44 protein-coding genes are annotated in these 47,615 nt (G+C 41.8%); 20 read left to right on the top strand and 24 right to left on the bottom strand.

From position 1 onward, the window contains the following. Positions 1–253 precede the first annotated feature (253 nt). The 7 genes from AC1DPZ_RS01815 to sucD form a co-directional block, all read right to left on the bottom strand. On the bottom strand, positions 254–463 hold the full coding sequence (locus AC1DPZ_RS01815; protein WP_477400831.1) for a cysteine-rich CWC family protein: 210 nt from the start codon (positions 461–463) through the stop codon (positions 254–256). 228 nt (positions 464–691) lie between these two features. After that, on the bottom strand, positions 692–3,064 hold the full coding sequence (locus AC1DPZ_RS01810; protein ID WP_477400830.1) for a ribonucleoside-diphosphate reductase subunit alpha: 2,373 nt from the start codon (positions 3,062–3,064) through the stop codon (positions 692–694). A gap of 187 nt (positions 3,065–3,251) precedes the next feature. Next, entirely contained in the window at positions 3,252–4,223 is a 972-nt protein-coding gene (locus tag AC1DPZ_RS01805) for a ribonucleoside-diphosphate reductase small subunit (RefSeq protein ID WP_477400829.1), read from the bottom strand. A 576-nt stretch (positions 4,224–4,799) separates the two neighbouring features. Beyond that, on the bottom strand, positions 4,800–5,168 hold the full coding sequence (locus tag AC1DPZ_RS01800) for a methionine-R-sulfoxide reductase (RefSeq protein ID WP_477400828.1): 369 nt from the start codon (positions 5,166–5,168) through the stop codon (positions 4,800–4,802). 182 nt (positions 5,169–5,350) lie between these two features. Then, positions 5,351–6,901 carry a serine hydrolase domain-containing protein gene (locus AC1DPZ_RS01795; RefSeq protein WP_477400827.1) on the bottom strand — a complete coding sequence of 517 codons (1,551 nt, stop codon included), beginning with the start codon at positions 6,899–6,901 and terminating at the stop codon, positions 5,351–5,353. A gap of 78 nt (positions 6,902–6,979) precedes the next feature. Then, positions 6,980–7,501 carry a PH domain-containing protein gene (locus tag AC1DPZ_RS01790; RefSeq protein ID WP_477400826.1) on the bottom strand — a complete coding sequence of 174 codons (522 nt, stop codon included), beginning with the start codon at positions 7,499–7,501 and terminating at the stop codon, positions 6,980–6,982. A 113-nt stretch (positions 7,502–7,614) separates the two neighbouring features. After that, entirely contained in the window at positions 7,615–8,490 is an 876-nt protein-coding gene (sucD, locus tag AC1DPZ_RS01785; RefSeq protein WP_477400825.1) for a succinate--CoA ligase subunit alpha, read from the bottom strand. 515 nt (positions 8,491–9,005) lie between these two features. Between sucD and AC1DPZ_RS01780 the strand changes: the two genes are divergently transcribed. The 3 genes from AC1DPZ_RS01780 to AC1DPZ_RS01770 all read left to right on the top strand — a co-directional run bounded on the left by AC1DPZ_RS01780 (position 9,006) and on the right by AC1DPZ_RS01770 (position 11,036). Beyond that, positions 9,006–9,356 (top strand): hypothetical protein, encoded by a 351-nt coding sequence (locus AC1DPZ_RS01780; RefSeq protein WP_477400823.1) that lies wholly within the window; start codon positions 9,006–9,008, stop codon positions 9,354–9,356. 165 nt (positions 9,357–9,521) lie between these two features. After that, a complete protein-coding gene (locus tag AC1DPZ_RS01775) occupies positions 9,522–10,523 on the top strand; it encodes a hypothetical protein (protein WP_477400822.1) in 1,002 nt (333 codons plus the stop codon). Positions 10,524–10,553: 30 nt separating this feature from the next. Beyond that, on the top strand, positions 10,554–11,036 hold the full coding sequence (locus tag AC1DPZ_RS01770) for an N-acetyltransferase family protein (protein WP_477400821.1): 483 nt from the start codon (positions 10,554–10,556) through the stop codon (positions 11,034–11,036). Positions 11,037–11,079: 43 nt separating this feature from the next. Here AC1DPZ_RS01770 and AC1DPZ_RS01765 read toward each other — a convergent pair whose 3' ends face one another. From AC1DPZ_RS01765 to AC1DPZ_RS01755, 3 genes are all read right to left on the bottom strand, one after another. Then, complete coding sequence (locus AC1DPZ_RS01765) at positions 11,080–11,325, bottom strand: hypothetical protein (protein ID WP_477400819.1); 246 nt, start codon at positions 11,323–11,325, stop codon at positions 11,080–11,082. Positions 11,326–11,474: 149 nt separating this feature from the next. Beyond that, positions 11,475–12,701 (bottom strand): C4-dicarboxylate transporter DctA, encoded by a 1,227-nt coding sequence (dctA, locus tag AC1DPZ_RS01760; protein WP_477400818.1) that lies wholly within the window; start codon positions 12,699–12,701, stop codon positions 11,475–11,477. Between the two features lie 282 nt (positions 12,702–12,983). Then, positions 12,984–13,769, bottom strand: a complete 786-nt coding sequence (locus AC1DPZ_RS01755; RefSeq protein ID WP_477400817.1) for a hypothetical protein — start codon at positions 13,767–13,769, stop codon at positions 12,984–12,986. A 370-nt stretch (positions 13,770–14,139) separates the two neighbouring features. Between AC1DPZ_RS01755 and leuS the strand changes: the two genes are divergently transcribed. Together leuS and AC1DPZ_RS01745 are read left to right on the top strand one after the other, a co-directional pair. After that, on the top strand, positions 14,140–16,944 hold the full coding sequence (gene leuS / locus AC1DPZ_RS01750; protein ID WP_477400816.1) for a leucine--tRNA ligase: 2,805 nt from the start codon (positions 14,140–14,142) through the stop codon (positions 16,942–16,944). Between the two features lie 213 nt (positions 16,945–17,157). Next, positions 17,158–19,701, top strand: a complete 2,544-nt coding sequence (locus AC1DPZ_RS01745) for a TonB-dependent receptor (RefSeq protein WP_477400814.1) — start codon at positions 17,158–17,160, stop codon at positions 19,699–19,701. Between the two features lie 110 nt (positions 19,702–19,811). Here the strand turns inward: AC1DPZ_RS01745 and AC1DPZ_RS01740 are convergent, their stop codons facing one another. Further along, complete coding sequence (locus tag AC1DPZ_RS01740) at positions 19,812–21,620, bottom strand: MutS-related protein (protein WP_477400813.1); 1,809 nt, start codon at positions 21,618–21,620, stop codon at positions 19,812–19,814. A gap of 67 nt (positions 21,621–21,687) precedes the next feature. Here AC1DPZ_RS01740 and rlmH point away from each other — a divergent pair, with 67 nt between their 5' ends. The 3 genes from rlmH (at position 21,688) to AC1DPZ_RS01725 (ending at position 23,750) form a co-directional block, all read left to right on the top strand. Continuing rightward, positions 21,688–22,161, top strand: a complete 474-nt coding sequence (gene rlmH / locus AC1DPZ_RS01735) for a 23S rRNA (pseudouridine(1915)-N(3))-methyltransferase RlmH (RefSeq protein ID WP_477400811.1) — start codon at positions 21,688–21,690, stop codon at positions 22,159–22,161. Positions 22,162–22,308: 147 nt separating this feature from the next. Continuing rightward, the gene (locus AC1DPZ_RS01730; protein ID WP_477400810.1) at positions 22,309–23,238 is read left to right on the top strand and encodes a cation diffusion facilitator family transporter; all 930 of its coding nucleotides are present in this window, start codon (positions 22,309–22,311) and stop codon (positions 23,236–23,238) included. Between the two features lie 101 nt (positions 23,239–23,339). After that, on the top strand, positions 23,340–23,750 hold the full coding sequence (locus AC1DPZ_RS01725) for a Dabb family protein (protein ID WP_477400809.1): 411 nt from the start codon (positions 23,340–23,342) through the stop codon (positions 23,748–23,750). A 127-nt stretch (positions 23,751–23,877) separates the two neighbouring features. On the opposite strand, the gene AC1DPZ_RS01720 is transcribed toward AC1DPZ_RS01725, so the two are convergent. Both AC1DPZ_RS01720 and AC1DPZ_RS01715 read right to left on the bottom strand, forming a co-directional pair. Next, a complete protein-coding gene (locus tag AC1DPZ_RS01720; protein WP_477400807.1) occupies positions 23,878–24,393 on the bottom strand; it encodes a DUF5606 family protein in 516 nt (171 codons plus the stop codon). Positions 24,394–24,477: 84 nt separating this feature from the next. Further along, positions 24,478–24,915, bottom strand: a complete 438-nt coding sequence (locus tag AC1DPZ_RS01715) for a peptidylprolyl isomerase (RefSeq protein ID WP_477400805.1) — start codon at positions 24,913–24,915, stop codon at positions 24,478–24,480. 372 nt (positions 24,916–25,287) lie between these two features. Between AC1DPZ_RS01715 and AC1DPZ_RS01710 the strand changes: the two genes are divergently transcribed. Continuing rightward, complete coding sequence (locus AC1DPZ_RS01710) at positions 25,288–26,469, top strand: asparagine synthetase B (RefSeq protein ID WP_477400833.1); 1,182 nt, start codon at positions 25,288–25,290, stop codon at positions 26,467–26,469. 132 nt (positions 26,470–26,601) lie between these two features. Here the strand turns inward: AC1DPZ_RS01710 and AC1DPZ_RS01705 are convergent, their stop codons facing one another. The 5 genes from AC1DPZ_RS01705 to AC1DPZ_RS01685 are packed head-to-tail and all read right to left on the bottom strand — an operon-like array spanning position 26,602 to position 31,155. Then, on the bottom strand, positions 26,602–28,698 hold the full coding sequence (locus tag AC1DPZ_RS01705) for a putative porin (protein ID WP_477400804.1): 2,097 nt from the start codon (positions 28,696–28,698) through the stop codon (positions 26,602–26,604). Beyond that, positions 28,698–29,513: a purine-nucleoside phosphorylase gene (locus AC1DPZ_RS01700; protein ID WP_477400803.1), complete on the bottom strand. Its 816-nt coding sequence runs from the start codon at positions 29,511–29,513 to the stop codon at positions 28,698–28,700. The genes AC1DPZ_RS01705 and AC1DPZ_RS01700 overlap by 1 nt, the downstream gene beginning before the upstream one ends. Further along, the gene (lpxK, locus tag AC1DPZ_RS01695) at positions 29,497–30,540 is read right to left on the bottom strand and encodes a tetraacyldisaccharide 4'-kinase (RefSeq protein ID WP_477400802.1); all 1,044 of its coding nucleotides are present in this window, start codon (positions 30,538–30,540) and stop codon (positions 29,497–29,499) included. The genes AC1DPZ_RS01700 and lpxK overlap by 17 nt, the downstream gene beginning before the upstream one ends. A 53-nt stretch (positions 30,541–30,593) precedes the next feature. Further along, a complete protein-coding gene (locus tag AC1DPZ_RS01690) occupies positions 30,594–30,932 on the bottom strand; it encodes a DUF5615 family PIN-like protein (protein WP_477400800.1) in 339 nt (112 codons plus the stop codon). Then, entirely contained in the window at positions 30,916–31,155 is a 240-nt protein-coding gene (locus AC1DPZ_RS01685; RefSeq protein WP_477400799.1) for a DUF433 domain-containing protein, read from the bottom strand. Before AC1DPZ_RS01685 ends, AC1DPZ_RS01690 begins: the two co-directional genes overlap by 17 nt. Before the next feature lie 67 nt (positions 31,156–31,222). On the opposite strand from AC1DPZ_RS01685, the gene AC1DPZ_RS01680 reads away from it, so the two are divergent. Together AC1DPZ_RS01680 and AC1DPZ_RS01675 are read left to right on the top strand one after the other, a co-directional pair. Next, positions 31,223–32,131: a serine hydrolase gene (locus AC1DPZ_RS01680; protein WP_477400797.1), complete on the top strand. Its 909-nt coding sequence runs from the start codon at positions 31,223–31,225 to the stop codon at positions 32,129–32,131. Positions 32,132–32,382: 251 nt separating this feature from the next. Then, a complete protein-coding gene (locus AC1DPZ_RS01675; protein WP_477400796.1) occupies positions 32,383–32,946 on the top strand; it encodes a hypothetical protein in 564 nt (187 codons plus the stop codon). 232 nt (positions 32,947–33,178) lie between these two features. Here the strand turns inward: AC1DPZ_RS01675 and purN are convergent, their stop codons facing one another. Together purN and AC1DPZ_RS01665 are read right to left on the bottom strand one after the other, a co-directional pair. Then, a complete protein-coding gene (purN, locus tag AC1DPZ_RS01670) occupies positions 33,179–33,757 on the bottom strand; it encodes a phosphoribosylglycinamide formyltransferase (RefSeq protein ID WP_477400795.1) in 579 nt (192 codons plus the stop codon). 113 nt (positions 33,758–33,870) lie between these two features. Further along, complete coding sequence (locus AC1DPZ_RS01665) at positions 33,871–34,392, bottom strand: lipocalin family protein (RefSeq protein ID WP_477400794.1); 522 nt, start codon at positions 34,390–34,392, stop codon at positions 33,871–33,873. Between the two features lie 217 nt (positions 34,393–34,609). Between AC1DPZ_RS01665 and yiaK the strand changes: the two genes are divergently transcribed. The 3 genes from yiaK to AC1DPZ_RS01650 are packed head-to-tail and all read left to right on the top strand — an operon-like array spanning position 34,610 to position 36,333. Further along, on the top strand, positions 34,610–35,599 hold the full coding sequence (yiaK, locus tag AC1DPZ_RS01660; RefSeq protein ID WP_477400793.1) for a 3-dehydro-L-gulonate 2-dehydrogenase: 990 nt from the start codon (positions 34,610–34,612) through the stop codon (positions 35,597–35,599). A 60-nt stretch (positions 35,600–35,659) separates the two neighbouring features. Continuing rightward, on the top strand, positions 35,660–35,971 hold the full coding sequence (locus tag AC1DPZ_RS01655) for a type II toxin-antitoxin system HigB family toxin (protein WP_477400791.1): 312 nt from the start codon (positions 35,660–35,662) through the stop codon (positions 35,969–35,971). 5 nt (positions 35,972–35,976) lie between these two features. Continuing rightward, positions 35,977–36,333: a helix-turn-helix domain-containing protein gene (locus AC1DPZ_RS01650; protein ID WP_477400790.1), complete on the top strand. Its 357-nt coding sequence runs from the start codon at positions 35,977–35,979 to the stop codon at positions 36,331–36,333. 5 nt (positions 36,334–36,338) lie between these two features. On the opposite strand, the gene AC1DPZ_RS01645 is transcribed toward AC1DPZ_RS01650, so the two are convergent. Both AC1DPZ_RS01645 and panB read right to left on the bottom strand, forming a co-directional pair. Further along, positions 36,339–37,064, bottom strand: coding sequence for an RluA family pseudouridine synthase (locus AC1DPZ_RS01645; protein ID WP_477400789.1), 726 nt, complete (start codon positions 37,062–37,064; stop codon positions 36,339–36,341). An 86-nt stretch (positions 37,065–37,150) separates the two neighbouring features. Next, positions 37,151–37,963 (bottom strand): 3-methyl-2-oxobutanoate hydroxymethyltransferase, encoded by an 813-nt coding sequence (panB, locus tag AC1DPZ_RS01640; RefSeq protein ID WP_477400788.1) that lies wholly within the window; start codon positions 37,961–37,963, stop codon positions 37,151–37,153. Between the two features lie 270 nt (positions 37,964–38,233). On the opposite strand from panB, the gene carA reads away from it, so the two are divergent. Beyond that, positions 38,234–39,334 (top strand): glutamine-hydrolyzing carbamoyl-phosphate synthase small subunit, encoded by a 1,101-nt coding sequence (gene carA, locus AC1DPZ_RS01635; RefSeq protein ID WP_477400786.1) that lies wholly within the window; start codon positions 38,234–38,236, stop codon positions 39,332–39,334. A gap of 70 nt (positions 39,335–39,404) precedes the next feature. On the opposite strand, the gene AC1DPZ_RS01630 is transcribed toward carA, so the two are convergent. Further along, positions 39,405–41,648 carry an ATP-binding protein gene (locus tag AC1DPZ_RS01630; protein ID WP_477400785.1) on the bottom strand — a complete coding sequence of 748 codons (2,244 nt, stop codon included), beginning with the start codon at positions 41,646–41,648 and terminating at the stop codon, positions 39,405–39,407. Between the two features lie 142 nt (positions 41,649–41,790). Here AC1DPZ_RS01630 and AC1DPZ_RS01625 point away from each other — a divergent pair, with 142 nt between their 5' ends. The 3 genes from AC1DPZ_RS01625 (at position 41,791) to AC1DPZ_RS01615 (ending at position 43,847) form a co-directional block, all read left to right on the top strand. Then, positions 41,791–42,282, top strand: a complete 492-nt coding sequence (locus tag AC1DPZ_RS01625) for a helix-hairpin-helix domain-containing protein (RefSeq protein ID WP_477400784.1) — start codon at positions 41,791–41,793, stop codon at positions 42,280–42,282. A 239-nt stretch (positions 42,283–42,521) separates the two neighbouring features. Then, positions 42,522–43,448 (top strand): DUF6607 family protein, encoded by a 927-nt coding sequence (locus tag AC1DPZ_RS01620; protein ID WP_477400783.1) that lies wholly within the window; start codon positions 42,522–42,524, stop codon positions 43,446–43,448. Positions 43,449–43,523: 75 nt separating this feature from the next. Then, positions 43,524–43,847 (top strand): DUF6686 family protein, encoded by a 324-nt coding sequence (locus AC1DPZ_RS01615; RefSeq protein WP_477400782.1) that lies wholly within the window; start codon positions 43,524–43,526, stop codon positions 43,845–43,847. A gap of 111 nt (positions 43,848–43,958) precedes the next feature. Here the strand turns inward: AC1DPZ_RS01615 and AC1DPZ_RS01610 are convergent, their stop codons facing one another. After that, on the bottom strand, positions 43,959–45,527 hold the full coding sequence (locus AC1DPZ_RS01610) for a hypothetical protein (RefSeq protein WP_477400780.1): 1,569 nt from the start codon (positions 45,525–45,527) through the stop codon (positions 43,959–43,961). A 618-nt stretch (positions 45,528–46,145) separates the two neighbouring features. Here AC1DPZ_RS01610 and AC1DPZ_RS01605 point away from each other — a divergent pair. Both AC1DPZ_RS01605 and AC1DPZ_RS01600 read left to right on the top strand, forming a co-directional pair. After that, positions 46,146–46,910, top strand: a complete 765-nt coding sequence (locus AC1DPZ_RS01605) for an ABC transporter ATP-binding protein (protein WP_477400779.1) — start codon at positions 46,146–46,148, stop codon at positions 46,908–46,910. A 110-nt stretch (positions 46,911–47,020) separates the two neighbouring features. Further along, positions 47,021–47,615, top strand: a 595-nt coding sequence (locus AC1DPZ_RS01600; protein ID WP_477400778.1) for an ABC transporter permease, incomplete at its 3' end; no start/stop codon positions are given.

The following is a 47,615-nucleotide window of genomic DNA, read 5'->3' as shown; positions in this document are numbered from 1 at the left end:
GTCATGCTGAGCCTGTCGAAGCATAGCGGGTGAAGGCCTCTGCGCGCGACCCTTCGACAGGCTCAGGGTGACAGGCCAACTACTTGCATAAGTAAACACGTCATCACGATTTTTTTCAGGTTCTTACCTGATGGATACTCGCAATGACGATCAGGAGGCGGTTGTGGTATCCATACATGCCATTACTGTTTTTTCCAGCTGGGCTGGTCGGCACTTACAGCAATGACGCGTGGAAATGCACGATTATCTACAATTAAACCAATCCCATACCAACCCTATACTCCTGCTGAACAACCAGCAGGCAATTGACACATAAGCACCCTTCATAAAGCTCGCTTACATATTGCACCTCGTTAAGGGTAAGCTGCACAGTACTGCACTGGCACTTGGTGAATGAATTTGCTTTACATTCAAAAGGGGCCTCACAGCGTTCGCAACGGATGATCTCGTGTTTTGGGTGCATTTTTTTAGTTCGTGGTCGATGGTCCATAGACCATGGTTATGTACGAAGGTAGAGAAAGTTGAAATAATTAATAAAACATCAGTGTCATTAAATATAAACAATTGTGCTGTATGATGCAATCCGTTATTCCCCAAAAAGGCATCAAAAGGAAAAGTCCATAAACCCTGTGGCTTATGGACTTTTCCTATAGTCCTTTATCTTTTGTCCAAAAATCCTTTGTCCAAAAAATTACGCAGAACAAGTAACGCAACCTTCTTCCATCGAGCAGCTTGGGCCTTCCGGAACGTTATCAGCAAGCTGGTTTACATGCTCAGGAATAACTGGTTCCATGTTTGATCCGCCCTGGTTTTCAACAGTGAACTTAACAGCTTGCGAAGCGGCTTGTGTACGCAGGTAATACATACCTGTTTTTAAGCCTTTCTTCCATGCGTAGAAGTGCATTGAAGTAAGTTTGGAAGCGTTTGGCGAGTTGATGAACAGGTTTAATGATTGCGACTGGCAAACATAAGCGCCTCTATCAGCAGCCATATCAATAATGTTGCGCATCTTAATTTCCCAAACTGTTTTGTACAGTTCTTTAATATCGGCAGGTATTTCAGCGATATCCTGTACAGATCCGTTAGCTGTGATGATCTTATCTTTCATAGCAGGGGTCCATAAACCAAGGTTAACCAAATCGCGCAGCAAATATTTGTTTACTACAATAAACTCACCACTTAATACACRGCGGGTGTAAATGTTTGAGGTATATGGCTCAAAGCACTCGTTGTTACCCAATATTTGTGACGTTGACGCGGTTGGCATCGGTGCAACTAACAGCGAGTTACGCACACCATGGTTCATTACATCAAGGCGCAGGTTTTCCCAATCCCAACGGGTGCTGGCAGGCGATACATTCCAAAGATCAAACTGGAATTTACCTTTTGACAATGGCGAACCTTTAAACGTTTCGTAAGCGCCATCTTTTATAGCCAGGTCTTTTGAAGCCGTCATGGCAGCAAAGTAAATGGTTTCAAAAATCTCTTTGTTCAGTTGTTTTGCCTGGTCGCTTTCAAACGGCATACGCAGCTGAATGAAAGTATCGGCCAAACCTTGTACACCTAAACCAATAGGGCGGTGGCGCAGGTTTGAGTATTCGGCTTCTTTAACCGGATAGTAGTTATGATCGATGATCTTATTCAGGTTTAAAGTGGCCTGGTAAGTTACATCATACAGTTTATTATGATCAAATGCACCGTTGCTGATGTAGCGTGGCAATGCTAATGAAGCAAGGTTACAAACCGCTATTTCATTGGCATCGGTGTACTCCATAATTTCGGTACAAAGGTTTGAACTTTTTATGGTACCTAAATTTTGCTGGTTCGATTTGCTGTTGGCAGCATCTTTATACAACAGGTATGGTGTGCCGGTTTCAACCTGGGCATCCAATACGGCAAACCAAAGTTCCTGTGCTTTAACGGTCCGGCGTGCACGGCCTTCTTTCTCGTACCGGGTGTACAATTCAACAAATTCGGCACCAAAGCAATCGGCCAGGCCTGGTGCTTCATGCGGACAGAACAGGCTCCACTCTTCGTTGGCCTCAACACGCTCCATGAATAAGTCGGATACCCAAAGGGCATAAAACAGGTCGCGGGCGCGCATTTCTTCTTTACCGTGGTTTTTGCGCAGGTCTAAAAATTCAAATATATCCGCATGCCATGGCTCAAGGTAAATAGCGAAAGCGCCTTTACGCTTGCCGCCGCCCTGGTCAACATAACGGGCGGTATCGTTAAATACACGCAGCATTGGGATAATGCCGTTGCTTGTACCGTTTGTACCGCTGATGTATGAGCCTGTAGCCCTTACATTGTGGATGCTTAAACCAATACCACCGGCGCTTTGCGATATTTTAGCGGTTTGTTTTAAAGTATCATATATACCATCAATGCTGTCATCTTTCATGGTTAATAAAAAGCATGACGACATTTGTGGTTTGGGTGTACCTGCGTTGAAAAGCGTAGGCGTAGCGTGTGTGAACCAGCGCTCGCTCATTAAATGGTAAGTTTTGATGGCGCTTTCTACATCCTCCTTGTGGATACCTACCGATACACGCATAAACAGGTGTTGCGGGCGCTCAACAATTTTACCGTCAACCTTTAACAGGTATGATTTTTCTAAGGTTTTAAAACCGAAGTAATCGAAACCAAAGTCGCGGTCATAAATGATGGTGCTATCCAGCAGTTCGGCATTGGCCTCAATAACTTCCCATACGTCATCGGCTATAAGTGAAGCATTTTTGCCCGTTTTGCCATCCACGTAATTGTACAGGATGCGCATGGTTTCGGAAAACGACTTGATAGTGTTTTTGTGCAGGTTTGATACCGCGATGCGCGATGCCAGCAAAGCATAATCAGGATGCTTCGTCGTTAGTGACGCGGCAGTTTCGGCAGCAAGGTTATCCAGTTCTGATGTGGTTACTCCATCAAATAAACCTTCAATTACCTTTTTTGCCACATCAATTGGGTCAACCAGCTGGAACCCATAGCACAGTTTTTCGATACGTGCTGTGATCTTGTCGAATTTTACCGATTCTTTTCTACCGTCTCTTTTTACTACAAGCATGTTAGTGGTATTTAGTAGTTAGCACCAGGTAGCAAGACCTGAACCAACTTGTGTATATATTGTATATTGTTAACTCTTATTTTTTGTATCAAGTAGTTAGTATCAGGTAGCAAGACCTTTTACCAACCGGTGATTTTTAGGGGTAATTAAGTATCCTGATACTTGATACTAATTACTTGATACTGACTTAAAAGTCTTCATCCAATGAAAACGCCTTGCTCTCGGCGTTGTTTAATACACCGCTTTTCTGGTAATCGCCAACACGTTTTTCAAAGAAGTTGGTTTTGCCCTGCAGGGATATCATCTCCATAAAGTCGAACGGATTACTTGCACCGTAGTGTTTTTCGTAACCCAGCTCGCCCAGCCATCTATCGGCCACAAATTCAATATACTGGCCCATCATTTTGGCGTTCATGCCAATCAGGTTAACCGGCAATGCATCGGTTACAAATTCTTTTTCAATTTCAACCGCGTCGGTAATGATCTTTAAAACGGCATCGGCACTTAACCTTTTGTTCAGCATTTTGTACAGCAGGCAGGCAAATTCACAATGCGAACCTTCATCACGCGAAATTAACTCATTACTGAAGGTTAATCCCGGCATCAGGCCGCGTTTTTTAAGCCAGAAGATAGAACAGAAGCTACCCGAGAAGAAGATGCCCTCAACAGCGGCAAAAGCCACCAAACGCTCGGCAAAGTTGCCATTGTTTATCCAGCGCAGCGCCCATTCTGCTTTTTTGGTTACACATGGTATAGTATCAATAGCATGAAACAGGCGGTCTTTTTCGGCCGGGTCTTTTATATACGTATCAATTAACAGGGCATAGGTTTCTGAGTGGATATTCTCCATCATGATCTGGAAACCATAAAAGCAACGGGCCTCTGGTAACTGTACCTCGCTCATAAAATTCACGGCTAGGTTTTCATTCACTATACCATCGCTTGCTGCAAAGAAAGCCAGGATATGCGAAATGAAATGTTTCTCGCCCGGATTCAGGTTTTCCCAATGCTTCATATCATCCGAAAGATCGATCTCCTCGGCTGTCCAAAAACTGGCTTCAGCCTTTTTGTACATTTCCCAAATGGCCGGATACTTAATAGGTAGTATCACAAACCTGTCTTTGTTCTCTTTCAGTAATATTTCGTCTTCCTGTATCATTGGTACCTGTTTTTTTTCGTTTTATTTTTACGTAGCGCCATCAGACACCAAAGCGAGCCTTATTATACATAAAGCTCTCGAGTTTTTGTGATTTGGTTTGGTTAACCACAATGGTTTAGCATGTAAATCTCTGACAGCTAAGTGTTTGTATTGTTAGATGACGAGTGCATCCGGCTGTCTGTTGAATACTTTTTTATTGCCTTCTACAACAAAGTTAATGTTTGCTTTGGAAAGCTGTTAATGMWAKYTTTTAACAAAGGCCCGAGTTATTAACACTTAGTRMAATAACTTTTTAAACCATTCAGCGAAACAGAAAATTAATGAACTTGATTACAGCTAATTAAAAATAACCACTAAAATGCATAGTGTAAAAACTTGCCAGATACAATAATTTAACATTATAAATTACTTTACTTAACACCGACAGTTATTGAAAAATGCATAACACCTTTGCTAAGGGTTGATAGGGATTTCGAAAATCGGTCTCAAATACGATCTCAAACCCCGGATGTGGAAAAACAAAATATCCGGGACGATAATCATTACCCGGATATTCCTGAATGGGTTAAAAATTATTTAAGCATTTTGGGCCGATACAAATTTCATCGACACAGAATTTACACAATGGCGGGTATTTTTTGGAGTGAGGTATTCGCCTTCAAAAACGTGACCCAAATGCGCACCGCAATTTGCACAAACAATTTCAACCCGATGACCGTCGGCATCTGTTACTCTTTTTACCGCGCCAGGAATCTCATCATCAAAACTTGGCCAGCCGCAGTGCGATTCAAATTTCGATTCGGAAGTGTAAAGCGGCGTGTCGCAACGTTTGCAAACATATAAACCATGGGCATCATTATTTAGCAAAGCGCCCGTAAATGGCCGCTCGGTACCTTTGTATAGTATTACCCTTTCTTCTTCGGGCGTTAATTTGTTATATTCCATTTATTTATGATTAAGCTGATTATTAGGGGAATTTCACCGATTGATTATTGATTTTATCGATAAGAACCCCATTTTCACCTACATAAAGATACGACAAATTGAGGGCATTAAATGTTTTACAGGGGGATGTTTACATTGGTTTGACGGTGCCGGGAAAGTCGCTTTTACCACTGAATTCCCCTTCAGAGGGCCGGTGGGCTTATATCCAAATGATACTCCTGTATCAAAGGCGGGTTCTCCGGCGTGAGCGTAAAACTTACTTTGATATTGGCATTTTCTCCCTTAATAATAAAATATCCCCTCAATTGATTTTCTGCTATCACATCACCAATACTTGCCGTTTTGCCTGCTTTTGCAAAAGCTTCAGCGGCCGCTGCTTTTAGTTTTTCGGGAAAGTAATCCATAAAAAAATTGTCGGCAAAAATGCCGCTTTCTTTGGCTTTGCTCCAGTCGGCGATAACTTTCAGGAGGTCATTTTTACGCTGGTCAAGTATAACAGAAGGCGGCAATTGGCGTGGTTTAATTCCAGATAGGGCAAGCAATGTATCCAACACCTGCGTGTTAGGGTAGCCTGCGCGCGCATAGGTAAGGTTGGCGAATGAAACCACACCTATACCATAATCGGGCATGATATTCCATTGGCTGCCAAAGCCCGGTAAGCCGCCCGTGTGGCCAATATAAACCCGGTTATCGCAATCTTTGGCCCAGCGCAGGCCATAAGCATAGGCGCTCACATTAGGGCAGGGGCGACCGGTAGTTGTTTTGGCATTGGCCGTTAAATAATTTACATCCCAGGGGTACTGCATTTCGCGGATCGAGCTTCGTTTTATGGGGCCGGTTTCGGCATCATCCCTCGGCGGCCAGGCATCCAGGTGAAGCGACATATACTTGCTAAAATCCTCTATAGTAGTAATAAGGCCTCCCATGGCGCCATAGGCACCATCGTGCAGCAAGGGTTGCTCCACCCATTTATCATCCAGCCAGCGGTACCCCAGCGCCAATTGCTCTTTGGGTACTTTAGTATATTCCCAGTAGGTATGTGTCATGCCCAAAGGTTTCAGGATATTTTCGTTGATGTAGGTTTCATAGGTTTTGCCGGATACCTTTTTGATGATATAGCCCAGTGTAGCAAAGCCAAGGTTACTATACTCGTAGCCTAAACCGGGGTTGTTGGAAAAGGATACACCTTTTTTATAAAGCGCTATCAGCTCATCATCGCTAACGGCCAGTTGCCTGTCGCCCCAGGGATTATCTTCCGGGTAGCCGGCAGCGTGGGTGAGCAGGTGTCTTACAGTTACCGGCGCTGCATCTTTGGTAAGGTACCTGGTATTCTTCATCTCGGGAATGTACAGGTAGGCCGGGTCATCCAGTTTCAGTTTGCCTTCGTCGCGTAGCTTTAAAATGGCCATGGCAGTGAGGCTTTTGGTCATAGATGCAATGCGGAAAGCGGATTTAGAGGTGGCTGCAATTTTATTCGGAACATCGGTATAGCCAAGGCCGCCTACGTGAACCAGTTTACCATCTACAATGACACCATATGCCAGACCCGGCCAATGATTTTTTTCGGCATACTCCTTATAAATCTGGTCGATGACGGGGAAGGTGGCCTCTATCTTTTTTAACCTGTCGGGATCGGTAAAGACGGCGGGCTTGTAGGTTTGGGCTGTGGCTGTTGCGCAACAGGCAAACAACAGGACTATGCCCAATAGTTTATGCAGATTTTTAGTGATCATAAGTTAAAGCTTGATTTTCTAAAAATAAAGAATTTATAGCTGTTAATGGGATATAATATACTAATCCGGCCGTAATATTTAAGGCAGTGGAAATTTTTTGCTATCAATAAAATTGAATTGTTTTTTGAAATAAACTCTCGGACGCTTTTTCAAAAACAATTCCATAATTCTATCAAACACCAGCAAAGGAACTGTTAAATCGGTTATAATTATTTGCTCACCTGCATTAGTATAAATAACCATGTAATCGTATTTGCCGAATTTACCTAAATCCTTTTGCTCATATATTTCAACCCGGTTAATATCTGTTTGGTTGATATTGATTGTATTGTTTTGATGGATGCAGGTAAGTATAGTCCTGTCTTCACTAATTATTAATTGCTTGCCATTATCGTATTTTCTAAATTGCAAGAGTACCCTTACTACATAAATTTGAAAATACAAAAAAGTGCCTGGTATAGATGCTATAATTAACGCAAGGAAAAGATGTTGATACATTTTTATAATTATATAAATGACTAACAAAGTCATCATAATCAACAAACTAAGCTCCACTATAAGCGATTTATTTTTGTAGGTATATTCTTTAGCTGTTTTCATGTCCTATATACGTTACGGGTAAATTTAATTTAAAACAAAACAAAAAAATCCCGGCCAAAACTGACCAGGATTCAAATATGTTTTTCCAGTTCCCCCTTTAGGGGGTTAGGGGACTATAACTTCGCCAATTCCTCTGCCATAGCAGCGCCAATTTCTGCAGGAGATTCTACAACGCGGATCCCGCACTCGGCCATAATTTTCATTTTGGCAGCAGCTGTATCATCGGCACCGCCAACAATTGCACCCGCGTGACCCATCCTGCGGCCCGGAGGCGCGGTTTGGCCGGCAATAAAACCTACAACCGGTTTAGTGCCAAATTCTTTAATCCAGCGGGCGGCTTCAGCTTCCATGCTTCCGCCAATTTCGCCTATCATGATAATGCCATGAGTATCGGGATCATTCATTAATAGTTCAACAGCTTCTTTGGTTGGGGTGCCAATAATAGGGTCGCCGCCAATACCTATAGCGGTAGTGATACCTAAACCGGCTTTAACCACCTGATCAACCGCCTCGTAAGTTAAAGTTCCTGATTTTGAAACAACGCCAACATTACCTTTTTTGAAGATAAAGCCTGGCATAATACCAATTTTGCTTTCATCAGCAGTAATAATTCCCGGGCAATTAGGGCCAATAAGGCGTGCATCCTTATCGGTTAAGTATTCTTTTACCGCAATCATATCCTTTGTAGGGATGCCTTCGGTAATACAAACAATAACCTTAATGCCAGCCTCAGCAGCTTCCATAATGGCATCAGCGCCGAAAGCCGGAGGTACAAAAATGATAGATACATCGGCGCCCGTTTGGTCAACGGCATCTTTAACAGTGTTAAAAACAGGCCTGTCTAAATGCGACTGACCGCCCTTACCAGGTGTAACACCGCCAACAAGCTGGGTACCATAAGCAATCATTTGCTCGGCATGGTAACTGCCTTCTTTACCGGTGAAACCTTGTACAATAACTTTTGAATCTTTATTTACGAGAACACTCATTGGTTTTTTTCGTTTAGTACGGCAAAGCTAAAGTTTTTGTCCGAATGTCAAACCCCCGGGGCAGGTAATTTTATATGTTAACATAAAAGTGACTTTATGGTATTAAATAATTTGCTTTACCAGGCAGGTTTTGGTTGTTTCACCCGATAAAACCGGCGGCCAGGTTTACCGTTACAAGTCCTTGCTTTGCCTTTGCCTGTAGGTCCGCGCCCGCTGTTGGCTTTTCACGCAAATCGCAGATGTAGGTTTCATCCGAGATTTTGTATTTTTAACGCATGAGCCGCAATTATAAATTCAGAAATCCCGAAGGATTATATTTTGTAAGTTTTGTAACCGTTTTTGAGATAGATGTTTTTGTAAGGATGCAATATTTTGATTGCCTGACATAGTGCTGTCCTAAATGCATGGTGCATACTTAGCATGCGGGTCACAAGGCTGGAGCCTTGCGACAGCGGCGGAGCCAAATGAAGATCACGTTATCAAATAATATCGTTATGAAACCCTTTAATAACCGTATGTGTAGACTTTTAATTTACCTGTTAATTCCGCTTATCGCTTCATGCACATTTGAAACAAAATACAACAAAGAAAGATGGCAAAATAGCGATCCGGGATTCCCTTCCGAATATCGGGGTAACATGCTAAACGATTTGACCAAGAATCATAAATTGAAAGGGATGACTATACAACAATTAATAAAACTCTTAGGAAGCCCTGACCGGATAGAAAATAATCTGATCATATATAATATCATAATTAAATATGGTGGCGATACTGATGTTGAATATTCTAAAAAACTAAAGCTATCGTTTTCTAAAGATTCAACAATCACTTCATTCAATGTAGTTGAATGGCATAAAGATTGACCTCAGCTGGGAGGAATGCAGAAAGCAGCACTATTTTTCACTATAGCCCGAAAATTTACCCATTGCTATGCCCTTCGAAAGCTGTCAGAAAAAAACAGACTTAATTGCAACACCCGATTAATATTGTTTTAGTTAATTTAGCAGCATCTAAACATCCTGTTACTTATGAAAACACACAAAAAATTTGCTACACTTATTGCATTTATGTTTTGCATTACTGCCGCCCAGGCTCAATTTGGCGGGCTTGGTAAAAAATTACTGGATAAAGGCACCGAGATGGCCTCGGGCGGTGGTTTAAACAAGATCCTGAAACAGCCGCAGGCCATTACAACCAGTTTTAAAGATGTAAACAAAACAGGTTCCAAACCACCATCATTTATTGAAGGACAGCAACCCGAGCCTTTATACCTTTTACCCAAAGCGCCCGGCGGCGGTTTTAAACTTTGCGCAGGCTTTTTTGAAATGACCAACAAAAGTTATTGCCTGCACGCCGGTACACGTGGGCCAAGCACCGGCGATGGCTATATGCTGGCACCGGTATTGGGGCCCAAGGCCGATGTGGTGATACTGATACTTAAAAATGCCGAAAAACATCCCGACGTAAAACAGCGTAGTATCCAGGTATTACTTTGGGCAATAGTCGCCCGTACCCGTTTTGCTGATTTTGGTACAGATATCAAACTAACTGCAACCATTTTATTATCTCCGCAGGAACTGCTTATGCTGGAGGGGGGCGCGCTGGGTGTACTTCCGGCAAGCCTGGTGGCAAAGGCCAAAGACCAGCTGCCGGCCGCCGCGCAAAGCGTTTTTGAGGCCGAGAACAATATCCGCCAGCTGGCCGCATCGGGTAATGCATCATACGAAGAAATGGAAAAATACGCCATGCTGGCCGGCATAGCTCCGCAACCTAATCCCGAAGTACCGTCGGGCATATGGTCTTTACATCCGGATGGTTATTATATCCGTTATTTCCCGAGTGGGTATCCTGTTACCCGGGTACAGGTTTATGTACCTAAAGAACTGATCAGCACCAAACCCGACCTGGTTTATGACGGCCCTAAAGGTATTGCCTGCCCGGCCAACGTAGGATCGCAGCGCCTTGCCCAAACCAACGAGCCACTAAATGCGGATTACAGCAAAAAACTAAAAACGATTTGTAACCCGTAATACCACAACTATAGCGGAAGTTTACAGGTTATGAAAATAAGACCAGCTACTGAACAGGACTATGATTCCATTTGGGAGATATTCTCAACAGTTATACAAACAGGAGATACGTACGCGTTTGATCCTGAAACTCCTAAAGCCGATTTACAAAAACATTGGTTTGCAAGCCCAATCCAAACGTTTATTGCCGAAGAGGATCATAAAATATTGGGCACCTACATCATGAAGCCCAACCAGGTGGGGCTGGGCAACCATATAGCCAATTGCGGCTATATGGTACATCCTGATGCCAGGGGCAAAGGCATAGGAAGCCTGCTTTGCCGGCATTCTATGCAAATAGCTAAAGAACAGGGGTACCTGGGTATGCAATTTAATATAGTAGTTTCAACCAATCACCAGGCGGTAAAGCTTTGGCAAAAAAATGGCTTTACCATTATTGGCACTACCCCCAATGGTTTCAGGCACCTTCAACTGGGGCTTGTAGATACTTATATTATGTATAGGCCACTGTGATAGCTTAATGCATACTCGTGCGAATTGGCGTAGCCGGGAGAATTTATTGTAATCCTATTTGCTTTAAAATAGCAATGATTGTTATGTCATCTGTTAATTCTATTTCTTTTAAGATAGATTTAACTTTTTCAATATTTTTCTCTCTAACTGCTTTTTCAAACTCATTCATTAAACCGCTTGTATAAAGCCTTTCGTTTACTGTCATTCCTGAATATTTGTTTTCCTGCATGGTAAGTATTGAATTTTTAAAGCCCGGATGTTTGTTTTCATCCTCGTTTTTGTTTATCACTATTCTCGCGTAAGGGATTGTACCGGATACCGGCCCGTGCGCAATGCCTGCAGGCGTATGAGGGGAAAGCCCGGCCCGCTTCTACCAGCGGGATACGCCCGGATATTAAGAGAAAAATATCTAAATAAACCCATCAAAAAACTCCCCCTTCAGGAGGCCGGGGGGCTAAACTCTCCCTCACTTTTCGCAATCACAATAGTTGCCACTCCATTGCCAATTACATTGGTAATGGCCCGGGCTTCGGACATGAACCTGTCTACACCTATCAGTATAGCCAAACCTTCAACAGGGATAATTTTTATTGCGGTAAGTGTGCTGCTAAGCACTATAAAGCCGCTGCCTGTTACCCCTGCGGCGCCTTTGGAGGTGATCATGAGGATGCCAATAATGGTTAATTGCTGGGCAAGTGATAAGGGGACATTAAATACCTGCGCCAAAAATATTACGCACATGGATAGGTAAATGGTAGTGCCATCCAGGTTAAAGGAATACCCCGTAGGGATCACCAAACCGACCACCGACTTGGAGCAGCCAAATTTTTCCATCTTCTCCATCATGGCCGGCAACGCAGATTCGGAAGAGGAGGTACCCAGCACAATCAGTATTTCCTGCCGGATATATTTGAGGTATTGCCACAGGCTGAATTTATAGATGCGGCAAATGATATTCAGCACTACAAAAATGAACAGGAGCATAGTTAAATAAACAGAACCCATCAGCAGCGCTAATGGCTGCAAGGTTTTTAAGCCATACTTGCTGATGGTAAATGCCATCCCACCAAATGCTCCTAAAGGGGCTACCTTCATTACAATCTTCATGATGTTGAAGAACACTTTGGAGAGCTTATCAAACAGCTGGATAACCGATTGACCGGTTTCGCCCATGCGGCTCAACCCAACGCCAAACAAAATAGCGAAGAACAGGATCTGCAATATATCGCCTTTGGCAAACGCATCAAACACATTGCCGGGTACAATGTGGGCAATGAAATCGCCCCAGTGCATTTCGGCAGCAGCTTTTTCATACGCTGCAAGCTTGCTGGTATCTGCAACGGCATGGCTTACAAAACCGGCGCCGGGTTTAATGATATTGGCCACCGTAACGCCGATGATAAGGGCAAAGGTGGTAACTATTTCAAAATAAAGCAGTGCCTTGCCGCCCACGCGGCCAACCTTTTTCATATCGCTCATGCCGGCAATACCCAGCACAATGGTGAAAAATATAATAGGCGCTATCAGCATGGTAATAAGGCTGATGAACGTTTTGCTGATGAGCTCGGCAGTGGAGGCAAAGCCCTTAAAGTTTAGTCCGACGACAACACCGAGGGCAATAGCGATAAGAACCTGGAAGGAAAGATTTGAGAATAGACGTTTCATTGTTAAGCAAACCCCCAGCACCCTAAAGGGGGAGCAAAAGGTTTTACTTTGCCAATATAATAAGTTATTAGTTCTGATTATAACAAAAAAGTTCCCTCGGGTTCCTGTTAAAGCAAAGGGGGAGAGGTGAGAAAACTATTATGACATACATTCAGGTATGCATGATTTTAGAGTGGGGTGTAGATTTTTCGCTGTGCTCAAGAAACAGTTTCTCCTCACCCCGCGCTTAATTCCCTGTCTATTCAGTCAGTAAGCGGGGAATATGAATGTCTTATAGATCGGTTATAACACCTGTCCGGTTTTAACATTAATAGTATAAACATCGCCATTAATGGTAATCTTGGCTTTATGCCCAGCCATGAATACAATTGTTCCCGAGTAGTTCCAGGTGCCTTTATCATAAGTTCCTTTAGTGGCAAATGTTCCGTTTCCGCTTATAATATCAGCACCTGCAGAGCGGTCAATAACCAGCGCCGATAAAGTGAAACTGTATGAACCCGCAATGGTTTTTGTAGCGTTGTTTTCTTTGTAGCTTCCGTTTACAGATAAATTCAATTTACCATCCAACTGAAGCTTTGCACCTGTTTGGCCGGGGTTAAGGCTTTTTAATAAAAAGCTTTTGCCATATTTTTCTGTAAGGTTAACGCCGCTGCCAACTACAACTAAATGTAAGCTATCATTAACATTTACGCTTGATGGTATGTTGTTGGTGCATAAAACCTCGTATTTAATTTTTTCCCACAGATCGAGTTTTGCACTGTCGGTATCAAAGTTAACCGAAAAGGTTGTATCAATTTTAAAACCGCAGCCCACGTGATGGTTTGACTGAACTTTGATTTTGCCTTTGTGTGCAAAATCAAGGTTGCTTGGATAGTCGATACCATCTTCGATGCTAAAGCCGCCCTGTTCGCCGTACAAAGATTCACTAAGGCTGGCAGCCATTTGTGTGCTTACTATTTTGGTGCTTACGGTGCTGGTGTTGGGGTCGTCTTTTAATTTGCTGCAGGCCGCCCAGGTAAATGCCATACCTATAAAGGCCAAAAGGATGAGTTTGTAATTGTGCTTCATGTTTAAGGTTTAAGAAAGTGTTGCCAAATTTAATGCTTATATGGTTAATTACAAATAGGTGGACTAAATAATTAACATCCATAATACCGGCGTTCATTTGTTATTTATTTGTGCACCAGGTACATGCAATGTAGTGTTAAGTCAACAGTACTAAGTTATGAGCCGGATTTGCTCTTTTTTGACTTTGAACTTAAGACTTTCGCCTAAAGGCTAACGTCAATTAAAGATTGACACGACAGCAGCAGCATAAGGATTAAATTGCATAGGCGCGTTTTATGGGCGGCCACACTATAATCAACTAATCGCCAATAAACTACCATACTAATAGAGATTTTCTTAATTTCGCAACCTCATACGCGTAAACAACAAAATGGACTATCAATTTAAGGATATAGAGCAAAAGTGGCAGCAGTTTTGGGCACAGAACGGAACGTTTAAAGCCGAAGATAAAAGCACCAAACCCAAGTATTATGTGCTGGATATGTTCCCATACCCATCTGGTGCGGGGCTGCATGTTGGCCACCCGCTGGGTTATATCGCATCTGATATTTTTGCACGCTACAAACGCTTAAAAGGGTTTAACGTGCTGCACCCCATGGGTTACGATAGCTTTGGCTTACCGGCCGAGCAATACGCCATACAAACCGGGCAGCACCCGGCGGTAACCACCGAAGAAAATATTGCCACCTACCGCCGCCAGTTAGATCAGATAGGCTTCTCTTTTGATTGGAGCCGTGAAGTGCGCACCAGCTCGCCAGATTATTATAAGTGGACACAGTGGATTTTTATGCAGCTGTTTAACAGCTGGTATAATAAGGATGCTGATAAAGCCGAATCAATTGCCAAACTGGTTGAGCATTTTGAGCAAAAGGGTTCAGCCGGCATCAACGCCGTATGTGATGAAGAAATATTGAGTTTTACTGCCGGTGAATGGAAAGCGTTTAGCAACCCGGAGCAGCAGTCAGAACTGTTAAAATATCGCCTTACCTACCTGCGCGAAAGCACCGTAAACTGGTGCCCCGCTTTAGGAACCGTATTGGCAAACGACGAGGTAAAAGACGGCTTTAGCGAGCGCGGCGGCTTCCCCGTTGAGCAAAAGAAAATGATGCAATGGAGCATGCGAATTACCGCCTATGCGGAAAGGTTATTGCATGGATTGGATACCATCGACTGGCCCGAGCCGCTGAAAGAAATGCAAAGGAACTGGATAGGCAAAAGTACCGGAGCGTCAGTTAAATTTCCGCTTGACAAAACCACTCACCATTCATCACTCACCACTCACAATTACATCGAGGTTTTCACTACCCGCGTAGATACCATCTTCGGCGTTACTGTTTTGGTGATAGCGCCCGAGCATGAATTGGTGGCTACTTTAACCACACCTGAGCAAAAGGCAGATATTGATGCCYATATAGCTGTAACCAAAAAGAAATCGGAGCTTGACAGGATGGCTGATGCCAAAACGGTTTCGGGCGCGTTTACCGGAAGCTTTGTATTGAATCCGTTGAATGGCGAAAAGATCCAGATCTGGATTGCCGATTACGTTTTAGCCGGATACGGTACCGGGGCTGTAATGGCCGTGCCATCTGGCGATCAGCGGGATTATTTGTTTGCCAAATATTTTAACCTGCCGATAGTACCTATCCTCGATACCCAAAATATTGAAACCGAAGCCGACCCGACCAAGGAAGGTAAATACATCAACTCCGACTTTATGAACGGGTTGGATTATAAAGAAGGTACGGCAGCCGTTATTGCCAAACTGGAAGAGATTGGAGCCGGTAAAGCAAAAGTAAATTTCAGGATGCGCGACGCTATTTTTGGCCGCCAGCGTTACTGGGGCGAACCAGTGCCGGTTTATTTTAAAGAGGGCTTGCCACATTTAATTGAAGAAAGTCACCTGCCATTGTTATTGCCCGAGGTTGACAAATACCTGCCAACTGAAAGCGGCGAACCGCCATTGGGCAGGGCCGAGAATTGGAAACATGAAGAAGGAGAATACGAATTGAGCACCATGCCGGGCTGGGCAGGATCAAGCTGGTATTGGTACCGTTACATGGATGCGAAAAACGATAAGGAGTTTGCATCAAGAGAAGCTATTGAGTACTGGAAAGATGTGGATTTATACATAGGTGGATCTGAACATGCTACCGGCCACTTGTTGTACAGCCGTTTTTGGAATAAGTTTTTGAAGGATATTGGTAAAGTAGGAGAGGAAGAGCCTTTCAAAAAGCTGATAAACCAGGGCATGATACAGGGTAGGAGTAATTTTGTATATCGTTTGATTGATGAGGAAGGGCGCGGAACAAACACATTTGTTTCTCACGGCCTTATTAAGCAATATAAAACTTCGCCATTGCATGTTGATGTAAACATCGTGGAAAATGAGATCCTAAACATAGAGAAATTCAAAAAGTTTAGATCTGAATTTGATACTGCGGAATTTATACTGGAAAATGGTAAATATATCTGTGGCGTCGAGGTTGAAAAGATGTCAAAATCCAAGTTCAACGTAGTTAATCCAGACGATATTATTAGCCGTTACGGTGCCGATACCCTGCGCATGTATGAAATGTTCCTTGGTCCGTTGGAGCAAAGCAAGCCCTGGAATACCAATGGTATTGAAGGCGTGTTCAAATTCCTGCGTAAATTCTGGAGAATGTTCCATAACGAGGCTTGGGAGTTTAGCGTATCTGGCGCCGGGCCTTCAAAAGCCGAGCTGAAGTCATTACACAAGATCATCCGCAAGGTGGAGGAAGATGTTGAGCGTTTCTCGTTCAATACTTCAGTTTCCAGCTTCATGATCGCGGTAAATGAATTAACCGACCTGAAATGTAATAACCGCGCGATATTGCAGGATATGGTGATCATCCTGTCACCCTATGCTCCGCATATTTGCGAGGAATTATGGACATTATTGGGTAACCCGGCCGGTAGTTTATCGTATGCGTCGTTCCCTAAGTTCATCAGCGCTTATTTAATAGAGGATGAATTTGCTTACCCGATATCTATCAACGGTAAAATGAAGATGAACCTCAATATTTCATTGAGCCTCGACGTAAAGGAAATAGAAACTACCGTTTTAGCCAACACCGATGTACAAAAATACCTCGATGGTAAAGCGCCTAAAAAGGTGATTGTAGTTAAAGGCAGGATTGTTAATATGGTGGTGTAGGATAGTGAGCATTTTGTTTGCATGGCTATTCTGGTTATTGGTGGGAAGCGCCTTGCTTAAAACTTTCCAAAAAAATAGGTTATAAACGGTAGTTCTGCATTATTATCTTCTTAGTGTAACATATACATGACAATTTGCACTTTAGTAAAAAAAGAAAGGTTTACGGTGTAACATTTAAAGTATTTTCGCCTCCAATTACGAAAATACTTACAAATGAAACGTTTTTACATACTTATAGCACTTTTTTGTTTTGCTCTTTCGGCTAAAGCCCAGTTTAATGTGGGTGGTGGCGGGCCAAATATTGTTGGCCGTATATCTGGTACAGTGATTGATTCAATTACAAAAAAGCCAATGGATTATACTACTGTGGGTTTATACCGCAGCGGTGGCAAATCGCCCTTAAACGGTGTAGTAACCGACGAAAAGGGAAATTTTAAAATTGATAATGTAAAGCCAGGTACTTATAAACTGATAGTATCTTTTATCGGTTATCCATCAAAAACAATTGAGCCAATTACTACCACGGCTTCAAAACCCGACAATAAAGTGGGTAGTGTTTTCATATCCCCGGGAGCAAAAGCATTGGCAACGGTTAATGTAGTGGGGCAGGCGCCGCTGATTGAAAACAAGATAGATAAGATTGTTTACAATGCCGAAAAAGACCTTACCGCTGCAGGCGGTAACGCTACGGATGTATTGCAAAAAGTACCTTTGGTTGCTGTTGATATCAACGGTAACGTATCTATCCGCGGCGATCAAAACGTTCGTGTACTTATTAACGGTAAACCATCAGGCGCAACTTCGGCCAGTTTAGCGGATGTATTAAAAACCATTCCTGCCGACCAGATCAAAAGCATCGAGGTGGTAACTTCTCCATCAGCAAAATATGATGCAGAGGGTTCTGGAGGTATCATCAACATCATTACCAAGCAAAAAAATGTTTCGGGTATAAGCGGTTCCGTAAGTGGTGGTGTGGGCACCCGTCAAAACAATGGCAACATAAACTTTAACTACAACAAAAACAGGTTTAGCCTGGGTATTAATGCCGGTGGTAACTTAACCTGGCCGCAAACATCTACAACCACTTTCGACCAGGTATTTAGGGATGCCGATGGTACGGTTACCCGCCATAATTATAATAATTCAACAAGCCGCATTAAAAGGCATGGTGCTATAGGCTCTGTTACTGCAGGTTATGAGGTTAATGCTTTTAACAGCTTTAACAGTACCCTTAGACTTAATGATGGTGGTTTTAATATTGAAGGAAAGGGAATTAACAATATTGATTTAGGGGGTGTACTAAGCCAGTATACCAGCACCACCCAATCGCATAATAAATTTAGCGGATTTGACTGGAACCTTGATTACACGCATAAGTTTAAAAAAGAGGGCGAGGAGTTCACCCTATCCGGGCAATGGAGCCATAGCGATATAAAAACTGACTATGCCAGCTTGTTTACCGCGGTTAACCCAAGCCAAAGGGGTAATAATAATGGTATTAACAATGAATATACCTTCCAGGCAGATTATACATTGCCTTTAAATAAAGTATTAAAAATTGAGGCCGGTGGTAAGACCATACAACGCCGCATAAACAGCAATTACGATATATTTAATACAGATAACTCCGGTAATAACGCTGTACGTGATTCATTGAATTCAAACCTGTATGATTATAATCAGAATGTATACGCCGGTTATGCGGTATTAACTTTCACTTTGCCAAAAAGCTATTCATTACTGGTAGGCGGCCGTGTTGAAAACACCAGGATAAAAGGTGATCCGCAAAATCCTTTCCAGGATCCGGAGAAAGTAGGCGATCTCTACCAGGATTTAAAGCCGTTTACATCAAGCTACACTACTTATGTGCCAAGTTTAACTATCCAAAAGCAATTGGGTACCCAAACTATTAAGTTATCATACAGCAAACGTATCCAAAGGCCAAGCCTGCAGTTTTTAAATCCGTTTATTAACCGCAGCAACGTACAAAGCCAAACCGTAGGTAACGTGAACCTGGCGCCCGAGGTATCACAAACGGTGGAGTTAAACGTTAATAAGTTTGTTAAATCATCCGTGCTTAATTTCTCGGTTTATTACAAAAACACCAATAACCTGATAGAGGGTATCGCAAGTCCTTTAACCGAGACTATAAATGGCCAGGTAATAAACGGAACCCGTACCGCTTACCAAAATGTTGGTAAAAATAATTCATTTGGTGCAAGTTTCTTTGGATCGATAAACCCGGTAAAGGCACTTACCATACGGGCAAGTATTAACGGGTTCACTTATAATCCAACCATATTCCCGCAGTATGATATTGCAGCCTCAAAAACAGGTGTTTATTTCCAGTATACTGCTTTCGGAAGCGCCTCATACCAGTTTAGCCATAATATACTGATGGAGTTATTTGGCTTTACCAATTCGGCACGCAGAACAATCCAGGGTACCAACCCGGCGTTTGGCATATACGCCTTTGGTTTGAAGAAACAATTTATGGATAAAAAACTGGCTATTGGCTTTAATACTGTACAGCCATTTGCCAGGGATAAACACTTTAACTCCAATATCAGCAATGCTTCGTTTACACAAACCAGCTCAACAGCATTCCCTTTCCGTTCTTTCGGTTTAACGTTTAGCTACAACTTTGGTAAGCTAAGCTTCAGCAATCCACAGCAACAGAAAAAAGGCGTAAACAACGATGACCTTAAACAAGGCGATCAGGGTGGTCAGGGTAATACACCTGCAGGCGGTAGATAAGAAGAATCAAGAGATTAGAGTCAAGAATCAAGATTTTTGAAAATACAAGAGCCGGGAGATTTAGTCTTCCGGCTCTTTTTATTTTTAAAGAATGTCATTGCTTCTAACCTTTATTCCACTTCCACATTAATCCCTATCTGTTTCAATAATAAGGTAGCGTTAAAGGTTTTGCACTCGCCATGTTTAATTTTATAATCAAACAGCATTTCGCCATCCTTTACCTGTATGTCGAAGTAGAAATTGCGTACATACTCAGGGTATTTATCTTCCAGGCGGGCAATCTGCAGATCATGGGTGGCAACCAGCCCAACGGCGTTTTTACTTATCAGTTGCTCTATCACAGCTTTTGAGCCAAGGTATTTATCAACCGAGTTGGTGCCGCGCAGCATTTCATCAATCAGGAAAAAGATCTTAGGTTTATTCTCCACAGCAGCCAGCAGCATTTGCAGTCGATCGAGCTCGGCTTTAAAGGTGGAGGTACTTTCGTTCAATGAATCTTTGATGCGCATGTAGCTGATCATGGTAATTACCGAAACACGCATGCTTTTAGCGCATACCGGAGCCCCGCACAGTGCCAGTACGGTATTGATGCCTATGGTACGTAAAAAAGTGCTCTTACCTGCCATGTTTGATCCGGTGATGATATCAATTTTAAAGGTATCATCCAGTTCATAGTCATTTTCGATGCGTTTACCGGCATCAATAAGCGGGTGGGCAAGTGATTGGGCGATTAGTGTGTAGCCGGGTTTGTCCTCAATTTGTGGAAATGCCCAGGCGGGATAATTAATCGCCAATCCTGAGAGGCTGATCAGCGCTTCAAACGCGGCAATTACATCAAAGGCGGCTTCCAGGCTTTCGGTGTTCCGGCGTTTCCAGTTTTCTATGGCAATCACCTGGCGGATATCCCACAAAAAAAATAGGTTCAAAACAAAACCTACTATCATATTTAAATGATAATTGAGCTTGTTGATAAGCGCGGCGAGTTCCTTTATTTTGTTGGAGGTTTTACTGTTTTTTAATATTCCTGCCAGCGAAGCATTATAGGTGGCCTGCCATGGCTCTTCTTCAATGCGTTTAAATACATTGGCGTAGTTGGCCAACGTATCACCTATTTTACCGGCAATTATATCGGCCTTGCTGATGTACATAGCTTTAGAGAAAACGATACCCATATTAGCTATCCCAATTATAATAGCTGCAAGCTTTGCCTGGGGGATAAACCATGCCAGTATTAATGTTGCCGTAAATAACCAGGGAGCAATTTTGACATATAGCGTAAGCCATTTTTCGCCGGGCATATCAAGCGGAAGGTGCAGGTATTTAAACAGGTTTTTAAGTTGGTTAACATCCTGCTGTATGGCAAACAGCAGGCGGGTTTGGAACTCCAGTTTCCAGTCGGTTTTGGTGCTTATCTCTTTGATAGCTTCCTGTCGTTGTAAAATAACGTCTTTTGCTGATGGCTTATCAAACCACTCAGCAAGTTTGGTATTACCTGTTGAAGTAGCGGTGCGGTTTACCAGCTGATACAGGGATGCGTTACCAAAAATATCCAGGTCGGCAGTATAAAAATGTTTTTCGCTGGCAAAGCGGGCGCCATCGTTATAAATATTGGTGTGGGTTTGTATGCTGTCAACCTCGTTAAGGTTTACCTTTTGCAGATCGTCGAAATATTGTTTCAGTTTTTCGAACCGGCTTTGGCGCGATACAAGCCAGGCAAAAGCGAAAACCAATATAATAAAAGCTACCGCCACAATGCTAAAGTCATCCTGCTGTACTGCAATGCTAATGGCTACAACAATCAGCGCGAAAATGCTGAGCCTGAGCAGCGAATAGGTATTGGCCAGTTTTTTATATTTGGTGGCTTCCTGCTGCGCGGCACTGGCCCGTTGAGTATAATCGTTGATAATATCCTGTTCCATTTTTTGGTAAAAAAGTTGAGGCTAAATAAACACATATATTTCAAATAAACGTTTATTTGTTTTAGATATGAAGATCACGTTTTTAACAGTTGGCAAAACCGAGGACGCTTATTTAAAAGAGGGCATTGATAAATATATAAAGCGCCTGAAGCATTATACTAAATTAGAGCTGGTTGAAATTAACGAACTGAAAAACACCAAGGCCCTCAGTGCCGAACAGCAAAAAGCTAAAGAAGCCGAGCTGATCCTGAAAAAAATAAACCCGCTTGACCATGTGATCCTGATGGATGAGAAGGGTGCCGAATATTCGTCCACCCAATTTGCGGCCTATATCAACAAAAAGGAGATCAGCTTATCGGGCAACCTTGTATTCATTATAGGCGGCCCCTATGGATTCGATCAATCGGTATATCACCGGGCAAACGATAAGATCTCGCTGTCGAGGATGACCTTCTCACACCAGATGGTCCGCCTGTTTTTTGTTGAACAGTTGTACCGCGCTTATACAATAATGAAGGGCGAGCCGTATCATCATGAATAGATGTGCAGATGTGCAGATTTCGGATTTCAGATGTGCAGATGATTGTGACAATTCCTTGATCCCGGTTCAGATGAATTTTTGATTAAGACAAACATCCGCATATCTGATATCTGCACATCTGAAATCATTTTCCCTATCTTTGTTATTATGTCAGGTCACGATCATTCACATGCACACGGTCATCATCACCATGATCATGCCCCCCGGTTAGATCATTTGAACACCGCATTCATCATCGGTATTATATTAAACTCGGTGTTTGTGGTTGTGGAGGCTGTTGCGGGTTTTATAACGCACTCGCTGTCGTTATTAACAGATGCCGGGCATAACCTAAGCGATGTTGCTTCATTGGCTTTAGCTCTGCTGGCCTTTAAATTGACTAAGGTGAGCGCTAATAGCCAATATACCTACGGCTATAAACGATCAACCATTATTGTTTCTTTCTTTAATGCCCTGATCCTGGTTGTGGCTGTAGGCTTCATAGTTTATGAGGCTGTGATGCGCTTCATGAATCCCGAAACCGTATCGGGCGGAACAATGGCCTGGGTAGCTTTTATAGGTATTGGTATTAATGCCCTTACAGCATGGTTATTTGTAAAAGATAAAGATACCGACCTTAATATAAAAGGCGCGTACCTGCACATGGCTGTAGATGCCATTGTGTCTTTTGGGGTAGTTGTATCTGGCGTTATTATTTATTTTACAGGCCAGTATTGGATAGATAGCGTTGTGAGTATTATCATAGCCTTTGTGATACTTCGTGGCACCTGGGGGCTTTTAAAAGACAGTCTGCGCCTTGAAATGGATGGCGTACCAAAGGAGATAGACCTTGAAAAAATAAAAATTGAACTCATGAAGGCCAAGGGGGTTGTTGATGTGCACCACATGCATGTTTGGGCGTTAAGTACTACCGAAAATGCCCTTACCGCTCACCTGGTCATCAAACCCGAAGCCATTGCCGATTTCGACAGCATCAAGCACGATCTTCGTCATCGCCTGGAACACCTGGATATCAACCACAGCACTTTTGAACCTGAGTTTGCTGATGAAAAGTGCAAGCAGGTGGAGTGTTTGTAAGAAAGTAATTTGCAGACTGTTTGGGTAGGTGTTTGGTATCCGGCAGGATATCATTATTTCAAATAATTCTTCCTAATTTAACGCTCATTATTTAACCTACCATGAGCACCTCAAACAGAAGAAAATTTATAACCACAACGGTTACCCTTGCCGCAGGTACAGTAGCAGCATCTGCATTTCCTTTAGTACAAACAAAAGAAGAATGGCCGGTAATACATCATGTATTTTTCTGGCTTAAAAACCCAGGCTCGGTTGAAGACCGTGATAAGCTGATAGCTGGTCTTAAAACCCTTTCGAAAATTGAAACTGTGCGCAAGCTGCGTGTAGGTGTAGTTGCCAGTACCGAAAAACGTGACGTGGTTGATAACAGCTGGGCAGTATCAGAACTAATGTTCTTCAGCGACCTTGCCGGACAGGCCACTTATCAAACCCACCCCATACACCTGGAGTTTATTAAAAACTGCAGCCATCTTTGGGAAAAGGTTATTGTATATGATGCGGTGGATGCGTAAGATATAAGGTTAACCAATTCAATAAAATACCCGTAATTGAGGCACTAAGCAATCTCTTATACAGATTGGATTTGCAAGGCACCGTAATGACTGTCGGAAATAATTAATGGGAAAAGCAAAAAGCCGATTACTCGGCTTTTTTTGTAGCTTTTTTAGCTTTTGCTTTTGGGGTAGGCGCCGATTCGGGCTCAGCTGTTACAGCTTCGGCAACCGGCTCTTCCGCAACCGGAGCGTCTGCTACAGCAGGTGCCTGGGTTGGATCGGCTTCGTTAAAAAGCGGCATATCTTTTAATACCTGGAACCATGAAATGATCTTTTTCATATCAGAGGCATATACTTTCTCCTCATCATGATCCGGTGCTACTTCATAAAAAAAAGTCCTTAGTTTTTTACCATCGGCCTTGGCATCAGGAATATTTGAGGCAGTTTTCATTTGCTCAAAAACGTCCGTAAGTTTGATATCATCATCGACACCAAAAATGGTGATTTCGCTTAATGCAGCTAATTTGGCGGTTGAAAGGTTGGCTACCAGTTTGGTTTTTTGAGCATCAAGACTTTCCAGTACATAACCGGTTTTATTTTGCGCTAACGCTCTCCACAAGCCCGGTTTGCCCGATACAGCTACAATTCCTTGTAAATTCATTTTTTATTGGTTGATTAGGTTGATTAAGTGAATGGTTGATTGAGTTTTAAACCTAATCAACTACTCACTCAATCAACCAATAACTTAATCTTCTATTACTTCGATGCTTAAAATTTTATCGCCTTGGCGGATAGCGTCGACCACGTCAACATTCTCAATCACTTTACCAAAAACAGTGTGGTTACGGTCTAAGTGAGCGGTGTTAGCGCGGTTGTGGCAAATAAAGAATTGTGAGCTGCCTGTATTGCGTCCGGCATGTGCCATTGAAAGTACGCCACGATCATGGTATTGATTATCGCCTGTTAATTCGCAATCAATTTTGTAGCCGGCGCCACCAGCGCCGGTACCGGTTGGGTCGCCGCCTTGTACCATAAAGTTAGGGATAACGCGATGAAAAATAACGTTATCATAAAAGTTTGATTTTGCTAATTTTTTAAAGTTAGCTACAGTATTTGGGGCATCCTGATCGTAAAACTCTACGGTCATATCGCCTTTTTCAGTTTTAATTATTGCTTTGCTCATTTCTTTGTTTTTTTAAAAACAGTTGGCAAAGGTAATGATTTGAGGTGAAAGGTAAAAGGCGAAAGGTAAAAGGAACTAAAGGCTTAAAGCGAGAGGCAGAAAGCTTTTATTGCATTACTTATTTGTAGTTAATCACAGTAACCCATCGTAATACTTTTACCCGTTTATTCGTTACATTTGATAAATAAGCACAACCGAACAGTGGATAATAAACTATATAAAAAATACCTTTCGCCTTTCACCTTTCGCCTTTCACCTATTTTCCTGCTTTTCGCCTTTCGCCTTTTACATTCTTTTCGGCTTTTAGCTTTCAGCCTTCTGCTTTTAGCTTTGACGCCCTCCATATTAAAAGCTGCCTCCATCCTCATCCCTATGGATGATGAGCAAAAGGATCACCTGAAATCATATGGTATCGCTTTTTTGGCCTTGAAGAATGGCGAGGAAGTTGACTGGCTGCTTAATTACCGTGGCGGCAGTTTTATGATGAAGTACAACCAAAAAATGGAGGAGGAATGCAAGATCCGTGGGGTAAGTTACCAGGTACTGGCCGACGCCAAGGTAAACGAGATAATTACCGAGGTAAGTGATCCATCGGTAAATATGGACCTGGTTAAGCTGGAGAAGGCCCCCAAAATGGCTGTTTATTCGCCCAAGAATAAGCTGCCCTGGGATGATGCTGTAACGCTGGTTTTAAAATATGCCGAGATTCCATACGACGTAGTTTATGATGAAGAAGTAATAAAAGGCGACCTGCCTAAATACGACTGGCTGCACCTGCACCATGAGGATTTTACCGGCCAATACAGTAAATTTTATGGCGCATTCAGATTTGCGCAATGGTATAGTGACGATGTAAAGGGACAGGAAGCCCTTGCCCATAAGTTGGGCTTTAAAAAGGTATCGCAAATGAAACTGGCTGTAGCCAAAAACATCCGCAATTTTTGTGCGGGTGGAGGCTTTTTGTTTGCCATGTGCTCGGGCACCGATACGTTTGACATCGCGCTGGCATCAGCTAATACAGATATTTGTGAGCGCATGTTTGACGGTGATGCAGCCGACCCGGACGCGCAATCGAAACTGGATTTTAGCCAAACCTTCGCCTTTCAGAATTTTACGCTGGATATGAACCCCATGTCGCACCAGTTCAGTAATATCGATGTAACTACTACCCGGCAGGTTGATCGTCCGCATGATTTTTTTACGCTGTTTGATTTTTCGGCTAAATGGGATGTTGTTCCCAGTATGCTCACGCAGGATCATGACAAGGTGATCAAAGGTTTTATGGGCCTTACCACAGCTTATAACAAAAGCATGCTAAAACCCGGTGTTACTATCATGGGCGAAATGAAAACAGCCAACGAGGCCCGCTACATTCACGGTGAATACGGCAAAGGCCAGTGGACCTTTTACGGCGGTCACGATCCCGAAGATTTTCAGCATGCTGTAGGCGACCCGCCAACAGATTTGAAACTGCACCCCAATTCTGCCGGTTACCGGTTGATATTAAACAATGTATTGTTCCCGGCTGCCAAGAAGAAGAAACAGAAAACTTGATCGGATATGTGTTCCGGGGTGCGGGGATCGGGTGTTTGGAACCTCATAGCAAACACTATAATTGTTTGAAGATAACCTCGTGTGCTTATGACCATCCCAACTTACACACCATTCGCAACCCGCTCCACGAACCTATTGATAAAATGTCCAGCTTACGCCAAATTTCAACAGGTGGTCTTGTTGCGGGTATCGGTTAACGGTATAATAACCCTTGCTTTGAAAGCCCTGGTTGGCATAATCATACATCAGGAATAGGTTGGTACGCTGCAGTGTTGCTTTAAAATACACCGATGCAACCGGGTACGAGGAAAAAGTGATATCAGGTCCGTTATAAAACTGGCCAATACCCACCGCGTATGATGGCGCAACATATGGGGTATTATAACGAACGCTTACCCCAAAATTCGACTTTAAAACATCAAAAAAGGTTTTGCTGAAATATAGGTTGCTGTAAGTATAAACCTCGGGGGTACGCAAGGTTGATTGGTAATCTGTTTTTTGGTAAACCACATAATTATCAAAGTGCAGGCTATGATAGCTTAAGTTTTTGCCAATGCTAATTTTAAGCAGGTTAATATCATTGCTCAACTGGGCTGGGTGAGCATCATTACCACCGGGCTGTGCTGTAAAATACAGGTAGTTGGCTATCAAAAAATACTCGGCTTTTATATCTAACTGTAATGGATTGTTCACGTAGTTAAATGATGCGCTGGTAGTTTTTTGATTGCTAAAACTGTTATGGAAAATGTAGTGGTTCGAGATCCAGTTGGTATATATCAAAGGCGGCGTGCTGTTTTGTGAGTAAGCTTCTAAAATAATCTTACCGGCTTTTGCGCCCCCGGCAAGGGTAAGTTTTGCGCCATAATAATAATCACCAAAATCGCGTCCCTGTGCTATTTGTCTCAGGTCGCCTTCCAAACCGATCCTATCGCTAAAACGGTAGCTTAGCTTTGCTTTAAGCGTGATGTCCTGGAAGGTATTATTTTGAACCCTTTCCTGGCGAACGTATTGGTAGCCATATTGGTTAAGGGTGGTATCGCTTACATATTGCCCATAGTGATAAAGGTCATGTACCAGGCCAAGATCAAGTTTAAGTTCATTCTTTACAAATTTTACCGATTTACTCCTGAGGTAAAAACTGTACGAAAATTCATTTTGAATATGTGTAACTACAAGCGAATCTCTTGACCGGTTACTGATGAAATAATAATCAGGGAATACATTATAGGTATCCGGCTGGTTGGTTTGCAGGTAATTATAACTGCTGTTTTGTAAAAATAAGGTATGGGCGATGCGTTGCGTGGGTAATATCTTGGAATTATCTTTCCCTTTATTTAAGCTGTCTATCCGGCCTAAATAATAAAACTGCTTAATGTACAGGCTTTTATCATTCCATTTTTCATAGCTATTGGGTAGACGTACTGCCGCCGAGTTTTTAAAAAAAAGGGTGTTGCCGGTGCTTGTATAAACCGAATCGTTAAGAATAGAGCCTGTTTCCGGGGATTTTAAATTATTGTATATGATGTTGGCCAACAGGTTATACCGCTTGCCTGGTGATTGGTACCAGGTAAATAGCGCGGCGTTTACATCGCTCACATTTTGCTGCAAAATACCGCTGCTGCTGTAAAATCCCCTTGAGCCGTTAAAATTGAGGTTAAAGCCTACATTCCAGTTTGGTTTGATGTTTTGAGTATGGATTATTTTAAACACCTGCTCGGCCGAGCTGCCAAAACCGTTGAAAAGTGTAAGGTTGGAGTAGGCTACCCGCGCGTTATAATATTTTATATCCTGCGGCCTTAAAGCATACACATCAAGGGCGTGCAAACCAGCGTCAAAGCCAATAGTTTTACTGGGCTCAAACAACAAATTCCTTTGCGATACCCCGGTATAACCCAAGCTGATACGCGGGTTACGCGGATCAAGCAGCGGGCTGTAATTTTCAAAATTATATATACCTGTATCAAGCGCGAAGGTTTGTGTACTGTCGCTCAGGAACCGTTCCATGGTAACCCGGATAAATTTGGAGCTAAAAACAATCGAATCTTTTTTATTATCTTCTTTTTTACGTAAACTATCCAGCAGTTCATCGTCGCTAACCTTTCGTGTTGCTTTGACAGTATCCCGCGTTGACAGTGGTTTTGCACGGTTTATCTGGCCATATTGTGCAAAAACCGTGTGCGCGCAAAAGCACATCAGTAATAATAAAATATATTTTAGCTTTTTACGCATTAATTACCAGCTATCAGATTTTTTAAGATCAGGGTCAGTTTGGGCTCGGCCTCTTCGGCTATTCTTATAATGTCTTCAACCGATACGGATTCCAGCACTTCTGTAAAACCCTCATCTGTTAATACGGATATAGCAAATACAGGTATCCCCATATGGTTTGCAACAATAACTTCGGGCACCGTACTCATCCCAACCGCATCGCCGCCTATGATTCTTAAATAGGTGTACTCGGCCTTGGTTTCTAAATTAGGGCCGGTTACAGCAACATAAACTCCCTTATGGCAGGTTATATTGTTTGTCGCTGCAATACTTAAAGCTTTATCAATAAGCGCGCGCTGGTAGGGTTGACTCATATCCGGAAAACGCGGACCAAGCTCTTCATAATTGCGGCCTACAAGCGGGTTTTGCGGCTGCAGGTTGATATGATCGGCAATAACCATCAGGTCGCCTTTTTTAAAATCAGGGTTTAATGATCCGCTGGCGTTTGATACATACAGGGTTTTAATACCCAGGTATTTCATCACCCTAACAGGGAAGGTTATCTGCTGCATGTTATAACCCTCGTAATAATGTAAACGGCCCTGCATAGCCACAACCTTTACGCCGCCCAGTGTACCAAATATTAATTTACCCGAATGAAACTCCAGTGTCGAGATAGGGAAATCAGGTATGTTGGAGTACATCAGTTGTTTTTCAACAACTATTTCTTTAACCAGGCCACCCAGGCCCGTACCTAAAATAATACCCACCTCGGGTTCAAAATCGCCAATACGGTTTTTTATATACCGGGCGGTGCTTTCAATATTGTCTAACATATGTTGTTACTAAATTATCAAACTGCTGCCGGCTCTTATTTAAAAAACTAATTCCTATAGGTAGCACCAAAATAGGGAGCTTTTTTATAGCCGAAAGCAATTCCTGTTCCCCTAAACGCTGCGCATCCTTTTCTGTTGTTATAACTATCTTTTTTTGTGATGTGCAGGCAAAAAAATCATCGGCAAGTTTACTGATATTTTTTAAGCTAAACTGGTGATGATCGGGATATTTATGGTGATTGATGTGCGGAGTTAGCTTTTTTAAATGTGATAACAATGGCTCCGGATTGGCAATACCGGTAAGCAGGAACACAGTTGTATGCTCATCAATAGTATGGTAAACATTTGAACCCTCCATGTTACGCAAGGGCAGGTAACTTATTGATGTAAAAAATAAAGATTGGTATGGATAGGGTTTTATGCGTTTGCTGATCCGGGTTTGTTCTTCATCGGTTAGCGTAGCCGGGCATTTACTGATGATGATGATATTCGCCCTTTCCCGGCCGCTAAAGGGTTCACGCATATTGCCGGCGGGTAATAACAAATGTGGTTCATATACCCGGCTGTAATCAACCAATAAAATACTAAAACCCGGTTTAAGTGCCCGGTGCTGATAGGCATCATCTAAAATTATGATGTTATGCTTATACTTAAGCTGTTCAATTCCTTCAACACGCTTTTCGCAAACAGCAACAGTAACATCCGGAAATTTACTTTTGAATTGAGCAGGTTCATCTCCAATTGCCGATGCGTTAGGAATAGTATCTGCAATCAAAAAACCTTTGGTTTTACGGCCATACCCCCTGCTAAGCGTTGCCAGTTGATACTTATCCTTAAAGAGGCGTACCAGGTATTCTGTCATCGGGCTTTTACCTGCGCCACCCACATCAAGATTGCCTACAACAATAACCGGCAAATTAAACGCCCGGCTTTTGAAAACGCCTGCATCATAACACCAGTTACGAATGATAACAACGAGGCCATAAGTGAGCGAGAAGGGGAATAGAAGCCAGCGTAGGTATTTCATTTGACGTGTAAAGATATAAACGTTTAGATATCCTAAATTTCAGATGATTTTTTTTATGAAATAATAATAACAGGTTTAAAAGCAAGAATCGGTGCAGAACTTGTTCTTCTAAAATATCCGTTTATTTGCGGAGTGAGTTTTGTTAGCTCCTGATAGGTATTGATTGGTGCCGAAAATACAAATACCCGAATGGTATATTTATTGAAATTTTGTTGGTACTGAAGGTTTTTATCAAAGGTTAACAACGCATCAAAATTTTCTTGAATCAACAGCTTTAGTAACTCCCCGTTTTTTATTCCGTTCCAGCCTTTATCGGTCACTGTATAAATTTCGTGATCAGGGAAATCAAGTTTGAGTTTTTTAGGTAGGTTTTCGTCAAGCAACAGCTTCATAAAGTTTGGCTATATCTTTTGAAGTAACTAATCTGTTGGCGATATCTAAAAGTGAAACAGCTTGTTCTTTAGTAACAGATGGAAAATCATCCAGAAAACCATCCAAAGAAATGCCGGCTTCTAAATGATCAAAAAGTGATTCAACGGGTACACGGGTACCCGCAAAAACGGGCTGCCCACCTAAAATATCCTGATCAATATTGATGACTTTTTGAATTTCCATATGATAAAGATACGAATATTTGATTTTACTAAGTATTTTGCATTTGATAAATAAAAGTTCCATCCACATGAAATTCAAACTTCTCATCCTTTTCATATTCATTACCACCGCCACCTTTGCCCAAACAGATAAAAAACTTACCGCCCAATTGCAGGATGCAATAAAAGGCTTTCACGGGCAGGTTGGCATCTATGTTCAAAATCTTAAAACCGGTAAAACGGCTGCCATAAATGCCGATACGCTTTTCCCAACAGCCAGCATGATCAAGGTGAGTATTCAATGTGGTTTGATGGATAAAATAGAAAAGGGCGAATTAAAATATAACCAGAAACTTTCTTACCGCGATTCGCTTTTATATGCCGGGGAAGACATTTTGGGATCCTTTAAGGATAAAGACACCATACAGCTAAGTAAGGTAGCTATGTTAATGATAACCATGAGTGATAATACCGCCAGCCTGTGGTTGCAAAAGCTGGTTGGCGGCGAATATATTAATAACTGGCTGCAGCAAAATGGTTTTAAGGTAATGCGGGTAAATTCAAGGGTAGCCGGTCGCGAGGCCATTCGCAAAGTTTATGGCTGGGGGGTAAGTACACCTTATGAAATGTGCCGCCTGTTTACCATGATAAGGCAGGGCAGGGCAATTAGCGAGGCAGCAAGTGAACGCATGTACCGCAACATGGGCCGGATTTATTGGGATGAGCATGCGTTGTCGCAGATTCCGCCATATGTACATACCATATCCAAACAAGGTGCGGTTGACGAATCCAGATCGGAAATAGTATTGGTGAACGCGCCGCATGGCGACTATGTATTCTCTATTATAACCAATCATAATACCGATCAAAGCTGGGGCCCCGGTAATGAAGCTGGTTTACTAATAAAAAAAGTGTCGGCACTACTGTGGCATTACTATGAACCTAGCAGCGACTGGAAACCTGCCGATGGCGTTGATAAGTATATGTTAAACGAATAAACTACATTTTGATAGGGTAAATTTTAAGGCGCGGGTTAGCCTCGATACCAAAACATCGGCTTGTTTTTTAGGAAAGTAATATCAATGACAAAAAGCTATTGACCACGCCTATGATTTTGGAGCAATTTACCTTGGTAACCCGCGTACATATGGGGTATCTGTGAATGCTAATTTTTAAGGGAAGAAGGAACAAGGATTTTAAAATAGGATAAGTTTTAATAAATTAGAGTGATTTATTAAAACCTATCATCATGATTCGCACTGTATTAACCCAATCTAAACCATCGGCGGTCCAAAAGGTGTATTTGATAATAAGCCTTGTTGTTTTAACCGTGGTTTGTCAATCAGCCCAGGCCCAGGTAACCACCAAATATGGCGATAACGTAAATACCCTTGATGGCATCATGAAGGCATATTACGATGTGGTGACGGTGGAAAAAGGGGGAAAGATTAGCTATGAGCGCGATAGCCTGCTGCATATAGCCGATGCTCGTGTAGGTTCGGGATATATTGATAAGCAGGGGAAACAGCGGTTCGCTTACATGACCCTGAAGGAGTATCACCGCCGGTCGGACGCTTCGTTATCACGCGATGGTTTTGATGAAAGAGAAATATCCCGCAAGGTTGAAAAATTTGGCAGCATCTTTCATGTGTTCAGCACCTACGAATCGCGCAATACTAAAAACGGACCTGTGATTGAGCGCGGAATCAACAGTATTGAACTATTTAACGATGGCACCCGATTCTGGATTCTGGCCTGGTTTTTTGATGGAGAACGGAAGGATAATCCCATACCGAAGGAGTATTTGAATTAGTATCAAGTAGTTAGTATCAAGTATCAAGACTTGATTGGGGGAAGATTTCTGTACAAAGATCAATTTAATTACACCGATAGCCTGGACTTAGCCTTCTACTGTTGCGGTTTTGTTGCGGTTTGTAAAATATGACAATCCGCAATCTATTGATTGTTAAATAGATGTAATTTTTTACTGTTTCACCTGTTGCGAACGCAACAGCAAAAAAATCCTATCAATCCTGAAAATCGTGTTAGCTCTTCATCTTCTTCAATAATGCCTCAACCACCTTGGGGAAATGTAAGTGTTCCAGTTGCTGACCTTTGAATTTTATCATCTCCAGGTTATCGCCCGACTCTATTTTAAATTTCGATTGATGAATAATTTCGCCTTCATCAAACTGCTCGTTCACAAAATGGATGGTGATACCGCTTTCTTCTTCTTTTGCCTCCATAATGGCTTTATGCACGTGATCGCCATACATGCCTTTCCCCCCGTATTTGGGTAGCAGGGCAGGGTGCAGGTTGATGATCTTGTTGGGGAATGCCTTGAGTAAGGATCCAGGGATCAGCCATAAAAAGCCAGCCAATACAATGAGGTCAACCTGTAGGTTTTTTAACAGGCGAATCACGTCGTCGGTTTCAAAAAATTCATGGCGGGTAAATATGTGCGATGGCACTTCAAAATTGTCGGCACGCTGTAATACGTAAGCCTGTGGGTTGTTGGTGAGTATCAGAACAACTTCGGCTTCGGGATTGCGTTTAAAATGCTCCATTAACTTTTGAGCGTTTGATCCTGAACCTGAAGCAAAAATAGCAATTCGTTTCTTCATTAAAGTTTATGCTTTTTCAAAAGGTTATGAAGGTACCGGTAGTGTTTTTATGCTCCCGGTAATTAAGTAATGAACTGGTCAATCTATAGTCCAAATATAAATTTTTACGCATTTTAATTAGTATTTGTTGTTGCATTTTGCCTTACAAATCCATATCGTACTATCTGCCGCCTTTTGGTCGACGAATAATTAGGCTCTACATCACCGGTTTGCAACACCATAGAGTAACTGCCCAGGTTAGATATTTGTGTGTTTTTAAACGGTGTAACTGTACTGGTACCGCCACCTGCAATTGTATCGGTGCAAACCATATCCGAATTAAAATATAACTTGTTTTCGGTAAGCGTCCATGTACCGGTTGAGGTTTGGTCAAGACAATCAAAATTGGTGTATGAACAGGTGTTGTCTGTTTTAAAGGTGAAAAACTGTGTTTTGTCACAGTCGGTATTTAAAGTATCCGGATCGCCTGTTTGCGCATTGCCCACATAATTGTAAACCTGTATAGAGGCCAGTTGCCAAACACCGGTAGTTAGTAGATGGGGGATATTGCTGCTATTTTCCTTTTTACATGAATTGCTGAGCAGGTTAATCGTAACTAAACCAAGTATAAAAAGTAATGGGAGCTTGTTTTTCATTGAACGTCGTCGCAAAAATAAAAATTCCTGCTTATTAGTTGGCTATCAGGATTCATTTATAACTGTTTTAATAAAAAAATATTACATACCCCCGCATGCTGCCAGGGCAAGGTACAAATTTGATTTTGTAAATGAAGATTATAGATGTATGATCAGGGCGAATTGCAATGGCATTAATGCGAAAGGATTTTTACTTTTGATTTTTTAATTTAAAAATATGCGTATCCCTTTTCACCAACTCAAAGCCGAATTTAATCGTGTTTTGCTAAGCCTGAATTTTACGAATGACAAGGCTGAACAATGTGCTGCCATTTTTGCAGGTAATAGCCGGGATGGTGTATATACGCATGGACTTAACCGGTTCCCGGTTTTTGTAGGGCATGTAAAAGATGGTTTTGTAAAGCCGGATCTGGAACCAACAAAAGAGGGTGGTTTTGGTGCGATAGAACAATGGAACGGTAATTACGGACCAGGAATATTGAATGCTGTTTTTTGTATGAACAGGGCAATTACCCTGGCAAAAGAGAATGGAATAAGCTGCGTAGCTATAAAAAACACTAACCACTGGATGCGTGGTGGTACCTATGGCTGGCAGGCTGCCGAAGCGGGGTGTATCGGGATCTGCTTCACCAATACCATTGCCAACCTGCCGCCCTGGGGTGGCCTTGATCCGCGTTTAGGGAATAATCCACTCGTTATAGCTGTGCCGCGTAAAGGGGGGCATGTGGTGTTGGATATGGCCATATCCCAATATGCTGTAGGTAAATTACAGCAGTACAAATCAAATAATGAAACCCTGCCTCTGCCTGGTGGTTATGATAACAAAGGTAACTTAAGTACAGATGCCGCTGCCATACTTAAATCAGAAAGGTTATTGCCGGTTGGTTTCTGGAAAGGATCTGGCCTGTCTTTAGTTCTCGATCTTTTGGCTACAATTTTAAGTGGGGGTAATTCTACGGCTAAAATCACCAAAAGCGGCGCAGAATCGGGCGTATCGCAGGTTTTTGTCTGCATAAAACCTAAGGGGGATGAACAAACCGCGGCACTCATTGAAGAGATTATTGCTTATACTAAAACAAGCACCCCCGAGCACGAAGACGGATCGATATCTTATCCGGGAGAAAATACCATTAAAACCCGCACAAAGAGTTTAAGTGAAGGTGTATTGGTGGATGAGCGGATTTGGGAAGTAGTGAAAGGGTTGTGAGAATATTTCAATGCCGCAATAAAAATAATAAATTCCCAATTCGGGAACTTTTTATTATATTTGTTTAAAGAAAATGCTTTGAGGGTTATAGCAAAGAAAATACTTAGAGATTTTTGGGAGATACATCCAGACTGTCAGCAACAATTGAAGGCCTGGTTCCAGGAAGCAAGTAACAGTGAATGGCAACACCCGAACGATATTAAGAAGGAATATCCAAGTGCGAGTATTTTACAGGATAACAGAATTGTATTTAATATTAAGGGGAATAATTACCGTTTAATTGTGAAGATAAGCTATAATTATCAAATGGTTTGGGTTAGATTTATTGGAACCCACTCCGAATATGATAAAATAGACGCTACAAAAATCTAATCATCATGACTATAAAACCTATTAAAAATGAAAACGATTATCAACAGGCTTTAGAAAGGCTTGAATTGATATTTGATGCCCAAAAAGGTTCAGAAGATGGCGATGAGCTCGAAGTTTTAGGGATTTTAATTGAAAAGTATGAGGATGAGCATTTTCCAATTGACTTTCCAGACCCTATTGAAGCTATAAAATTTAGAATGGATCAGATGGGTTATAATCAAAATGATCTGGCAAAAGTAATAGGGCTTAAAAGCAGAGCAAGTGAAATACTTAATAGAAAAAGGAAGCTTTCATTAGAAATGATAAGACTTTTGCATAATAACCTGAAAATTCCTACTGAAGTATTGATACAGGCCTATTAACCAGATTACCCAATCATCATCCCTTCAAACTTCTCCCAAAAACCATCGTGCGGAACCGGGGCAACAATTTCAACGGGTTCATTTTTAACAGGGTGTATAAAGGTTAACCTACGTGCATGCAGGCAGATACTTTTGCGCAGGCTGCCACGCGGATAACCGTATTTATTATCGCCAACAATAGGGGTGCCTAAAGTTGAAAGCTGCACCCTTATTTGGTGCGGCCTGCCGGTTATGGGGTCAACCTCAATTAAGTAATAGCCATTAAGTTCGCCAACCAATTTGTAGCTAAGTTCGGCCCGCTGGCTGCCCTGCACTTCTTTATCATGAGCTTTGGTTACATTTTTCTGCGGGTTTTTAACCAGCCAATGTATTAAAGTACCGGCTTCGGGATATGGTTTTTTGCGTACAACGGCATAGTATGTTTTGTGCATTTCGCGGCCTTTGAACATTTTATTGATGCGCTCCAAAGCTTTGCTGGTTTTTGCAAAAAGTATAACACCGCTTACGGGCCTGTCAAGCCGGTGTACTACACCTAAGAAAGCCCCATTGGGTTTGTTGTATTTTTTTGCTATGTATTTTTTTACCTTATCATCCAGCGATTCATCACCGGTATCATCCACCTGCACAATATCCCCGGCACGCTTATTTATGGCGATAAGATGGTTGTCCTCATAAAGGATATCTACATCGGTAATATCGTAACTTGTATAATTAAACTCTGGGCGCGCCATATTTATATTTCGGATTTGGGATTTTCGATTTCGGATTTGTCTTTAATTTCAAAAATTGCATATCTGCAAATCTGAAATCTGCCCATTTAATACTGTTCCTTATCGTTCGGAAAACTTTTCGATTTTACATCTTTTATGTAATTTTTAAAAGCACCGTTCATTTGTTCGTATAAATTGGCATACTGGCGTAAAAAACGAGGTTTAAAGTTGTTATTAATACCCAGCATATCATGTATCACTAAAACCTGTCCATCGCACTGCCCGGCACCGATACCTATAATGGGAATCTGTACACTTTCACTTACTTCCTGGGCAAGTTTGGCCGGTATTTTCTCCAGTACAATAGCAAAGCAGCCTAACTCCTGTAATTTTAAAGCATCTTCTCTCAGTTTTTGAGCCTCCACTTCTTCTTTTGCACGTACAGTATATGTGCCAAATTTATAAATAGACTGAGGCGTTAAACCTAAATGCCCCATAACAGGTATACCTGCAGTAAGTATGCGGCTAACGGATTCAGCAATTTCTACGCCACCCTCCATTTTAACTCCATGCGCTCCCGATTCTTTCATGATACGAATAGAGGAATTTAGCGCTTCTTTTGAGTTACCCTGGTAAGAGCCAAAGGGCAGATCGACTACCACCAACGCACGTTTTGCAGCGCGCACCACCGAAGAGGCATGGTATATCATCTGGTCAAGCGTTATGGGCAGCGTAGTTTCGTGCCCGGCCATTACGTTGGAAGCCGAATCGCCTACCAAAATAATATCCATACCGGCATCATCAACAATAGCCGCCATGGAGTAATCATAGGCGGTAAGCATGGCAATTTTTTCGCCACGATTTTTCATCTCCTGCAGTATATGCGTGGTGATCCTTTTAACTTCTTTGTTTACAGACATAGATATAATTGTATTAAAGAAAGCACAAAGGTAGAATTATTAATTTCGGATTTCGGAATTGGTATTTCGGATTTATTTAATTTTGATTTGCAATTTATATAGGTACACTCAAAAAAATAAAAAATCCGAAATCCGGTATCTCAAATCCGAAATAAATTTCTACTTTTGCACCGTGAATCCGGAAGTTCCTTACTTCAATATTTCTATCAGTTTTCACGGGGCTTTGAACCAGGCGATCCGATTTAATAATCCATTCAATTTTTTTGCTAAATGACTTACTTCACCAAATTACCGGCTGTACTTTTATTAGCCGACGGAACCGTTTTTTACGGTAAAGCCGCCGGAAAGATTGGTACTACAACCGGCGAGATCTGTTTTAATACAGGCATGACCGGCTACCAGGAAATTTTTACCGACCCATCATACTTTGGGCAAATAATGGTTGCCACCAATGCTCACATTGGTAATTATGGCATTGCCGATAACGAAGTTGAATCTGGCAATATCCAGATCTCGGGTTTGGTTTGTAAAAATTATAACATTGCTTACAGCCGTAAACAGGCCAATGAATCTATCCAGGATTATTTCCAGGCGCAAAATATAGTAGGTATCTCTGATGTAGACACCCGCCAGATTGTTCGTCACATCCGCGATAAGGGTGCGATGAATGCCATCATTTCTTCGGAAATTTTGGATATTGAAGAACTTAAAGCCAAACTTGCCGAAGTCCCTTCAATGGATGGCCTTGAGCTTTCATCGCAGGTATCAACTACAGAAACTTATACCTTTGGTGATGAGAAGGCGGCTTACCGTGTAGCCGTGCTTGACCTGGGCGTTAAAAAGAATATCCTGCGCAATTTTGACGATCGTGATGTATACGCCAAGGTTTTTCCTGCAAAAACTTCGTTCGAAGAAATGGAAAAAGATTTTGCGCCAAGTGGCTATTTCATATCAAACGGCCCCGGCGATCCATCGGCTATGCCTTACGCTATTGCTACTGTAAAGGAAATTTTAGCTGCCGATAAACCAATGTTTGGTATTTGTTTAGGTCACCAGTTGCTGGCTTTGGCCAATGATATTCCAACCAAAAAAATGTTTAATGGTCACCGTGGTTTAAACCACCCGGTAAAAAATATCATCATTAACCATTGCGAGGTAACCTCGCAAAATCATGGTTTTGGTGTAGTGCCCGAGGCTGTACGCGCATCTGATAAGGTAGAGATAACTCACGTAAACCTTAACGATCAATCAATTGAAGGTATCCGTGTAAAAGATAAAAAAGCATTCTCGGTACAATACCACCCGGAATCATCACCTGGTCCGCACGATTCAAGATACTTGTTTGATGATTTTATCAACCTGATGAAATAAACTGCAGATATGCAGATGATTTGAAAAGCCTTTTGAGTTTTAAACTTGAAAGGCTTTTTTGTTATTTTATCTAAACTACCACTGGGTTACCAACCGCCGCCACCGGCACCGTAAACATAAATTCTGTACCAACGCCCGGCTCACTGGCAACCCATATTTTACCATTACAGCGTTCAACCAAATCCTTACAAAATAGCATACCCATACCGGTACCCGATTCATTTTTGGTACCGGTTTTACTGTTCACCTTACCTTTAAAAAGTTTTTCGCGCTGCTCAACAGGCATGCCTACTCCGGTATCCTTTACTTTTACAGTAAGTTTTTGATCATCCTCCTGCCAGGCAGAGATCTCGATGATATCATTTTCGCGCGAGAACTTTAAGGCATTGGTGATTAGGTTACGGATAACTATGCGGATGGAATTGGGATCGGCCCAGGCCGATAGGGCATTAGGGATGCTATCGACCAGGGTAATGCCTTTTAATAAGGCCTGCTCATGATAGCTATCAATTTCAAAGCTAACCAGCTCCTTTATAGAAAAGTTTTTTACAGAAGCATCAAAGTTTTCCATCTGGCTATTGATCCAAAACAGCAGAGTATCCAAAAAGTCGGATGTATATTCCAGCTTTTTCAATACCCCCGGTATCATCTCCAATAATTCGTGGTGACTAATGCTATCATCCTGCAGTAAATCAAACAGGCCACGTAAAGTGCTCAGGGGAGCGCGCAGGTCATGCGCCAAAATAGAAATAAGGCGGTCCTTTAAATGGTTAAGGTCATTTAATTTCTCGGCCTGGTCATCAATATTGGTTTTTTGTTGCAATATTTCATGGTTCCTGTCTTCAAGCAGGGCATTTATCTTTTGCTGTTTGCGTTTTTGTCGGTAATAAATGCCAACGGTAACTATCATTGCCAGGATAATAATTAAGAATATAGCATTTATAAGGCGCTGACTTTTTATTTTCTGTTGGTATATCAGGTCGCGTTCATGCTGCTGCTGGGCTAACTGGCGTTTTTTTTCGGCAAATCCAAGTTCGTAATTGTAAGAGGTAAGCTTTTGGATGCTTTCGTTATCATTAATTTGAGTTTTAAGGGCAATGTATTCATTTAAAAGGCGGTTGGCATCTTCAAACTTACCTAAGCCGGCCATTGCCTTATTTAACTGTAATGCTGCGTTTGATCGTACCGATATATTACCCAATTTAATCGCAAATTGTTCGCCTTGAATAGCATATTTATAGGCGTTTTTGTAATCTTTTATCAAATTATATACAGTTGCATAGCCATTTGATGCATAAGCCTGGTTGTATACAATTTTAAAACTGGTTGCTATTTGCAGCGAAGTATCAAGATAGGCTATTGCCAGCTTCATTTGGTTTTTGTGTGCATAGCATAAGCCAAGATCGGTATAAACAGAACTCAGTCCGTCTTTGTCATCTTGTTGTTTAGCAATTATTATCGATTTGAATAAATAACCTATAGCTTCATCATATTTAGCTTGTGCAAGCAATACTTCGCCAATGTTTTCATCTATAGTGCCTATAGCCTGCTTGTTGTTGGTGGTTTCAAATACCTGTACAGCTTTTTTAAAATATTCAAGCGCATTTGGATACACTTCCATGTTTTGTAGCACCACGCCAATATTATTATAAATCTCTGCAGAGGTGGTAACGTATTTGTTTTTCAAGGCGATAAAAAGCCCTTTGTAGTAAAAGTCAAGTGCATTTGAAAGCTGCCCCCTGCTGAAATAGGTTATACCAATATTTTTATAGCAATCGGTTAACGTGGCTTCATCATTATTACGTAGGCATATTAAACGTGCCATGTCTAAATAGTATAATGCCAATTTGTATTCGGCGAGCAAATTGTACATGCGCCCGTATGAAATATAACATCTGCTGAGCCCCTTGTTATCATTAAGGCTTTTAAACAGCGCAATGGCTTCATCGAAGTTTTGCTTGGCCTGTACCGATTTGCCTTTAAAATAATTTACATGACCGGTTTCCAGTAATCCGTTAGCGATACCCGCGCGGTACTTAATTTTCCGGGATAGTTCAATGCCCTTTTGCCCATAATAGTAAGCACTATCCGGATTGGATTTAAAATAGTTTGCTGCCAGCTTGTTCAGCGTGTTAATGGTAGAGGTATCTGGCTTTTTTTGGTGGAGTGCTGCTATCGTCAGTAAATTTTTAATGCTGTCAACCTCGGGATGCGATGCTGCAAACCCTTGCAGATGCATGAACAACAAAAAGATCATCGACAAAAGTTTCGATGTTTGAGTGCTACCGGTTACGATTTGTTTTGTAAATTTCAAGCTCAAATAAATAGTTAAAGTGCTTTATACGAAAGTAATGGCTATTTTGTTTTATTTAACCATTTGTTCATAATTTATAGAAATGGGTTTGAACCCGATCTCTGTAAGATTTCGCTTTTTGCGTAAGTTAGTTATTTAGCACATGAAAAAGAATATCAATCTGGGACTAACCAGCCTGGAAAAGGCATTATTAAAAAAACAAAAGATAAGAATAAATCAGCTGCCCGAATATGCGCCTGATGAAATTGCATCTATATTAGAAACTCCGGCTCAAAGAGCGAAAGAGATAGGCGCGCTGATTGAATTTCAAAGTATCCCCTCATTGGGCATAAATTTTGCCACCGAGCTGATAGAGCAAGGTTATTATTCGTTAAAGCAATTAGAAGATAAAGATCCTGTAGAACTTTTTAATGCTTTTGAAAAACATTGCGGCGCCTGGGCCGATCCATGTGTGGAGGATTCATATCGCTTATTAGCCCACTATATTAAGCATAAGGACGAGAGTAAACGCTGGTGGCATTTTACAGCCGAGCGAAAAGCTTATCGTGAAAAATACGGGTTTCCGGCTGATAGACCAACCAAACCCTGGCACCATTTGCCACAGTACCATAAAATGGAACGCCACGAAGCCTAAACGGCTGTTAATTGCGGTAGGGATTTGTAGTTATAGAGAATAAGCTACACTCGCTCAGGAAATTATCTTTCTATACCATTGGTTTCGGAGAAATAGGTTCTGCAACTTTTTATACATACTGAGCATCCACGTGAGATTTACAGGTGACCTTTATTAATTATTATTTTTATTTGGATTTATTCTAAATAAGGTTTTACTTTGCTTTTGTTCTTCATATCAGGTCAAATAAACAATTCTCCATGAAAAAAATTCTTTACCTCGCCACACTGCTCGGTATGTTTCAAACCACGTTAATAAGTGCGCAAACCAAGTTTGAGCAGGATCGTAAGGCGATATTGGCTTTGGGTGGTTTTTATAAAGTTACTTTTGATTATGCAGAAACATTTTCGCCGGATACCGCTTATAAAAACCATCAGCAATACCATGCTTACGGTTATGAATGGGCGGCTGTAGAACAGGAATCCCTTAAAAAAATAGTGATACAGCATATCCTGGTAACCGGTGATACTTCGGTAATAAAACACTGGCGTGAGGATTGGGTATATGAAGAGCCAGGCCTGCTTAGGTTTGATAAAAGCAGCGCCTGGAACAAAATAAAACTGAGCCCTGCCGAAACCAAAGGCCGCTGGGTTCAAAAAGTTTTCCAGGTAGATGATAGTCCGCGGTATGAAAGTATCGGCACCTGGGTACATGTGGATGGCCGTCATGAATGGCATAGCGAATGCGATTCTCCATTGCCTCGTCGTGAATTTACCAAACGCAGCGATTATAATGTATTGCATCGTGGTAACTGCATTTATTTAACTGACAATGGCTGGATGTTTGAGCAGGACAATCAAAAGATAATCCGAGGTGCCGATGGTGATAAACTGCTGGTCCGCGAAAAAGGTTATGAGGAGTTTACCAAAGCCGATGAAGCCAAATTTGCTTTCGCCCAAAAATGGTGGAAAACTCAACAACCTTACTGGACAGCCGTTCGCACGGTATGGGATGAGGTTTATGCCGGGCCGGGAGCCCTTAAACTAAAAGGGAAAGTAGATGGCAAAATGCTGTTCGAAAGGTTGTTTGAACTGGCTGCTCAATCGGCAAAAGAGAAATGGGATACCGGAAAAAACAAAGCCGAAGCCCGCAAAATAATTGCAGATTACGTTGAAAAATCAGTTTAAAATATAAAGTCCTGCTCTGCAATAAATGCTGTTTGGCTTTATTACCGGGCAGGCGCCAATTTAAATTACATACCTATGTGCGACGCAAAAGTATTAAGCCAGGTAGGCGCATCGGTGATTAGCCGTTGCGCGGAGTGCCGTTGTGTTTTTATATGGAATAATAACCTTATCCTGAGTTTTTCGCCCGAACAGTTTGTACAATTCAGGGATTTTACGCAGGAGCTTGATTTTGCAAACTATACATTCCCGTTTCCGGATGGGGAAGAGCGTATGGTAATGCGTACACCGGTAAACGATGTACAATTTACCTTCAGCATTGATGAGTGGGATGATTTTCAGGCAGCTATGGATGAGGCCATTTATATGCAGGAAGTGTATGCGTTGATGGAAGGGAAGTAGATAGATGTGCAAATGTGCAGATTACGGATGTGCAGATGAACTGAAAACGTAATTACATAAAAAGCGGTGAAGATTAAATTCCACCTTTTTTTTAATTATTAAAACTTTACTTTATGGTTGTAACCAAACAACTTTCACTCCTTTTTTCCCGCTTTCTTTTGATAGTTCAAGGGTGACATATATGTTGTTTTTACGGTTGTAATCTGATATCGAGAATAAGCCCAGGTTATGGTCGTGTTTACCGGCCGGGTCACCAAAAACGTAATCTCTTTTAAGTATAGCGTCGGGACCTGTAAGTGTATAATAAAATCCGTCGCAATCGCTTACACCTTGCACATCTACCAGGCTACCGCTCGCTTGGTTTTCGTTATTGCGTTCGGTGTCATTAAATAAAATATAGTTTTTGATTTTACCATCTAAATAAGCAAACGATTTAAACTGGTTGCCCTTAGCCAGGGTTTGTGCCCGGCCTTCGCGATGCGAAAGGTAAAAAGGTGCTAAACCACTTGAATATAATATATGACTTTTACGAATAAGAAAATTGCTTGATGGTTCGCCTGTTTTGGTATAATTGACAACAGCTACATCGCCAATGGCGGTGCTTGATGAATACTTTGAAATACGTATCGCCATTTCTTCCGAAACAACTGTAAATGTGCCATCGTCATTTATAAATAAATTTTGCGGCAAGCCCCTGAAACCTTTTTTTGAATATTCATTAAGCCTGTCGGGCGGCGTTAAAATATTCGTGCGGTTAATTTTCTTTTCGAAGGGATTTATAAAAGCCAAAATTGGGGTATACCCATCGTCACGTTTATTTTCTTTAACAAGCGCTATCAAAATTAACGATTTAACAACCGGATCATAGCGTGTAATCCCATAATCAACTATAAGATCTTTTGAAAAACCAAGTTCGGTAAGGCTTACTGTAGTCGAACCTCTATCGAGGTTAGCCATAATTAATTCGCTCTCTTTGCCGCCGCTGTTCCTGGTATTATACGCATAAGATAAAACGCATACTTTTTCGCTTCCAATTACGGCCATGTCTACATAGCGCATGTACTTGTATTTTTCTTCGGGCGAGGTATAAAAAGCACGTCCAGTTTCTTTGTTATCGGCTCCATAGCTAACAATTTCTATCCGTTTGCTTCTTTCAGATTCAAAACTATTAAACATCGCAACGGCATAATTATCGCTATTGGGATCTTTCCTTACAAAAAAATCAGGCAAAGGTACGCCGCCAAAACCAATGGCATAACCTTCAAAAAAGCTAACCTTTTTCAATTCGGCAATTTTTTGCTCGTCCTTTAAAGTACCGTTTTGAGCATCGATAATAAGACGATATAGAGTAGGTGTCCTGGAAACAGCTTTACTTATCATCAAAACCACATTTCCGTTAAGTTCAAAAATAGCTTCGATGCCGCCTTTATCTGATTTACCATATGCAGGTTCGATATTTGTTTGGGCAATTTGCTGATGGGATGGATTGTAAACAACAACGTTTATTCCATCTTTAACAGTAATGCAAATGAACATGGTGTTGCCATTCTTCATTTGTAAAATTTTGGCAAATCCTTCTTCCGGTTCTTTAAATACCGGCCCTTCGGCAATGAGTTTAAATTGGGCGTTAGCAATGTTGAACGTTAAAATGGATAGAAATAGTAATAAGGTTTTTTTCATATTTAATATTAATAAGGCACCTAAAGATATAGGTAATACTTATAACCAGGGGCATTTGTGATGAACTTACATGACTATATCGTGTCAGTGCAATCGTTGTTTGGAATTGCTTAAGTAAATTAATTAATATTTAATGCCGGCTCGCAATTTTTACCGATGCTGCTCCATTTTCACCGCTTATTCATCGGTAATTTTCTGCCGTTTACCGGAACTTTGGTCCGCTTCGCCTAATAACTATAGCAAAAAATCCATTCTGTTTGCACTTTTGAATCAACAAATCGCAACCATCATGAAAACTTTACTTGCTATACAAATCATCCACCTGTTAATGAAGGCAGTTGAACATGCCGAATCTATCATCCATTCCATTGGTCACCTGGTAAAATAAACCCTCACTCACAAAAGGGACTTAAATAGGGAGTGATAAAAAAAGAGAAACACGTAACCTGGAACTGGGGGAAATCGGAAGCCGAGAACAAAATTGTTAAAAAAGCGCGATGAACCCGTAACCAAAATCATAAAAAGCCTCAGCCAGAAATCGCCATTTGGGAGGGGGCCTCTGGATAGGGCTTAAAAATAATTCATGGTTATTTCATTATTCTGATGCATTTTTACGCTATGGCAAAACAACCTATTATCACTGTTAAAAACCTGGTAAAAAATTACGGCGATTTTGCAGCCGTAAAAGGCATAAGTTTTGAAGTTTACGAAGGGGAGATCTTCGGCTTGCTTGGTCCCAACGGTGCGGGCAAAACCACTACACTCGAAGTAATAGAAACCCTCCGCGAAAAAACATCGGGCGAAATAACAGTTGATGGCTTTAATATCGAAACAGATAAAGACCCTATTAAACAACGCATCGGGGTACAATTGCAGGCGGCCGGTTATTATCCAAACCTTAACCTGTCGGAGCTGATTAACCTGTTTTCGGGTTTGTACGGTATCGACAAAAGCCCGATGGAGATGCTGGAGAAAGTAGCCTTAACCGATAAAGCTAAAGCAAAATACAAAGATCTTTCGGGCGGACAAAAACAAAGATTTTCAATTGCTACCACACTTATTAATAACCCAAGGATCATTTTTTTAGATGAACCAACAACCGGCCTCGATCCGCAGGCCCGCCGCAACCTTTGGGATCTGATCCGCGAGATCCGGGACCAGGGAACTACCGTTGTAATTACCACCCATTATATGGATGAAGCCGAAGTATTATGTGATCGCGTTGCCTTTGTTGATGGTGGCCGTATCATCGGCATTGATACCCCTGATCATTTTATTGATGAGCTGGTGGCATCTGGCTTTGAACGTAAGAAACAGGTAAAACTGGCAAACCTGGAGGATGTATTTATTAACCTCACAGGTAAGGAATGGCGGGAAGGTTAGCCCCCGGCCCCCTGAAGGGGGAGTAAGTTGGCAGTTTTGAGTTTGCAGTTATAACGGCTGACAGATAACGCCCGGCGATAAGACCAATGAACTAATGAACCATTGAACTAATGAACCAAAAAAAATACAGCAATACAAAAGCAACCCTGGCCATTGCCAAAGCGAGTTTCCGATCGATACTACGCAGCCCTTCGGCGGTGGTATTTACATTGGCTTTCCCTTTAATATTTATTATTGTTTTTGCCAATATCGGTGGCGGCGGCGTTACTGTTGATGTGGGTGTGGCTAAAACAAGTGACACTTTAAGCCCTATTTACCAGGCGCTTAAAAATGTAAAGGTTATTCATTTAATACAGGATCAAACAACCGGTGATATGGAAGGCAACCTTTCAAAGGGTGTTATTGATGCCGTGCTTGATATTCATAAAAACAACGCTCAACCTGCCTATACGGTCAATGTACAATATACCAAAGCATCTGTTGAAAAAGGCAATATCCTGCGGTCGGTACTCAGTAATATTTACTATAATATCAATAACAGCACGCTTGGCGGCAATCCCCCGGTAGCCGAGATTAAAGAAACCACGGTATCTGGCCGCGAATACAAATACATCGATTTTATTTTACCCGGACAGTTGGGTTTTTCTATCCTCAGCAGCGGCGTTTTTGGTACAGCTTTCGTGTTTTTAAGCCTGCGTTTAACAC

Source organism: Mucilaginibacter sp. P4_G9 (assembly GCF_056400985.1).
Note: the sequence above shows the minus strand (reverse complement) of the source record. Positions and strands in the feature narration are given on the sequence as shown.

Coding starts and splice junctions, on each gene's coding strand:
- AC1DPZ_RS01645 (WP_477400789.1), bottom strand. CDS start 37,064: ATGGCGCGCCCAGAGTTTAATTATACAAGTTACGATATTACCGATGTA.
- AC1DPZ_RS01615 (WP_477400782.1), top strand. CDS start 43,524: ATGTGCGACGCAAAAGTATTAAGCCAGGTAGGCGCATCGGTGATTAGC.
- AC1DPZ_RS01685 (WP_477400799.1), bottom strand. CDS start 31,155: ATGGAAATTCAAAAAGTCATCAATATTGATCAGGATATTTTAGGTGGG.
- AC1DPZ_RS01795 (WP_477400827.1), bottom strand. CDS start 6,901: ATGATCACTAAAAATCTGCATAAACTATTGGGCATAGTCCTGTTGTTT.
- AC1DPZ_RS01710 (WP_477400833.1), top strand. CDS start 25,288: ATGGATGATGAGCAAAAGGATCACCTGAAATCATATGGTATCGCTTTT.
- dctA (WP_477400818.1), bottom strand. CDS start 12,701: ATGAAACGTCTATTCTCAAATCTTTCCTTCCAGGTTCTTATCGCTATT.
- AC1DPZ_RS01715 (WP_477400805.1), bottom strand. CDS start 24,915: ATGAGCAAAGCAATAATTAAAACTGAAAAAGGCGATATGACCGTAGAG.
- purN (WP_477400795.1), bottom strand. CDS start 33,757: ATGAAGAAACGAATTGCTATTTTTGCTTCAGGTTCAGGATCAAACGCT.
- AC1DPZ_RS01700 (WP_477400803.1), bottom strand. CDS start 29,513: ATGTTAGACAATATTGAAAGCACCGCCCGGTATATAAAAAACCGTATT.
- AC1DPZ_RS01650 (WP_477400790.1), top strand. CDS start 35,977: ATGACTATAAAACCTATTAAAAATGAAAACGATTATCAACAGGCTTTA.
- AC1DPZ_RS01625 (WP_477400784.1), top strand. CDS start 41,791: ATGAAAAAGAATATCAATCTGGGACTAACCAGCCTGGAAAAGGCATTA.
- AC1DPZ_RS01755 (WP_477400817.1), bottom strand. CDS start 13,769: ATGAAGCACAATTACAAACTCATCCTTTTGGCCTTTATAGGTATGGCA.
- lpxK (WP_477400802.1), bottom strand. CDS start 30,540: ATGAAATACCTACGCTGGCTTCTATTCCCCTTCTCGCTCACTTATGGC.
- AC1DPZ_RS01815 (WP_477400831.1), bottom strand. CDS start 463: ATGCACCCAAAACACGAGATCATCCGTTGCGAACGCTGTGAGGCCCCT.
- AC1DPZ_RS01680 (WP_477400797.1), top strand. CDS start 31,223: ATGAAATTCAAACTTCTCATCCTTTTCATATTCATTACCACCGCCACC.
- rlmH (WP_477400811.1), top strand. CDS start 21,688: ATGAAGATCACGTTTTTAACAGTTGGCAAAACCGAGGACGCTTATTTA.
- sucD (WP_477400825.1), bottom strand. CDS start 8,490: ATGAGTGTTCTCGTAAATAAAGATTCAAAAGTTATTGTACAAGGTTTC.
- carA (WP_477400786.1), top strand. CDS start 38,234: ATGACTTACTTCACCAAATTACCGGCTGTACTTTTATTAGCCGACGGA.
- AC1DPZ_RS01770 (WP_477400821.1), top strand. CDS start 10,554: ATGAAAATAAGACCAGCTACTGAACAGGACTATGATTCCATTTGGGAG.
- AC1DPZ_RS01800 (WP_477400828.1), bottom strand. CDS start 5,168: ATGGAATATAACAAATTAACGCCCGAAGAAGAAAGGGTAATACTATAC.
- AC1DPZ_RS01675 (WP_477400796.1), top strand. CDS start 32,383: ATGATTCGCACTGTATTAACCCAATCTAAACCATCGGCGGTCCAAAAG.
- AC1DPZ_RS01740 (WP_477400813.1), bottom strand. CDS start 21,620: ATGGAACAGGATATTATCAACGATTATACTCAACGGGCCAGTGCCGCG.
- AC1DPZ_RS01730 (WP_477400810.1), top strand. CDS start 22,309: ATGTCAGGTCACGATCATTCACATGCACACGGTCATCATCACCATGAT.
- AC1DPZ_RS01790 (WP_477400826.1), bottom strand. CDS start 7,501: ATGAAAACAGCTAAAGAATATACCTACAAAAATAAATCGCTTATAGTG.
- AC1DPZ_RS01610 (WP_477400780.1), bottom strand. CDS start 45,527: ATGAAAAAAACCTTATTACTATTTCTATCCATTTTAACGTTCAACATT.
- AC1DPZ_RS01720 (WP_477400807.1), bottom strand. CDS start 24,393: ATGAATTTACAAGGAATTGTAGCTGTATCGGGCAAACCGGGCTTGTGG.
- yiaK (WP_477400793.1), top strand. CDS start 34,610: ATGCGTATCCCTTTTCACCAACTCAAAGCCGAATTTAATCGTGTTTTG.
- AC1DPZ_RS01620 (WP_477400783.1), top strand. CDS start 42,522: ATGAAAAAAATTCTTTACCTCGCCACACTGCTCGGTATGTTTCAAACC.
- AC1DPZ_RS01745 (WP_477400814.1), top strand. CDS start 17,158: ATGAAACGTTTTTACATACTTATAGCACTTTTTTGTTTTGCTCTTTCG.
- AC1DPZ_RS01805 (WP_477400829.1), bottom strand. CDS start 4,223: ATGATACAGGAAGACGAAATATTACTGAAAGAGAACAAAGACAGGTTT.
- AC1DPZ_RS01665 (WP_477400794.1), bottom strand. CDS start 34,392: ATGAAAAACAAGCTCCCATTACTTTTTATACTTGGTTTAGTTACGATT.
- AC1DPZ_RS01780 (WP_477400823.1), top strand. CDS start 9,006: ATGTGTAGACTTTTAATTTACCTGTTAATTCCGCTTATCGCTTCATGC.
- AC1DPZ_RS01725 (WP_477400809.1), top strand. CDS start 23,340: ATGAGCACCTCAAACAGAAGAAAATTTATAACCACAACGGTTACCCTT.
- AC1DPZ_RS01705 (WP_477400804.1), bottom strand. CDS start 28,698: ATGCGTAAAAAGCTAAAATATATTTTATTATTACTGATGTGCTTTTGC.
- AC1DPZ_RS01775 (WP_477400822.1), top strand. CDS start 9,522: ATGAAAACACACAAAAAATTTGCTACACTTATTGCATTTATGTTTTGC.
- AC1DPZ_RS01605 (WP_477400779.1), top strand. CDS start 46,146: ATGGCAAAACAACCTATTATCACTGTTAAAAACCTGGTAAAAAATTAC.
- AC1DPZ_RS01690 (WP_477400800.1), bottom strand. CDS start 30,932: ATGAAGCTGTTGCTTGACGAAAACCTACCTAAAAAACTCAAACTTGAT.
- panB (WP_477400788.1), bottom strand. CDS start 37,963: ATGTCTGTAAACAAAGAAGTTAAAAGGATCACCACGCATATACTGCAG.